A 55,133-nucleotide genomic window follows, 5' to 3' on the forward strand; every position below is an offset into this window, starting at 1 on the left:
TGTCCTCACAAACACATGATCGACAGGCGGCTGCGTCCACGTTGCACACCCCCACCGCATCCCACCAGGTCAGACGGCCAATGGCGGCTGCCGTACTAGGCTGTGTCGCCGTGAGCAAGCGTCGAAAGAGCCAGCGGGCCGCCGAAGCCACCCCCAAGCGGGAGAAGGTGCGCGACATCTTCGTGCCCCGACCGTTCGAGGGGCTGACCGACGAGCCGGAGTGGATCGCCCTGCGCGAGCTGGTGCCGGCCGCGTCCGCGCCGCTGCGGCTCGCCCCCGCCCTGGTCGAGGAGTTCGGTGACCGCGAGGTCGTCCTCGCCACCGTGCTGCCGATGGCCGCCCCGGCCGTGACGAAACCGGACGGCCGGGTCCTCGTCGGGCTCCAGCGCCACCAGCAGTCCGGCGACGTCTCCCGGGACCTGGCCGAGGCGCTGCTCTGCGCGCTGCGGGCCGAGCCGGGCAGCCCGGTGGCCGTGCCGCCGCTGCCCGGACCGGGCCCCCGCCTACAGGACGTCCTGGTCGACGGTCCGCTGGAGATCACGATGCACGACGGGTTCGAGTTCTGGCTCGACCCGGGGGCCGGCGACGACCCGAACGTACAGGCGTCCCTGGAACGCGCGAACGCCGCGATCTACCCGACCGTGCGGCTCGCCGCCGCCCGGGCCGCGTACTGGTGCCAGGTGCCGGAGAAGGCGCACGTGCGCTGGGTACTGCCCGACGACGAGGACGCCGCGCTGGACGCGCTGGCCCGGCTGAGCGTGGCCGGCACGCTGACGCTCGGCGAGAACACCCGGTTCGCCGGCATGTTCCGGGCGCACGGTCGGCTGGTGCCGGTCTGGGACCTGCCCGAGGACGTCCCGGCTGCCGACTGGGAGCAGCCGGTCGCCGAGTTCGCCAAGCGGTACGCCGAGGCGCTCGCCGACCCCGCCCCGCTTGACGCCGCCGGTCGGCGCGCCCGGCACGGCCTGCTCGGCCGCCAGCTCACCCTGCGCTGAGCCGCCACGCCCCCGCCGACGCTGCGGGGCGCCCGGCAGTGCCGTGGCCCGGCGGCGCCCGAGGTGTTAGGAAGGGCCCCTTCCTCTACCGTAAGCGTTAGGAAGGTGCCCTTCCTTACCCGGCCAGCGGCTCGCGGACCAGGGGGCAGGACATGCAGCGCGGCCCGCCCCGGCCGGAGCCGAGTTCGGAGCCGGCGATCGGGATGATCTCGATGCCGGCCCGCTCCAGCTGCGCGTTGGTCTCCGTGTTGCGTTCGTAGCCCACGCAGAGCCGGGGCGCGAGGGCGAGGGTGTTGTTGCCGTCGTCCCACTGCTCGCGTTCCGCGGTGACCGGGTCCAGGCCGGTGTCGATCACCCGGAGCTGGGCCAGGTCCATCGCGTCGGCGGCGGCCCGCAGGAACGGCGCCGGACCGTCCACCCGCGGGTCCTCCCCGTCCGCTCCGGCGATCACCGTGTACGCCGACAGGGTGTGGGCGACGTTCGGATACATCAGCACAGCGTCGACGTCCACCATCGTGCAGACGGTGTCCAGGTGCATGGTCGCCCGCTCCTGGGCGATCGGCACGACGAGGATGGTGTGCGCCAGCCCGGCGGCGAAGACCTGCCGGGCGAGGCGTTCCGCGCCGGCCGGGGTGGTCCGCTCGCCCACGCCGACGGCCAGCACCCCGGGCGCGAGCAGCAGCACGTCGCCGCCCTCCAGGTGCTCCAGCTCGGGGTGGTAGACGAACTCGGTGCCGGCGAAGCGCGGGTGGTGCCGGTAGATCGCATCGGTCAGCGTGGTCTCCCGCCGCCGGGCGGGCATCGCCAGGCTGGTCACCCCGACCCGGTCGCCGATCCAGAGCGAGGAGTCCCGGGTGAAGAGCAGGTTGGGCAGCGGGTCGATGACGAAGTCGTGCCGGTCCATCAGGGTGTAGACCAGGCCGCCCGGCCGTTCCCGGCTGACCCGCAGTTCCTCGTGGGCCAGCCCGGCGATGAGCACGTCGGCGAGCGCGGCCGGGTCGAGGTACGCGAGGTGGTCGGCGACCCGGGCGCGCAGCGAGTCGCCGAGCCGGGGCGAGCGCAGCACCTCCTCGGTCAGCTCGGCCCGCGCGTCGGCCACGGCGAGCGTCTCGGCCAGCAGGGTGGCGAGGTAGAGCACCTCGACCCCGCGCTCGCGCAGGGCGCCGGCGAAGGCGTCGTGCTCCTCCTGGGCGCGCCCCACCCAGGGGATGGCGTCGAAGAGCAGCGAGTCGTTGTTGCGTGGGGTGAGCCGGGCGAGTTCCGGGCCGGGCCGGTGCAGCAGCACGGTGCCGAGCCGGCCGACTTCACTGTCCACGTAGTGGGTCACCATCGCAGCGTAGGGCAGGGTTTGGCGGCATCCGATAAAACAGTGGTGGATGAATATGGCATTCATCCGCACTCACTCCGGCGTTCCAACTTGCCGACACGGGGGACTGGCAACGTAGGGTAGTGAGGACATAACTTCGAGGGACCTTTTGCCGGAGGTCGCGATGACTGTCTTTCCCGCTCGTCGAGCCGTACCGTCCGCCCGGGCACTGCCGCCCGCGGCGGCAGTGCCACATCCCCGCGTGGAGTCGCCGGGGGTGCTCGCGCCGGTCCGTCCGTCCCCGTTGGAGTGGGCCCGCCGTCGGCGGGCCGAGCGGGGCGCCCGCCGGCTGGAGGCCGCCGGCGCGCGGGCGCTCGGCCAGCTCGACCACCTCGGGCCCGCATGGCACGTCATCGAGTGGCCCCGCACGGACGTCTCCGACCTGCTGCTCGACCACGAGCGCGACGAACGCGCCGGCTTCCTCGCCATCGGGCCGAGCGGGCTCTTCGCGGTCACCATCGCCGACCACGGCCGGGCCCGGGTGCTCGTCGCCGGCGACGTGGTGCAGATCAACGGCAAGCGACCGCCCTATGTGGCGGAGGCCCGCCGCGACGCCAAGCGCGCCAGCAAGGCGCTCTCCGACGCGGTGGGGCTGCCGATCCCGGTGACACCGGTGCTGACGTTCGTCGGCTCCGGCGTCATCAGCGTCTACGGCCTGCCGAAGGACTGCCTCATGGCCACCCACCGCGAGCTGGACCGCCTGCTCGTCGCCGGGGGCAGCCGGATCAGCCCGGCCACCGCCGAGAAGCTGTCCCGGGTCGCCCAGCACCCGGGCACCTGGATGAACGGCGCCTACCGGCCGGCCGCCGACTACCGGTGGTACGAGGACGGCCGAACGGCCGCTGACAAGCCGGCCGGCCGGCGGTAACGTCACCGGCGACGCCACGCGGCCCGGATGCCGGTCTGGCACCCGTCGGTCGCGCCGTCGCCGGCCGCCCGGTCGGGGCACCCCGTCACACCGGCGGCCCGGTGACCGCGGCGCGGTCGGCGACATCCGCGGCGACCGGCTAGCGTGGACAGACCGTCGGTGTACATAGGAGGCGCGGTGGCCCACGTCGAACTCTCGCTCTCTGAAGTGTTCGTGCCGGCGGCGGGGACATCGACAGGGCTGGGGTCCGACAACTTCGGGCAGTGGTCGTCGACCGTCTCCCACGCCGACGAGCCGTGCCTGCTGATCGACGCCGAGACGAGGGTGATCGCCGTCTCCGCCTCGGGCTGTGAACTGCTCTGCCTGGGCACCCCGGAGGACGTGGTCGGGCTGCCGCTGCTCGACGGCGGGCTCCGGCTGCTCGACTTCACCGCCAACCCGCGCGAGCTGACCGAGCAGGAACTCGACAAGATCCCGCCACTGCTCGCCCTCTCCTCCGGGCGCCTCGCCCGTGGGCTGCTCCGGGTCCAGGGAGCGGCGGCCGACGGGCCGGACTCGACCGTGGACGCGATCTCCACCCCGGTGCTCACCGACGGTTCGGTCGCCGGTTCCCTCACGTTCTTCTCCGAGGTCTGACCTGCGGCGGGATGTGGTGTTCGCCGCACACGGCGAATCTGGGGCGGGCGCTCTCCGAGGCCGTAAGGTGCCCTCATGCTCGATATCGCTCTGCTGCCAGGGGAGTACGCCGTGTGCCGGATGGCCGCCGGCTCCGCCCTGCCGCCCGAGCTGACGGGCGGGCTGAGCGGCGGCGACGTCGTCACGGTGAGCTGGACCGCCGACGGGATCTCGCTGATCTGCCCCGCCGACCGGGTGCCGGAGCAGGCCGCCACGGAGACGGTTTGGCGCTGCCTGTGGGTCGCCGGGCCGCTCGACCTGGCGGTGAGCGGCACCCTTGCCGCGCTGGTGGACCCGCTCGCCGCCGCCCGGGTCAGCGTGGTCGCGTTCTCGACGTACGACACCGACTACCTGCTGGTTCCCTCGGTACGCCTCGGCGAGGCGACCGCCGCGCTGGAGCGGGCCGGCCACCGGGTCCTCGCCTGACCTTCACCCGGGCCGCCGGTTCCTCCTAGGATGGGCTCGGCCTCCCGGCCGCAGCGACGCTCCCCGATGTCCCGAGGATCGGCCCGTGCCGCCCACCCCCTCGCGCCCCGCCGCCCCCGACCACCCGACCGGTCGCCCCGCCCGGCGCGGCCGGCTCCTGGCCGCCGTGCTGCTGGTCGCGGTGCCGCTGGCCGGCTGCGGCACACCGCCCGCGCTGCGGAACACCGCCCCCACCACCGTCCCGACCCGCGCCGCCCCGAGCCCGGCCGGCACACCCACCTTCGCACCGACCCCGCCCCCGCCCACCGGCCTGCCCGGGGCGGCCACCCCGACCGCCGACTCCGGCCTGGTCGCGGTGCCGTGCACCGACGGCCCCTCCGGGAAGCGGGTCGTCGACCTGGTGCGCGGCCGGGGCGGGGTGCTCCCGGGCGGCGCCCGGGTGCGGGTGCGGACCGGCCCGCTCTGCGCCGGCGGATGGCACTACACGGTGCTCGACGTGACCGGGCACGAGGACCTCCAGGTGGTCACCGAGGGCCGGGCGAGCGCTCCGCGGCTGGTCACCGCCGGCACCGACGTCTGCACGGTCGAGGTCCGGGCCGCCGGGCCGCCCGGCATCCGAACCCTGGTCTGCGACGGCGGGTCGACGGGCGTACCGGGTGCGTAGGCTGTCGCCATGCCGGGAACACCGCCGACGCGCTTCGTCTACCTCGGGCCCGAGGGCACCTTCGCCGAGCAGGCGCTGAACACCATCCCCGCCGCCGAACGGGGCAGCCGCGCACCGGCCCGCAGTGTGCCGGAGGCGCTGGACGGCGTACGGGCCGGGGAGGCGGACGCCGCCCTGGTGCCGCTGGAGAACTCGATCGGCGGCGCGGTCGGGGTGACCCTGGACGAGCTGGCCGAGGGGGAACCTCTGGTGATCACCCGTGAGGTGATCCTGCCGGTCGAGTTCGTGCTCGCCGCCCGGCCCGGCACGGCGCTCGCGGCCGTCCGCAGCGTCGCCGCCCATCCGCAGGCGTCCACCCAGTGCCGGGGCTGGCTGCGCGCCCACCTGCCGGACGCGGTCGTGGTCGACGTGCTCTCCAACGGCGCGGCCGCGGCCGGCGCCGCCGCCGGCGAGTACGACGCGGCGATCTGCGCCCCGATCGGGGCCACCCGGCACCGGCTCGACGTGCTCGCCGACAAGATCGCCGACCACCCGGACGCGGTGACCCGCTTCGCGCTGGTGTCCCGCCCCGGCCCGCCCCCGCCGCCGACCGGCGACGACGTCACCTCGCTGGCGGTCTACATCGCCCACGACCGGGTGGGCGCGCTGCTGGCGGTGCTGATGGAGCTGGCCGTCCGGGGCGTCAACATGAGCCGGATCGAGTCCCGCCCGACCGGCGAGGCGCTCGGCCGGTACGTCTTCTTCCTCGACTGCACCGGGCACGTTGCGGACGTCCGGCTCGGGGAGGCGTTGCAGGGGCTGCGCCGGGTCTGTGCCGACGTGCGTTTCCTGGGCTCGTACCCCCGGCACCGCTGGACCGCGGCGGCGGGCGACCGGCCGGTCCCCGCGCCGCCCGGCCTCTCGGACGCCGACTACGCCGACGCCGCCGCCTGGCTGGCCCGCCTGCGCGCCGGCGACCTCACCTGACGACACCGCCCCCGATCGCGGCGGACCCGGCGGGGCCGGGCGAGACGCGGGCGGGGGCGGTGCGCGTGCGGGGCGCGGGTCAGCTGAGCAGGCCGCCGAGCAGACCGCCCTGCTGCTCCTGGGCGCCGCTGCCCATGATCGGCGGCTCCTCGGAGGGCTGCACGACGACGAAGCCCTGGCCGGCGAAGCTCATCGTGAACGCCTCGCCGGTGCGCCGGCCGAGCAGCGTGCCGAGGCCGAGCTGCTCCGCCCGGTGGTAGCCGGTCTGGAGGTTGGCCGACCAGCAGACCGCCGCCTGCGGGTCGACGTAGGTGGGAGCGTCGACGTTGAGCACGACCGGCGCGCCCTTGGTGGTGATGGCGATCCGGCCGTGGCCGGTGAAGACGCAGTTGAACAGGCCCGACGAGGAGGCCATGCCGGCCCCGCCGACCATCCGGATGTCGTACTGGAGGGTGGAGTCGAACGCCAGCACGCTGGAGCCGTTGATGGAGAGCGCGTCGCCCGGCTCCAGGTCGATGATGTGCACGTCCTTGGCGAAGTCGGCGAGGAAGACGTCACCCCGGCCGGTGACCTTCATCAGCGGGACGCCCTCGCCGGTCAGCTTCTGCTTGAGGAACTTGCCGAGCCCCCCGGAGCCGAGCGCCTGGAACTGCACCTGCCCCTGGTAGGCGACCATCGACCCGACGCGGGCCATCGCCTCGCCGTTGAGTTCGATCTTCAACATCTTGGAGTTCTGCAGCCGCATGCCGGGCTGCGCGGACTCCTTCTCCAGGTTCTCCGCGGAGAAGAGCTCGCTGCGCATGGAAGTGCCTCCTGATTTCGCGACGCCTGGACCGACGGTAGGCGTACGACGCAACCGTCGACCACCGGCCGACCGGCCCGGCCCACCCGCCGGTCGGCGCGGCCCCCCGGCCCGCCCGCCGGTGGTGGCATCGGTCGCGCGCCCGCTAGCCCCAGCCCAGCTCGTGCAGCCGCTCGTCGTCGATGCCGAAGTGGTGGGCGATCTCGTGCACCACCGTCACCGCGACCTCGTCCACCACGTCCTCGTCGTCGTCGCACAGGCGCAGGATCGGGTTGCGGTAGATGAGGATGCGGTCTGGCAGCACGCCGGAGTAGTCCCAGCCCCGCTCGGTGAGGGCGTGGCCCTCGTAGAGGCCGAGCAGGTCCTCGCCGGGTGGCGGGTCGTCCTCCACCAGGATCACGACGTTGCTCATCAGGGCGAGCAGTTCCTCGGGCACCTCGTCGAGCGCGTCGCCGACCAGCTCCTCGAAGCGCTCGCGGCTCATCTCCACCGGCACCCGCCCATTCTGCCTGACGGCGTGGCCCGCGCGGCCCGGCCAAGATCGGCGCGCCTCCACCGGGAGGGTGGCTCCCCGTGGAGGCGTACGCCGACGGAGGAGGCGGTCAGGAGGCGAGGCGGGCGGTCAGGGTGATCTGCGCGCCCGGGGAGAGCAGCCGGGAGATCGGGCAGTTTTCCTTGGCGGTCTCGGCGAGCTTGGTGAACTGCGCCTCGTCGATGCCCGGCACGTCGCCGACCGTGTCGAGCTCGATCCGGGTGACGGTGAACCCGGCGTCGGTCTTGTCCAGGTGGACCTTGGCGGTGGTCTCCACGGAGGAGGGCGGCGAGCCGGCCTCGGCGAGGGCCTTGGAGAACGCCATGGAGAAGCAGCCGGCGTGCGCGGCGCCGACCAGCTCCTCCGGGTTGGTGCCCTCACCCTCCTCGAAACGCGACTTGAAGGAGTAGTTACCCTCCAGCCCGCCCTTGCCGGTGCGGACCGTGCCGGACCCCTCGGTGAGGTTGCCCTGCCAACGTGCGGAAGCGGTACGGATAGGCATGCCCTCGACGCTATCGGAAAGGGCACTCACCGGCGACCGTTCACGCTCCGCGTCCCCGGGTGCGTACTGTGTCATGATTCGGCTCAGGCCCGCGAACGCGGAAGGGTGGCCGATGTCCCAGGATCTCCCCATTCCCCGCCAGGACCACCGGTCCGACGGCACCGCCGTCGTGGAGTGGGGCGGGGCGGAGGCGGCCCCGCCGGGCCGGCTCGGGCGTACGCTCTCCGGCCTGGGCCGGGACCACCGGCTGCCGCCGCTGTTGGCGGCGCTGGGCGCGGTGGCCGCGGTCGCCTCGCTGCTCGGCGAGTGGCAGGTGATGACGATCCCCAACGCCGGCCCGCAGGGCAACACGCCGGTGCGGGTGCCGGGCGGGGTGTCCGACATCGGCGGCTTCGGGGTCGGCTACCTGGTCGGGCTGCTGGCGCTGGTCTGCGCGGTGGCGCTCGCGCTGCGCGGCACCGCTGCGGTGCGGCGCAACGTCCGGCTCGCCGGCCTGACCCTGGCCGGGGCACTGCTGGCGCTGCTGGCCGCGACCGCCGCCTCGCTCGACAAGGCGGGCCAGCGCGTCTTCTTCTACTCGACGGACGACGGGTTCCGGATCGAGTACGGCCGGGGCCTGGTGGCGGCGTCCGTCGCGTGCGTGCTCTTCGCGGCGGCGCTGAAGCTGGCCCCGGTCGGGGCGGCCGTGCCGGGCGAGGAGGCCGCCGACGAGGGAGCGCCCGCCGACGAGGGGGAGCCGGTCGACCGGCGCCACCGGAGTCTCAGGGCCCGGGACCTGGAGGACGACGCGCTGCCCCCACCGGCCGACCTCACCGTCGGGCCGGCCATCCCCTTCGCCCGCCCCGAGCCCCGGGACTGACCCGGCCGTCCGCCGCGCCCTCCCACCCGGTCCGCAGCCGCACCCGGCGCGCTCCGGCACCCGGCCCGCTCAGGGGGCGGCCCAGCGGACCTCGCCGTCGACCAGTTCGTCGGTGGCGCGCAGGCCGAGCCGCTCGGCCACCCGGGCGGAGGCCCGGTGGTCGGGGTGCACGTGCGCGACGAGCGCCGCGATGCCCTGCTCCGCCAGCCAGCCGACCATGCCGGCCGCGGCCTCGCCGGCGTAGCCGCGGCCCTGCTGCGGTGCCACGACCACCCAGGCCAGCTCGGCGACCGGCCGGTCGCCGTCGAGCCGCACGGTGGCCTGCACGGTCCCGACCGCGTCGCCGGTGTCCCGGTGCCGCACGACCCAGTTGAGCCAGCCCTCCCCGCCGTCCAGGGACCGCCCGGCCGCCTGCCGGCGGTAGCGCTCCCGCAGCTGCTCGGGGGCCGCCGGGCTGCCGCCGGTGTACTCGTGCAGGGCCGGGTCGTCGAGGAGCGGGGCGAGTTCCTCGGCGTGGTCGACACGGAGGGGCTCCAGCAGCAGCCGCTCCGTGCCGATGATCTCCGCCACCGGCCAGTCCCGCTCTCCCATCCGCCCACCGTACGGCCGCCCCGCCGGACCGGGACAGGGACACCGACGGGCCGTCGTCCGTTGGCACCGACTTCGCCCAAAGGCAATGGTCGGTACCTGCCGCGCGAGGTACGGTTGCTGCCCGCCGTCACTCAGGGTCGAGGCACCGACGACCGAAACGGCTGGTTGCGGCGGCGGCGGGCAAAGGAGGAACAATGACCCGCCCGGGCCTGCCCAAGCTGATCGCCACCGATCTCGACGGGACGCTCGTCCGCAGCGACGAGACCGTCTCCGCGTACACCCACGGGGTGCTGGACCGGGTGCGCGCCGCCGGGATCCCGGTGGTCGGCGCGACCGGCCGCGGTCCCCGACTGGCCGAGCTCACCCGCAACGACATCCGCGCCGCCGACTTCCTGGTGATGGCGGGCGGCGGTCGCGTGGTCGACCAGAGCGACCCGGCCGGGCCGGTGGTGCTGCGCGACGAGCGCCTCCCCGCCGAGGTGCTGGCCACGCTGCTCGCCGACCTGGAGGTGGCGGTCGGGCCGCTGACGGTGATGGTCGAGGCGTCGGACGAGCACGACGCGCCGCTCTGGGGCGACTACCACCCGAGCTGGCCCTACCAGGACGCGTTCGAGGCGCGCAGCCGCGCCGAGTGCCTCTCCTGTGACGTGATCAAGGCGTTCGTCCGGACCGCCGACCACCACGTCGACGAGTTGCTCGCCGTCGCCCGGGAGGTCGTCCCGCCGGAGGTCGCCACGCTCACCCAGGCGGGGCTGGGCTTCGTGGAGATCTGCCCGCCGGGGGTGGACAAGTCCACCGGGCTGGCCGTCGTGGCGCAGCGGCTCGGCGTCGACCCGGCCGAGGTGCTGGTCTTCGGCGACATGCCCAACGACCTGCCGATGTTCGCGTGGGCCGGCTGGGCCCGGGTGGCGGTCTCCAACGCCCACCCGACGGTCCGCGCCGTCGCCGACGAGGTGACGCTGCGCAACGACGACGACGGGGTGGCGGTGTACCTCGATCGGCTACTGTCCCGCTGATGGGAGAAGCACCTCGGCTGATCGCCACCGACATCGACGGCACCCTGTTACGGGACGACCGCACGCTCAGCCCGCACACCGCCGACGTGCTGGCGCGGATCTCCGCGCGGGGCACGCCGGTCGTGCTGGTCACCGGCCGTCCGATCCGCTGGCTGAAGCTCGTGTACGACCAGCTCGCCGAGCCGCTGCCGGCGATCTGCGCCAACGGCGCGGTGGTCTACGACCCGGGCGCCGACGAGGTGCTCCGGGCCGACCCGCTCGCGCCGGAACTGCTCGCCGAGGTGGCCCGGCGGCTGCGCGCCGAGGTGCCCGACATCAGCTTCGCGGTGGAGATCGTCGACAGCCGACAGATGCGGCACGAGGCGCACTACCCGCTGCGCTGGGACGCCGACCACGAGGCGATCCGGGCGGTCGAGACCCCGGAGGAGCTGCTGTCGGCGCCGGCGGTGAAGCTGCTGGCCCGGGCCGCCGACCAGGACCCGGACGCCTTCGTCGCGCTGGTCGCCGGGGCGCTGGAGGGGCTGGCCGAGGCGACCCACTCGTCGTACTCGGGGCTGGTGGAGATCTCCGCCGCGGGCGTGACCAAGGCGGCCGGGCTGGCGTGGTACTGCGCCCGGCTCGGGATCGACGCCCGGGACGTGCTCGCCTTCGGCGACATGCCCAACGACGTGCCGATGCTGACCTGGGCCGGGCGGGGGGTGGCGGTGGCGAACGCGCACCGCGCCGTCCTGGCGGTCGCCGACGAGGTGACCTCGGCGAACTCGGCGGACGGCGTGGCGGCGTACCTGGAGAAGGTCTTCGGGGTGGGCTGACGGCCGGCCGGGGCCCGGCCGGCCGTCACGCTCAGAGGTACTGGCCGGTGCTGTGCCCCTCGCCGCCCTGCGGCTGGCCCATGCCCGGCATGCCCGGCATCACGCCGCCGGGGCCGCTGGGCAGCGCCTGCCGGCCCGAACGCATCTGTTCGAGCTGGACCCGGGCGGCCATCTGCTGGGCGACCAGGGCCGCCTGGATGCCGTGGAAGAGGCCCTCCAGCCAGCCGACGAGCTGGGCGTGCGCGATGCGCAGCTCGCTCTCGCTGGGGGCCTTCTCCTCGGTGAAGGGCAGGGAGATCCGCTCCAGTTCGTCCCGCAGCTCGGGGGCGAGCCCCTCCTTGAGCTCGACGATCGACCGCTCGTGGATCTCCCGCATCCGGTGCCGGCTGGCGTCGTCGAGCGGGGCGGCCTTGACCTCCTCCAGCAGCTGCTTGATCATGCTGCCGATCCGCATCACCTTGGCCGGCTGCTCGACCAGTCGGGTGGGGTCCTCGCCGGCGGCCTCGTCGGTCTGCACGGTGCCGACCGGCCGCCCGTCCGGGCCGACCACCACCACCGTTCCGGAGTGACCGGTGCCGTCCTGGCCCGGCTCGTCGTTCTGTCCAGCGGAGTGCGCTTCGGTCATGGGATCCATCTTTACCCAGCCGCACGACACACCGCGCCCGGGGACCGATCCCCGACGCCGGATCGGCGGGTGATCCGCGCTACGGTCGCGCCATGCCCGCCGACCCGCGCGCCGTGCTCAGCCGCCCCGCCCCGGCCCCGGACGCCACCGTCTCCTACGGCGACCACCCGGACCAGGTCGCCGACCTGCGCCGACCCGCCGGGCCCGGTCCGGCCCGGCCGCTGGTCGTGGTGGTGCACGGCGGCTTCTGGCGGGCCGAGTACGACCGGCGGCACACCGACCCGCTGGCCGCCGCGCTGGCCGCGCTCGGCCACCCGGTGGCCCAGGTCGAGTACCGCAGGACGGGGCAGCCGGGCGGCGGCTGGCCCGGGACGCTGACCGACGTGCTGACCGGCGTGACGGAGCTGCCCCGGCTGGCGGCCGAGGCGCTGCCCGGGCGGGTCGCCGCCGGGCCGCCGGTCCTGGTGGGTCACTCCGCCGGCGGGCACCTGGCGTTGTACGCGGCGGCGACCGCCCCGGCCGCCGTCGGGGGCGTGCTGGCCCTGGCCCCGGTGTCGGACCTCGCCGAGGCGTACCGGCTGGATCTGGACGTCGGGGCGGTGGCCGCGCTGCTGGGCGGCGGCCCGGCCGACCTCCCCGACCGGTACGCCGCCGCCGATCCCCGGCCACTGGTGCCCATCCCGACACGGACAGTAGTCATACACGGCGTACTGGACGAGCAGGTGCCGGTGGCGATGAGCCGCGAGTTCGTCGCGGCCGGCCGGGCGGCAGGTGGCGACATCCGCCTCGTTGAGCTGCCAGAATGCGAGCATTTCGGGCTAATCGATCCGGAGTCGGCGGCATGGCCGGAGGTCACGGCTGCTCTTCGATCTCTGCTGGAAGATCGCTAGGCATTGACGCAGCGTCGCTGACCCGGTAGAACGCCGAGGGGGCGCGATCCGCCCTGCAACGCTCCCTGGAAGGAACCCGGTGTCGCAGATGAACCGCAGGCGGGCACTCAAACTGCTGGCCGCGCTCGGAACGGCGGGCCTCGCCGCCGGCTGTGGCACCGATGCCGCCGAGGGCGAAGCGGCCGGTGACGGAAGCCCGATCAAGATCGGCCTCATCGCGCCCACCAGTGGAGGCCTCAAGGCGATCGGCGACGAGATCACCAACGGCTTCCAGCTCTTCCTCGACCTCAACGGAAACGGCCTGGGCGGGCACCCGGTCACCCTGCTCACCGCCGACGAGGGCGAGAGCGTGAAGACCGGCAAGGCCGCCGTCGAGGGGCTGCTGAAGCAGGGCGTGCTCGCCCTCACCGGCGTGGTCGACTCGAACGTCATGTTCGGCATCCGGGACACCGTCGAGCAGGCCCGGGTGCCGCTGATCGGCTCCAACGCCTCGCCGACCAGCCTCCAGAGCGTCGTCTACATCTGGCGGACGTCGTACGTGCTGGACGAGGCGGGCCGGGCGCTGGGGCGCTACCTGCGGGAGCAGTTGGGATCCTCGGCGCGGCTGGCGATCGTCGTGCCGGAGAACGCCGGCAGCCAGGACGTGGTGCGGGGCTTCAAGCAGGAGTTCGGCGAGTCCGACCCGCGCATCAAGGACCCGGTGACCTGGACGGGCGTCTTCACCAACCCGTCGAAGTCCGCGTACCGGGCCGACATCCGCACGGCGCTGAGCCGCAAGCCCGACGCCGTGTTCTGCTTCTACGCCGGGCCGGCGGCGGTCGAGTTCATCAAGCAGCTCCGCATCGAGGGATTCACCGGCAAGGTCTACGCCCCGGGCTTCCTCACCGAGGGCACGGTCCTGGAGAGCGTCAAGGCCGAGGAGGCGACGGGCATCCAGACCGCCCTGAACTACTCGGCCGACCTGAACAACACGGCCAACCGGCGGTTCGCCTCCGCGTACCGCAAGAAGCACGGCACCTCGCCCACCACCTACGCCATGGCCTCGTACGACGCGGCGCAGGTGCTCGACCAGGCCATCCGGATCGCCGGCGAGACGCCCAACCCGCAGCAGGTCAACCTGGCGCTCGGCAAGATCGGCCAGATCGACAGCCCGCGCGGGGTGTGGCAGTTCAACCAGCCGCGCACGCCGCAGCAGAAGTGGTACCTGCGCGAGGTGCAGCTCGACGGCCAGGTGCTGTCGAACGTGCTGGTCACGGAGCTGGCCACGCTCGGCTGAGCGCCCCGCACCACGCGCGAGGGGGCCGGCCTCCCCGCCCGGGAGACCGGCCCCCTCGTCGTACGCCTCGCGCGACTCGGCTCAGTGGCGCAGTTCGGCGATGCAGCACTTCACGCTGCCGCCGCCCTTCTTCAACTCGGCCAGTTCGACGGGGACCGGGTGGTAGCCGGCCGCCTTCAGCTTCCCGGCCAGCCGGGTCGCCTCGCTGTTGAGCACCACGTTGCGCCCGTCGCTGACCAGGTTCAGGCCGAAGGCCAGCGCGTCCTCGTCGTCCGCGACCACCGCGTCGGGGAAGAGCTGGGCGAGCACCTTCTGGCTGGCCGCCGAGAAGGCGCCCGGGTAGTAGACGATGTTCTCGTCGTCGATCGACGCCAGTGCCACGTCCAGGTGGTAGAAGCGCGGGTCGACCAGGCGCAGCGACACCACCGGGCGGCCGAGCGCCTCCTGCGCCTCGGCGTGGGCCGGCAGTTCGGTGCGGAAGCCGTGCCCGGCGAGGACCAGCCCGCCGTGCGCCTCGGGCAGGTACGCGAAGTCGCCCTCGCCCTCGTTCGTCTCGCTCGGCGCGATGAACCGCCAGCCCCGCGACTCGTAGAACGCCCGGTGCGCGGCGGCCTCGGCGGCCCGCTGCTCGTGCTTGAACTGCGCGCCGTAGACGATGCCGTCGACCACGAACGCGCCGTTGGCCGCGAAGACCATGTCGGGCAGGCCCCGCTCGGGCGTGAGCAGGTGCACCTCGTGGCCGAGGCCGACCAGGGTCTCCCGCAGCCGGTCCCACTGCTTGACCGCCAGCTCCGGGTCGACCGGGGTGCTGACGTCCATCCACGGGTTGATCGCGTACTCGACCGTGAAGTGCTCGGGCGAGCACATGAGATATGTCCGCTTTCGCGGGACTCGCTGCTGGTTCACGGTGACCAAGGGTAGGTACCGTTGAACTTTGGTAACAGCCACAACCATTGCTTCCCAGAGGCGGAACGTTGCAGATAGATGCCGTAGACCAGCGGATCATTGCGTTGCTCGTCGCGGACGCCCGCGCCTCGTACGCGGACATCGGACAACGGGTGTCACTCTCCGCCCCGGCGGTCAAGAGACGGGTGGACCGGCTGCGGGCCGCCGGGGTGATCCGGGGCTTCACGGCGGTCGTCGACCCGGCCGCCGTCGGCTGGACCACCGAGGCCTTCGTCGAGCTGTTCTGCGCGGGCCGGACCACCCCGGCCCAGATCGGGGTCGCCACCCGCCGGCACCCGGAGGTGGTCGGCGCGTACACGGTCTCCGGCGAGGCCGACGCGCTCGTCCACCTGCGGGCCGCCGACATCGCGCACCTGGAGGCGGCGCTGGAGCGGCTGCGGGCCGAGCCCTTCGTGACCTCCACCCGCAGCACGATCGTGCTCTCCCGACTGGTCGAGTCCCCCGGCGTCGGGCCCTCCGGCGGCTGACCGCGCCGACCGGGCCCCGGGGCGCGGCGGAAAACGGCGCGGAAGGTCCGGGCGGGTCGGAACCACACGCCGCGCGGCCGCGTCGAACCGGCCATGAGACGGGGAGCACACATCCTGGCGGCCGGCACGCTGGCCGCCCTCACCCTGCTCGGCGGGAGCGCGATTCCGCCGCTGCCCGGCGATCCGCCGCCACGGCACCTGCCGGCCGCGCCGGTGCTGGTTTCCTTCGACTCCTGCGCCGACGCGCTGGCCGGGCTGCGGGCCGCCGCCCGCGCGTCCGTCGGCCCGTGGGGCTTCGGCAACGGCTGGCGCACGGGAGCCGCCTTCCGCGCGGTCCCCGACGCCGCGCGGGCGGAGGCGGCAGCCGCCCCCGAGCACTCCACCACCAACAACCACGAGGCCGGCGCGGACGAGCCCGACCTGGTCAAGACCGACGGCCGGCGGATCGTCACGGTCAGCCGGGGGCTGCTGCGGGTGGTGGACCCGGCCGCCCGGCGGGAGACCGGGCGGGTCGACCTCACCGGGGCGCTGCCGGAGCTGGGATGGGGGCAGCAGAGCCTGCTGCTGCACGGCGACCGGGCACTGGTGCTGGCCCAGGTGGGCGCCGGCGGGGCCAGGGAGTTCGCCGGGTCGCGGATCGCCGGCGCACCGCGGCTGATCCTGGTCGACCTCGCAGGTCCGCCGCGGGTGCTCGGCACCTACCGCATGGACGGGAGCCTGGTCGACGCCCGGCAGACCGGGTCCACCGCGCGGGTCGTCGTCCGCACCCGGCCCCGGCTGAAGTTCCCGTACGCGAAGCGCGGCACCGACGCGACGCGGACGGCGGCGAACCGGGCGGTCATCGACCAGGCCGGGGTGGAGGCGTGGCTGCCGGCGTACGAGTGGACGGCCGGCGCCCAGCGGCACACCGGGCGGGTCGGCTGCGACCGGCTGAGCCGCCCGTCCACCTGGTCCGGCACGTCGATGTTGACGGTGCTGAGCTTCGACCTGGCCGTCGACCGGCTCGGCGACGGCGACCCGGTCACCGTCGCCGCCGACGCGACCACGGTCTACGGCACCGGCCCGAACCTCTACCTCGCGGGCAGACGCCCGGTCACGGGTCGGCCCGCCGGGCCGCGCTGGGACCGGCCGGCGGGCGCACAGGTCACCGAGATCTACCAGTTCGACACCGGCGCGCCGGGGCGTCCCCGCTACCTCGCCGCCGGCGCCGTGCCGGGGTCGCTCGTCAACCAGTACGCCCTCTCCGAGTGGCAGGGGCATCTGCGGGTCGCCACCACCACCAGCGATCCCCGGGCCGCCCGCCCGAACTCCGAGTCCGGGGTGCACGTGCTGCGCCGGGACGGCGACGTGTTGACCCGGGTCGGCGCGGTCACCGGCCTCGGCCCGGGCGAGCGGATCTTCTCGGTGCGCTACCTCGGCGGCTCCGCGTACGTGGTCACGTTCCGGCGGACCGACCCGCTCTACGCGGTCGACCTGACCGACCCGACCGCGCCCCGGGTCACCGGCGAGCTGAAGATCACCGGGTACTCGGCGTACCTGCACCCGCTGCCGGACGGGCGGCTGCTCGGCGTGGGCCAGGAGGCCGACCGACGGGGGCGGACGCAGGGGCTCCAGGTCTCCCTGTTCGACGTCCGCGACCCGGCCCGGCCGGCCCGGCTCGACCAGTGGCACGTGCCCGGGCAGTACTCCGCGCTGGAGTACGACTCGCACGCCTTCCTGCACCGCCCGGAGACCGGCCTGGTCGCCCTCCCGGTCGGCGACGACGTACGCCTGCTGCGGGTCTTCGGGAGCGACATCGGCGAGGTCGGCACGGTGTCCCACCCCGGCAGGGCGGGCGCGGTGACCCGGTCGTTGCTGGTGGGTGACGTGCTCTGGACCGTCTCCGACGCGGGCCTGCGGGCCACCGATCCGACCACCGCCCGGAGCCTCGACTGGCTTCCTGTGACCTGATTCTCCCTCCCCGGCGGGTGGGGCCCGGTTTCTCGGGGTTTCCGGGCCCCACCCGTCTCAGCCGAGAAGGCTCCGGCTGTCAGAGGTACATGCCGGTGCGGTGCTCACCCTGGTCGCGCCTGACCGCCTTGTCGCCCTCGCCGAAGAAGCGCTTGCCGCCGAACTCGCCGTGCAGCCGGTCGTCCAGCTCGTCCGCGAGCCCCGTCATCACCTGCACGGCGAGCATCAGGTGGGTGGCCTGGAAGTTGCGGCCGAAGACCGGGATGGACGCCCACACGGTGTCGTCGGCGCAGTAGAGCCGGCCGATGGGCATCCGGTTGGTCAGCTCGGAGAGCTTCACGTAGAGCCGCTCGGTGGGCTCGACCTCGGTGAGCACCGGGGAGAAGACGTCCACCAGCGGCGGGTTGTCGCGGACCCGGACGAAGACCATCGCCGAGCCGGCGCGGATGTTGATGTCGCCGTCGGAGTCGACCTGCAACCGGTCCGAGTCCGACTTGAGCATGGTCGAGACGACCGTGCGGACCCGCTCGGCGAGCGCGGCCACGTCGCCCTCCGGGGCCTGGGCGGCGGTCGCCGCGGCGAGCGCCTCGTCCAGGTCGGCCTCCACGTCGCGGTCCGGGCCGAAGTCGCTGCGCGCGGTGCCCAGCGGCTCCACCGGCAGCGGCTCCCCCTCGGCGTCGTGGATCAGGTAGACGAGGAAGGCGGGGTGCGGGGCGCCGTAGACGTCGCGCAGCGTCCGGGTGATCAGGGCCGCCAGCCGGGTGGCGTCGGCGGTGTTGCCGTCCAGCCCGAAGTGCTCGCCGGAGCCCGCCACCACGCCGGGCGGCGACCAGCCGAGGGCGATCATGTCCGCCACCGCGGCCCGGTCCAGCCGGTAGCCCTGCGGCAGGGTGGCGTTGCCGACCGCGCGGGCCGCCAGCCGGCCCTCCTCGCCGACGTCGATGCTGACGGAGTAGACCGCGTCGCCGGTGCCGGAGGCGGTGGGGTCGAGCGTCAGCTCGACGTGCGTGCCCGTCGGCAGCGCCGCCAGCCGCTCGGCCAACGCCCGCGCGAACTCCCGCCACGCCTGGGTCACCTTCGCCCGCAGGTCGGCCGTGGTGGGCTCGTCGAGCAGGATCGGCTCGTGGTGTGCCGGCAGGGTGCCGGGCGTGTCACCGTTCGGCGCCGAGGGGTGGTCTGCCGTCATGATCGCCTCCGTCCGTCCAGGTCACCCTACCCACGGAACCGGAGGGACGAATCAGCCCGACAGTGATCGGACAACGACCTCAGGCGGGGCCCCCGCCGGGGCGTTCGGCGCCCAGTTCGACCGGCCACGAGGCGGCCAGCGCGCTGAGCCGGGCCGCGGCGCCCGCCGGGTCCGCGCCCCGGCCGACCGCCAGCCCGAGGAGGTACGCGGTGACGGGCGCGCCCGGCCGCAGCACCTGGTGCGCCACGTCCTTCGCCAGGTCGAGCACGGCCGGCACCGGCACCTGGGCGGGGTCGAGACCCAGCTCGGCACAGGCCGCCGTCACCCAGTCGTCCATCACCGTCATCGCGCCCACTCCTCCGCCCGGCGTACGTCCTCGTCAGTGTCGCAGTCGAACCAGGGCGGCGGGCCGGCACCGGTCCACGGCACCTCGCGGACCCGCAGCCCGGCCAGCAGGGCCCGGATCGGCGCCCCGGCGAGCGGCGCGGCGCCGCCCCGCCCGGCACGGGTGGCCGGCCCGGGAGCGGCGGCCGGCTCAGGGGCGGCGGCCGGCTCAGGGGCGGCGGCCGGCTCGGGGGCGGCCCGCTCGGCGGCGAGGCGGTCCAGGGCGGCGCGCAGCGGGGCCACCCGCCACACCCCGCAGAGCGTCTGCCGCCGCCCGTCCTGGTCGACGTAGCAGGCGCCGTCGTGATCGGCGTCGAGCCGGTCGAGCAGCCCGCCGACGGCGGCACGGGTGAGCAGGGGCAGGTCGGCGGCGAGCAGGGCGACCACCGGCGTACCGGGGTCGAGCAGGGCCAGCCCCGCAGCGGCGGCGGCGACGGGGCCCCCGCCCGGCGGCTCCTCCCGGGTCACCCGCACCCCGGCGGGCACCGGCCCGGCCGGGCCGACCACGATGCGCGGGGCGGCGTCGGCGACGGCGGCCAGCACCCGGTCCCGCATGGGCCGGCCGCCGACCACCCGGGCGGGCTTGTCCACGCCGCCCATCCGGCGGGCGGCCCCGCCGGCCAGCACCACCGCCGCGTACGCGTCCACCCGGCCACGGTAGCCGCACGGCGGCCCGGGCACGGGGTGCAGGATGGCGGGATGGGACGGGCGACTCACCGACGCGGCGTGCTCCGCGTCGACCTCGACGCGGCGGACACCGGCCGCACCTCGCTACGCCGGCAGGACGCCCTCGCCGTGGAGGAGCCGCTGGAGATCCGGGTCGGTGCGGCGGGCCCCGGCCGGCGACGGCCGCTCGCGGTGACCATGCGTACGCCCGGCGAGGATCTGGACCTGGCGATCGGCTTCCTGCTCACCGAGGGGCTGATCCGTGCCGCCGACGACGTGCACACCGCGCAGCTCTGCGCCGGCGCGGAGACGCCCAACACGTACAACGTGGTGGACGTGGTGCTCGCACCCGGCGTGCCCGAGCCCGCCACCGACCCGGCCCGGAACTTCTACACCACCAGCTCCTGCGGGGTGTGCGGCAAGGCGAGCATCGACGCCGTGCGTACCCGGTCCGTCTTCGCGGTGGGTGACGACCCGCTGACCGTGCCGGCGGCGGTCCTGGCCGAACTGCCGGACCGGCTGCGGGCGGCGCAGCGCGGTTTCGACCGCACCGGCGGGCTGCACGCGGCGGCCCTGTTCACGGCGGCCGGCGAGCTGGTCGTGCTGCGTGAGGACGTCGGCCGGCACAACGCGGTCGACAAGGTGATCGGTTGGGCGGTCCGCGAGCGGCGGCTGCCGCTGGCCGGGCACGTGCTGCTGGTCTCCGGGCGGGCGAGCTTCGAGCTGACCCAGAAGGCGTGGATGGCCGGCGTGCCGCTGCTCGCGGCGGTCTCCGCGCCGAGCAGCCTGGCGGCGGACCTGGCCGAGGAGGCCGGGCTGACCCTGGTGGGCTTCCTGCGCGACCGGACCATGAACGTCTACGCCCACCCCCGGCGGGTCACCACCTGAGCCACGTGTCGAACAGCCCCAACCGGACGGCGGCGTCCCGGGCCAGCAGGAAGCCGGCGATGCCGAGGACCCAGGCGGCCCGGGACCGGTCGAGTCGCCCCGCGGGACGAACGTCCGCTACATCCTTCGACGGATGCCCCTGTCTGGGGTGCATGGTGGAACGCTGTCGAGCTGCCCCGTCCATGAGACCACCCGCGTACCGGCTAACCGCGGGCCCGCGCCCACCCGGTGAAGCGCTCGGTCAGGTCGCCCGGTGCCGGGGCGCGGTCCGACGCCGCGAGCTGTTCGCCCGCCTCCGCTTGGAGGGTCGCCAGGTGAACCAGCAGGGCCGGCCGGTCCGTCCGGTACTCGGCGAGCAGCCGCAACTTCGCGGCGGAACACGGCCAGGCGATCCCACAGGCCGCGCAGCGCCAGGTGGGCCGGGTGGGCAGGTGCTCGGGGCGCCGCCGACTCACGCCGTCACCCGTACGCGGGAGATCGGGCGGCGGGCCGGGGCAGCGGCCGGGGACGTCGTACGCCGGCGCACCCCCTCGCACCGCACGTACAGCGAGCGCCGGTCCACGGCATCGCCGCGCGCATTCAACTCGTAGACGTCGATCCAGCACCATCCGTGGTACGTGTGCCAGTCGGTCAGGACGCGGATCACACGCACGGTGATCGGGCGGACGAACTGAGGGCTCGCGGATCGGGTCAGGTACAGGACGTCGCCGGAGGCGATCTCTCGCGGGCTCACCGTCTTTCCCTTCGTCCGTCGGCTGGAGGAGGGGGCCGCCACGGATGCTCGCCCGGTGGCGGCCCCCTCGCCGGCACGACCGGCGGGCTTCGGGTGCCTCCACCGGCTCGCGCCGTCTACAAAGCACCTTGCCGAACGTTGTCAGACAGTGACACCGCGTAGCAGTCTGTACCCAGATCATTCGGGACGTTCGCGTGAGGGATGGGGATGAACCGGGCGGTACAGGTAGCGATGGCGAAGGCCGGTGAGACTGCCGAGAGCCTTGCAGCTCAAGTCGGCGTTGATCCGAAGACGGCCGCCCGGTGGGTGAGCCAGGGACGAATTCCGCAGACCCGTCACCGTGCCCGGGTCGCCGAAATCCTGAACAAGGACATAGAGGAGCTTTGGCCGGACGCACTGAGGCGCCGCGAGCCGGCATGGTTCCAGCCATGGACCGACATCGAGCGCGAAGCGGCTGGGCTGCGGTGCTATGAGTCGACCGTCATTCCCGGACTACTTCAGACCGAGGAGTACGCCCGCGCGGTCCTCGCTAGTGGTCCCCTCATAGCCGACGCAGACGGCTACGTCGAGACGCGGCTACGGCGGCAGGCTGCGGTGTTTGAGAGGCCCCGCCCGCCCCTCGCAGTCTTCGTGATCGATGAGGCAGCGTTGCGCCGAGGTGCGCCGGCAGTCATGGTGCCGCAGCTCGACCACCTGGCAGCGATGGCCGAGCGACCTAACGTCATGGTGCATGTCCTTCCGCTGGACGCGGGTCTCCATCCAGGGCAGGCGGGACCCTTCGTGATCGCCACAACGGGGGACGGTGAGGATGTCGGCTACCTGGATGATCAGGCAACTGGACGTATCACTAATGACCTTGCTCCGCTGTGGGCCGTGTGGGATACCGTGAGATCGGTCGCTCTCCCGCGAAACCAATCCATCGACTTCCTAGAGGCAAGATCATGGCTGACCTGACCGGCGCGCGGTGGCGCAAGGCCACCCGCAGCAGCTCGAACGGCGGCAACTGCGTCGAGGTCGCCGACAACCTTCCTGGCGTCGTCGCCGTACGCGACTCGAAGGACCCGGCCGGCCCAGCCCTCACCTTCGGGCCGGCGGCGTGGCGCGCGTTCGTCGCTCGGGTCGCCGAACGGGCCTGATCGCCCCCGCACTCAGCGTCTCCGCACGGCGCGAACCGAGACCGTCGTCGCCGGGACGAACGGTGTGGCGGCCGGCCGCACGACGTCCTGCCGGCATGCGGCCGCTCCGACCGGGCACGATGGGCGAGAGGAACGCGGCTGGTCCGTGGTTGACTGCCCGGCATGGAACTGGGCGTCGGCGAGCAGCAACTTCCGGCCATCCTGGACCTGCCGGCCGGGCCGGCCCGGGGAGCCCTCGCCGTGCTGCACGGCTCCCACGCCGGCACGCGGTCCCACTTCCACTACGAGCATCTGGCCCGGCTGCTGCCGCCGGCCGGCATCGCGGTGCTGCGCTACGACCGGCGCCCCCGGGTCGACGGTCACGACGTGCCGCTGACCGCCCAGGCCGACGACGCGGCTGCGGCCCTCGACGTGCTGCGCCGGCAGGTCGGCGACGTCCCCGTCGGGCTGTGGGGGTTCAGCCAGGGGGCTTGGGCAGCCGCGTTGACCGCGAGCCGGCACCGGGTCGACTTCCTCGTGCTCGTCGGGTGCTCCGGCGTCAGCCCCGCCCGGCAGATGCGGTACGCCACCGCCGAGCAGCTTCGCCGCCACGGGTACGGCGACGCCGACCTCGCCCACCTGGGCCGGCTGCGTCGGGTCGCAGAGACGTACCTGCGCGGCGAGCTGCCCCGCTCGGTCGTCCAGGCGGAGCTGGACGCGGCCGTCGAGCGGCCCTGGTTTCCGCTGGCGTTCCTGCCGCGCGAGGTGCCGGAGCCGGGCGCCTGGGCCGACATCGACTTCGACCCGGAGCCGGTCTTCGCGGAGCTGTCCTGCCCGGTGCTGCTCTGCTACGGCGAGACCGACGCCTGGATACCGATCGAGGAGAGTCTGGCGGTGTGGCGCCGGGCCGCCCGCGCCGCCGAGCTGACTGTCGCCCGGCTGACCGGCTTCGACCACGCGCCCACGGTGGACGAGGCCGACGACCTGGCCGGGGTCAGCCCGCAGTACGAGCAGGCCCTGCTCTCCTGGCTGGACCGGCGGCTTCCCGCCCGGGGATGACCCGGGCCGCCAGGCACCGGCCCGCCGGCGGGTCAACGGGGGCCCCGACGGGTGCGCCTGCGGCGTAGCACGCCGGGCAGTGCGACCGCCGGCCAGCCGTCCAACGCGGACGGTGGCACGCCCCGGCGGAGCAGGTCGTCGAGGAGCAGCGCCAGCGAGTGGTCGGGGTGCTCGGCCAGACCCCGTTCCAGGGCCACCGCCGCCAGTGCCCCCTGCCCCGCCCGCCAGGCCGCGAACGCCAGCAGCGCCGCCGGCGCGGCGATCAGCTCCGGCTCGGCCCGGCGCAGCACGTCGGTCCAGAGCGCGATGTCCTCGTCCCGCCCGTCCGTGCGCTCCCACGCGTGGTCCCGGACGGTGACGTGGGCCAGCAGCAGGCTCAGCCAGGCGACCTCGTCGTCGCCGAGCCGCTGCCCCCGCCGGTACCGGCGCAACGCGCCGCGTACCGCCGCCACCCCGGCGGCCCGGACCGCCCGCCCGTCGCGCAGCTCCGCCGGGGGCGTTTTGTCGAGCAGGGCCGCCAGGCGCCGCTCGGCACGGACGGCGGCCCGGCGCATCGCCACCCGGCCCGGGCCGTCGACCGGGGCGACCTGGGCGACGAGGGCGGCCCGGTCGGGCAGGGCGACCTGGCCGGCGAAGACGGCCGCCGCGCTGACCTGGCTGGCCCCGGGGTCGAAGCGGGTGCCCTCCGGCGGGCAGCACTCCGGCTCCGTGCAGACGTACGACCAGTAGCGCCCCTCGGTGACGCGGAGGGCGTCGAGCACGGGCAGCCCGGCCACTGCCAGCGCGGCGCGCACGGCGTCGACGGCGGGGGTGACCCGGGCGGCCGGGCCGTAACCCAGGACCGTGGCGGTCTCGGCGCCCTGCCGGGCGATGACGCCGGCGAGGTGCCGGGCGGGATCGTGCGGGTCTGCCAGGTCGGGCAGGTCGGCGCGGGCGGCGAAGGTGATCCGGCGGCCCCGCATGGCGACCACGACCACGCTGTCGGCCGGGTGGAAGCCGAGCAGGTACGGCACGGCGGCGATGAGGTCGGCGGGGGAACGGACGGCGAGCCGGGGGCGGTCGGTCGAGGTCATGCCCGCAGCCTGCGGCGCGGGCGCACCGGCCGGCTGACCCTGTGGACGACACACGGGTTATCCACAGACACGGAGAGTATCGTCGCAGCTCACCGGGAAACCTGCGGCGTGAACGACGCGCGGTGAGGGTGAAGCGGCTACGTTGCCGTCATGGATCTGGCGTACCTGCGGGCGCATCCGGAGCACCTGCCGACCTTCCTGACCCACCAGCGGATCCGGGAGACGCCCGTCTCCGGCGGCGACATCTGCGCCGCCTCCCGGCTGACCCTGGACGACGGCCACTCCGTCTTCGCCAAGACCTGGCCGGAGGGGTCCGGCCGGTCGCTGCCGGAGGGTTTCTTCGCCGCCGAGGCGGCGGGCCTGCGCTGGCTGCGCGAGGCGGGCGCGGTCGCGGTGCCGGAGGTGGTCGTGGCGCTGCCGGAGCTGCTGGCACTCGACTGGGTCGAGCCCGGCGAGCCGACGCCCGAGGCGGCCGAACGGTTCGGCCGGGAGCTGGCGGGGCTGCACCGGGCCGGCGCGCCGGCCTTCGGGGCCGAGTGGGCCGGGTTCATCGGGGCCCTCCCGCAGGACAACACGCCGGACGACGGCCCGTGGTCGCGCTGGTTCGCCGAGCGCCGGCTGGTCCCCTACCTGCGCCGCTCGGTCGACGGCGGCGCGCTGACCGGCGCGGAGGCCGGGCTGGTCGAGGAGGTCGTCGACCGGATCGGCGAGTTCGGCGGGGACGAGCCGCCGGCCCGCATCCACGGCGACCTCTGGCCGGGCAACGTGCTCTGGGGGGCCGACGACCGGGCCTGGCTGGTGGACCCGGCGGCGCACGGCGGGCACCGGGAGACGGACCTGGCGCAGTTGGCGCTCTTCGGCGGCGCGCCCCACCTGGACCGGATCCTCGCCGCGTACGCGGAGGCGTGGCCGCCGGCCGACGGGTGGCGGGAGCGGGAGCCGCTGCACCAGCTCCACCTGATGCTGGTGCACACCGCCCTGTTCGGTGGGGCGTACCGCGATGCGGTCGCCCGCACCGCCCGGTCGGCGCTGGTGCGCGCTACGGTCGACGGGTGAACGCCGCCCCACCGACCGATGGCGTCCTCGTCGACCGGTACGGCCGCGTCGCCCGGGACCTGCGCGTGTCGCTGACCGACAAGTGCAACCTGCGCTGCACCTACTGCATGCCGGCCGACGGGCTGCCCTGGCTGGCGGGCCCGCAACTGCTCGACGACGACGAGATCGTCCGGTTGGTCGGGGTCGCGGTGCGGCGGCTCGGGGTGACCGAGGTGCGGTTCACCGGCGGGGAGCCGCTGATCCGGCCCGGGCTGGTCGGCATCGTGGCCGCCGTGGCGGCGCTGGAACCGCGTCCCCGGATCTCCCTGACCACCAACGGCATCGGGCTGGACCGGCTCGCCCCCGCGCTGCGCGCCGCCGGGCTGGACCGAGTGAACGTCTCGCTGGACACCCTGGACCCGGAGCGGTTCGCCCGGCTCACCCGGCGCCGGCGTCTCCCCGACGTGCTGGCCGGGCTCGCCGGAGCCACCGCCGCCGGGCTGACCCCGGTCAAGGTCAACACGGTGCTGATGCGCGGCGTCAACGACGACGAGGCGCCCGCGCTGCTCCGCTTCGCCCTGACCCACGGCTACGAGCTGCGGTTCATCGAGCAGATGCCGCTGGACGCCCAGCACGGCTGGGACCGCGACACCATGGTCACCGCCGCCGAGATCCTCGCTCGCCTGAACGGCGAGTTCGCCCTGACCCCCGACCCGGCGGAACGCGGCGCCGCCCCGGCCGAGACCTGGCTGGTCGACGGCGGCCCGGCCCGGGTCGGCGTGATCGCCAGCGTCACCCGGCCGTTCTGCGGCGACTGTGACCGCACCCGACTCACCGCCGACGGGCAGGTTCGCGCCTGCCTCTTCGCCACCGAGGAGTCCGACCTGCGCGGCGCGCTGCGGGCCGGGGCGGACGACGACGAACTGGCCCGGCGCTGGCGCACGGCGATGTGGGGCAAGCGGGCCGGGCACGGCATCGACGACCCGGCCTTCCTCCAGCCGGCCCGGCCGATGTCGGCCATCGGAGGATGACCGTGACCGAACCGACGCGGCCGGCCCGCACCGGGACACCGGCCCAGGCGGACACGGCCCGCACCGGGACACCGGCCGAGGGTGCCGACGTCGAGGCGTCGCTGACCGTCCGATACTTCGCCGGGGCGCGGGCCGCCGCCGGCCGGCCCGAGGAGACGGCACCCGGCGGCTGCCTCGACGAACTCGTCGTGGGACTCGCCGAGCGGCACGGCGAGCAGCTCGCCGCCGTGCTGCGGGTGGCGAGTTTCCTGGTCGACGGCGTGACCTGCCATGATCGTCGGGCACCGCTACCGGCCGGGGCCACGATCGACGTCCTGCCCCCCTTCGCGGGCGGCTGAGGGAGGCGCACACATGCTGGCGGCACTGGCCTTCGTGGCCACCATGGCGCTGATCACCGGCCTGATCCACCTCTACCTCTGGAAGCGGCTGGTGCGCGACACCACCACCCCGGGGCGTTGGCGGCGGATCGGCGGGATCACCGCACTGGTGCTGGCGCTGCTCGTACCGGCGACCATGGCCGGCACCCAGGCGGGCCTCTACTGGCTCGCGTGGCCGGGCTACCTCTGGCTCGCCGTCATGTTCTACCTGTTGGTGCTGCTCGTGGCGCTGGAGGTGCCGATGGTGGTGGCCCGGCTGGTGCTGCGCCGCCGGGTCGTCGCCGCGGAGCCCACCGCCGCCGCGCCCGAGCCCGCCCTGGTCGGCGCGACGGGGCCGGCCGATCCGCCGGCCGCCGACGCGGTCGCGCAGCCGGACCACGACCCGGCCCGCCGGTTGCTGCTCGCCCGCGGGGCGGCGATCTTCGCCGGGCTCACCGCGACGGGCCTCACCGGGTACGGCATCCGCACCGCGCTCGGCCCGCCGCGGCTCGACCGGGTGCAGATCCCGCTCGCCAAGCTCCCCCGGAGCATGGACGGCCTGCGGATCGCCACCGTCTCCGACATCCACCTCGGCCCGCTGCGCGGCCGGGCCCACACCGAGCGGATCGTCGCCGCGATCAACCGCCTGGACGCCGACATCGTCGCGGTCGTCGGCGACCTGGTCGACGGCTCGGTGGCCGAGCTGGGCGAGGCGGCCGAGCCGCTGCGCCGCCTGCGCTCCCGGCACGGCAGCTACTTCGTCACCGGCAACCACGAGTACTACTCCGGCGTCGAGGAGTGGGTCCAGGAGGTGGACCGGCTCGGGCTGCGGGTGATGCAGAACGAGCGGACGGAGATCCAGGCCCGGGGCGGCGTACTCGACCTGGCCGGGGTCAACGACGTCACCGCCGCCGGCACCGGGCTGGCCGCCCCGGCGGACTACGCGGCGGCGCTCGGCGACCGCGACCCGAGCCGCCCGGTGGTGCTGCTCGCCCACCAGCCGGTGGCCGCGGTGGAGGCGGCGAAGTTCGGCGTCGACCTCCAGCTCTCGGGGCACACCCACGGCGGCCAGATGGTCCCGTTCAACCTCCTGGTGAAGCTCCAGCAGCCGGTGGTCTCCGGCCTCGGCGAGGTCGACGGCACCCAGGTGTACGTCACCAACGGCGCCGGCTTCTGGGGCCCGCCGGTGCGCGTCGGCGCGGAGCCGCAGGTCACCCTGGTCGAGCTCCGCGCCCGCTGACCCATAGCGCGGGGCAGACGGCTTGTCCAGCACCGGACGCTCAGGTCACGGGTCTGCGTGGCGACCGGCGGGTAATCGAGCGGGCGTGACAGGATGCGGCGTGCCTCCGTTCAGCGCCGCACCCTCCGGTGGCCTCCCGCCATTCGTCGCGGATCTGCACATCCACTCGAAGTATTCGCGCGCGTGCAGCCGCGATCTCACCCTGCCCAACCTCGCCTGGTGGGCTCGGCGCAAGGGCATCGGCGTGCTCGGCACCGGCGACTTCACCCACCCCGCCTGGTACGACCACCTGCGCGAGACCCTGCACCCCGCCGAGCCCGGCCTGTACCGGCTCAGCCCGGAGGCGGAGCGGGACGTCGCCCGCCGGCTGCCGCCCCGGCTGGCCAGCGAGGCGGAGACGGACCCGGTCCGCTTCATGCTCAGCGTGGAGATCTCCACGATCTACAAGCGGGACGACCGCACCCGCAAGGTGCACCACCTGATCTACCTGCCCGACCTGGACGCGGTGGCCCGGTTCAACACGGCGCTCGGGCGGATCGGCAACCTCGGCTCGGACGGCCGGCCGATCCTCGGCCTGGACTCGCGGGACCTGCTGGAGATCACCCTGGAGGCCAGCGCCGACGGCTACCTGGTGCCCGCGCACATCTGGACGCCGTGGTTCTCCGCGCTGGGCTCGAAGTCCGGCTTCGACGCGATCGCCGACTGCTACGCCGACCTCGCCGACCACGTCTTCGCGGTGGAGACCGGCCTCTCCTCCGACCCCGAGATGAACTGGCGGGTCGGCAGCCTGGACCGCTACCAGCTCGTGTCGAACTCGGACGCCCACTCGCCGCCCGCCCTGGCCCGGGAGGCCACCGTCTTCGCCACCGCCCGGGACTACTTCGCCGTCCGGGACGCGCTGCGCACCGGCGACGGGCTGGCCGGGACCATCGAGTTCTTCCCCGAGGAGGGCAAGTACCACGCGGACGGGCACCGGCTCTGCGGGGTCAACTGGTCCCCGGAGCGGACCCGGGCCGCCGGCGGGCGCTGCCCGGAGTGCGACAAGCCGCTGACCGTCGGCGTGCTGAGCCGGGTGGAGGAGCTGGCCGACCGTCCGGCGGGGCACCGGCCCCCGCACGCCAGGGACGTCACCCACCTCGTGCCGCTGGCCGAGGTCCTCGGCGAGATCAACAAGGTGGGCGCCCGCTCGAAGAAGGTCGAGGGGAAGCTCAACGACCTGCTCGCCGCGCTCGGCCCGGAGCTGGAGATCCTCACCACCACCCCGCTCGACGAGATCGGCCGGGTCGGCGGGGAACTGCTCGCCGAGGGCATCGGCCGGCTGCGCCGGGGCGACGTCCGCCGGGTCCCCGGCTACGACGGCGAGTACGGCGTCATCACCCTGTTCGACCCGGCCGAGCTGGGCGGCGGCGCGGCGACGGCGCAGGAGACCCTCTTCGACGTACCCGTGCCGGCGCAGCGCACCCCCGCGGAGCCGGCGCCGAAGCCGCGGGCCAAGCGCCCGGCGGTGGCCAAGGCCGAGCCGAAGCGCAAGGCCGCGCCGGCCACGCCGCCGCCCCCGATCGCGCCGGCGCCCTCGCCGCACGAGCCGTTCGAGCCGATGCTCGCGGGCATGGAGGAGGTCGGCACCGGCCTGCTGGACCGGCTGGACGCGATGCAGCGGGTGGCCGCCTCCGCGCCCGGCGGGCCGCTGCTCATCGTCGCCGGGCCCGGCACCGGCAAGACCCGGACGCTGACCCACCGGATCGCCTACCTCTGCGCCGAGCTGAACGTCTTCCCGGAGCAGTGCCTGGCGATCACGTTCACCCGGCGGGCCGCCGAGGAGCTGCGGCACCGCCTGGACGGCCTGCTCGGGCCGGTCGCCGAGGACGTCACGGTCGGCACCTTCCACTCGCTGGGCCTGACCATCCTGCGGGAGAACGCCGACGCCGCCGGCCTGCCGGCGGACTTCCGGATCGCCGACGACGCCCAGCGGGCGGAGGCCCGTGCCGAGGCCGGCGCCGACGACGCCGGCTACGCGGCGCTGCTGCGCAAGCAGGACCTGGTCGACCTGGACGAGCTGCTCACCCTGCCGGTCGCGCTGCTGCGGGCCGACCGGAAGCTGGTGCAGCGCTACCGGGAGCGCTGGCGGTGGATCTTCGTCGACGAGTACCAGGACGTCGACGAGGTGCAGTACGAGCTGCTGCGCCTGCTCAGCCCCGCCGACGGCAACCTCTGCGCGATCGGCGACCCGGACCAGGCCATCTACTCCTTCCGGGGCGCCGACGTCGGCTACTTCCTGCGCTTCTCGCAGGACTTCACCGACGCCCGGCTGGTGCGGCTGAACCGCAACTACCGCTCCTCGGCCCCCATCCTGGCCGCCGCGGTGCAGGCGATCGCGCCGTCGTCGCTGGTCCGGGGCCGCCGGCTCGACCCGGCCCGGCTCGACCCGGAGGCCCCGCTGGTCGGCCGCTACCCCGCGGCCTCCGTCGCCGACGAGGCCGACTTCGTCGTACGCACCATCGACGAGCTGGTCGGCGGTCTCTCCCACCGGTCGCTCGACTCGGGGCGGATCGACGGCCGGTCGACCTCGCTCTCCTTCTCCGACATCGCGGTGCTCTACCGCACGGACGCGCAGGCCGCACCGATCGTGGACGCGCTGGCGCGGGCCAACATCCCGGTCCAGAAGCGCTCGCACGACCGGCTGCGGGACCGGCCGGGGGTGGCGGCGATCGCCCGCGAGCTGCGGCACGCGGACGGGCTCGACGGCTCGCTGGCCGCCCGCGTCCGGCTGGCCGGTCAGGTGCTGGCGGAGCGCTTCGCCGTGCCGACGCTGGACGGCGCCGGCGCGGTCCGCCCGGAGGACGTCCGGGCGGCGGTCGACCTGCTCACCCCGCTGGCCCGCCGCTGCGGCGACGACCTGCCGCTGTTCCTGTCCCAGCTCGCCACCGGCGCGGAGGTGGACGCCCTCGACCCGCGCGCCGAGGCAGTCACCCTGCTCACCCTGCATGCCGCGAAGGGGCTGGAGTTCCCGGTCGTCTTCCTGGTCGGCGCCGAGGACGGGCTGCTCCCGCTGCGCTGGCCCGGCAGCACGCCCGACGACGACGCGATCGCCGAGGAGCGACGGCTCTTCTTCGTGGGGCTGACCCGGGCCCAGGACCGCCTGTACGTCACCCACGCCGCCCGCCGCAGCCGGCACGGCAACGAACGCGAGTGCTCCCCGTCGCCGTTCCTCGACGCCATCGACCCGGGCCTCTTCGAACGCTTCGGCGAAGCCCAACCCCGCCGCCCCCAAGACCGCCAACTCCGCCTCATCTGAGGAAACGCGCGGGTCAGGGGGTGAGGGTGGCGAGCCAGGCGCCGGCGAGGAGGGCCGGGCCGAGTGGGAGAGGGGTGTCCCGGCACACCCTGCCGGCGGCCAGCAGGGCGAGCACCACCACGCCGTTGAGCAGGTGCGGCAGGAGCAGCCCGAGCGCCAGCGGCGACCAGCCCAGCCAGCCGAGCGGCAGGCCCAGCACGGCGGCGAGCTTCACGTCGCCGAAGCCCAGCCGCGAGCCGGGCAACAGGGCCAGCAGCGCGTGCGCGGCGAAGCAGAGCGCGGCCCCCGCCACCGCGCCGAGCAGCCGCTCCGGGGCCCCCGTCAGCAGCGCCGCGCCGGTCAGGCCGACGGCGACGACCAGCGCGGCCGCGCCCACCAGCGGGTCGGGCAGCCGCAGGCAGGCCAGGTCGACCACGGCCAGCACCAGCCCCACCGCCGCCAGCCCGAGGAAGGCCGGCAGGACGGGGTCGCCGCCGAGGGCCGCCGCGAGCCCGGCGAACACGACCGCGCCCACCACCGCCCCGGCGACCGCGCCGAACCCGGTGGACGGGCTGATGCCGGCGGCCCGGGCGGGGGCCGGCGGCCCACCGCGGTCGGCCGGCCGACCCGGCTGGCCCGTCGCGACGGACGCCACTGCCCCGACGGCGGGCCCGGGCCGGATCGACGCCGGTCGGCCCGTCCAGCGGCGGGCGACCCGGAGCGCGGCGAGGCCGGCGACGCCGCCGAGCAGCGCCGCGCACGCCACCAGCCCGCCCGACACGGGCCGGACGCTACCGGCGGGACGGCTCCGGCGCGGTCCCCTGGGCAGGACGTCGGGGTCTCTCGGTGCTCACGACGAGGGCGACCCCGGCGACGATGACCGCGCCGCCGAGCAGCACCTGCGCGGTGACCGGCTCCGCGACGAACAGCGCGCCGAGCGCCACCGCGACCGCCGGGTTGACATAGGCGTACGTCGCGACCAGCGAGATCGGGGCGTGGTGCAGCAGCCAGACGTACGCGGTGAAGGCGACCAGGGAGCCGGCCAGCATCAGGTACGCGAGCGCGAGCCACGACCGGCCGGTCACCTGGCCCGGGTCGAAGCCGCTCAGCTCGCCGCGCCCCACGGCGAGGACGGCGAGTGCCGCCGCCCCGGCGAACATCTCGTAGACGGTGGCGACGAACGGGTCGGCGGGCATCCGGATCCGTCCGGAGAGAAACGAGCCGATCGACCAGCTGGCGGCGCCTGCGACGATGGTCAGCGCGCCGGCGAGCGGTACGGCGTCCGCCCCGCCGGTCGGCAGCACGAGCAGCACCAGGCCGACGAAGCCCAGCGTCACCCCGGCCAGCGTCCAGAACCGGGGCCGGTCGCCCGTGGCCGTACGCAGCAGCACCACCAGCAGCGGGACGGTGGCCACGAGCAGCGCGGCGGTCCCGGAGGGCACCGCGACGCCCGGCGGGCCGGACTCGGCGAGCACCACCAGCCCGTTGCCGCCGGCCAGCAGCAGCACCCCGACCAGCGCGGCCGAGCCGAGCTGCCGCCGGTCGACCCGCAGCGCGCCCGGGCCCCGGCGCAGCCGCAGCACGATCGCCAGCACCAGACCGGCGGCGGCGAACCGGGCGGCCGCCGAGCCGAGCGGCGGCATCGACTCCACGGCGATCCTGATGCCGAGGTAGGTGGAGCCCCAGACGACGTAGACCAGCAGCAGGGCGGTCCAGACCAGGGCCGGCGTGGCGGCGGCCGCCCGACGCACCCCGGCGCCCGGGACGGTCCCGGTGGACGGCTCGGCGGCCGGTGACGGAATCGGTGGGCGTGGTCTCATCGGTGGACACGCTACGGTGGCCTGGGCGTCGGCGTCCCTCGTTGGTGGCCGGCCTCTCACCACTCACGCGGGAGAGACGTGCATGGCGAACTACGGACCACCACCGGGTCGGGGGGACCCGGCACCGTGGCGTGGGCGGCAGCCGGACGAGGCGTACGGCCCGTCGGCCGCCTCGCCCGGGCGCGGCGGGTGGGACGATCCGCACGCCACGTACCCACCGCCGGAGCCCGGGTACGGCGGCCAGCCGTACCGGCGGGGCAACCCGGGTCACGGACCGGGGCCGTACCAGCAGGGGGCACCGCCTCCCGCCTACGACCACGGTCCCGCCGCGCCGCCGTACGCCTCCTGGCCCGGCTCCGCGACCCCCTCCCCGTACGCGCCGGGTGCCACGTCGCCGCCGGAACGCCGGCGCGCCCGGGGGCCGGTGGCCGCGGTGCTGACGGCGGTGGCGGTACTGGTCCTCGTCGGCGGCGCGGCGGTGTTCTACCTGCTCGGCCAGGACGACGAGGCGCCGCTGGCCACGCCGAGCGGGCCGGCGCCCATCGCCGGTTCCGGGGTGCCGGAGGCACCCGCGAGCGCCCCGGCGCCCAGTGCCCCGGCACCCGAGTCCTCCACCGACCCCCGCTTCGTCGAGGCGGGGCAGTGCGTACGCAACGACGGTCCGACCGGCGGCAAGCCCAAGCTGCTGGTCAGTGACTGCGGCCCGCAGACGTACGAGGTGCTACGCCGGATCGACGGCGCGACCAGCGGCGAGAAGGACGCCGCGGCCAAGTGCGCCAAGGTCGACGGCTACACCAACTGGTATTTCTTCGACAGCGAGCTGGACACCCTCGACTTCGTGCTGTGCCTCAAGCAGCGCTGAACCACCGCACCCCTGGGGAAGAGATGACAACCTACGGATCACCCGGCCAGCCGGACGACCCCTACCAGCGCCCGGCCGACAATCCCGGGGGCCTGCCGCCCATCGACCCGACGCTGCCCCAGTGGGGGCAGCCGCCGGCGGCCGCCGCGGAGCCGCCTCCCGCCCCGCAGTGGGGCCAGCCGCAGCCCGGCGGCGAACCGCCGTCCGCCCCGCAGTGGGGCCAGCCGCGGCCGGGTGGCGAGCCGCCCGCCGCCCCGCAGTGGGGCCAGCCCGGCCCGGCCGCCGAGCCGCCGACCACGCCGATGTGGAGCCAGCCTCCGGCCCCCGGACCGGCCTACCCGCCGCAGCCCCCGACCTCCGGGTCGGGCTACCCGCCGCCGCCCACCTCCGGGGCCGGGTATCCGCCCCCGGCGGGGGGTCAGCCGTCGGCGGAGCAGGGTGGCTATCCGCCGGCCGGGCCGTTCCCGCCCGCCGGCCCGACGCCCGCGCCGGCGCCCGGCGCCCAGTGGGGCGCCCCGCCGCCGGCCCCCGGCGGGTACGGGACGCCGCCGCCCGCTCCGCCGGCGAAGAAGGGCGGCGGGAAGATCGCCCTGATCATCGGCCTGGTGGTGGTGCTCCTGCTCTGCCCGTGCCTCGGGATCGCCGGCTGGGCGTTCTGGCAGGCCGGCGAGGACGACGGTCCGTCGATCTCGGCCCCGGCGACGACCGCTCCCGCGGATCCGACGGGCGAGCCGACCGACGAGCCCAGCGCGGCGCCGAGTTCGGCGGAGCCGAGCCCGAGCGAGGACGACGACGACGATTTCGCCAAGGGCGACTGCGTGGTCAACGACGGCACGTCCACCGACGCCGAGCTGCGGAAGGTGCCCTGCGGCCCCAACACGTACGAGGTGCTGCTGCGGATCCCGGGCACGAGCGACGGTGACAAGTGCAAGACCCGGGCGCCGAAGTCGACGGCGAACTACGTGCACGACAACTCGGTGGACTTCCTCGACTACGTGCTCTGCCTGAAGAAGCGCTGATTACCAAAACTAGGGCTGTCTAGCATGGGCGCTAGACAGCCCTAGTTTTGTCTCGACGCCGGATCCGGCTTCCGCCGCGACCCGACACGCCGGTAGCCCCATCTACGGATGTCTAGCCCCGCAGCTAGACGGCCCGATACTGTGCGATGCGTGGATCCGGTCCGCAACCCGTACGCTCCGGGCGCCGGCCAGCGTCCGCCCGAGCTGGCCGGGCGGGGGCGCGAGCTGGACGTCTTCGACGTCGTGCTGGAGCGCATCGCCCGCGGGCGGCCGGAACGCAGCCTGATGCTCACCGGCCTGCGCGGGGTCGGCAAGACGGTGCTGCTCAACACCCTTCGGTCCCAGGCGATCAACCACCTCTGGGGCAGCGGCAAGATCGAGGCGCGACCGGACCAGTCACTGCGCCGCCCCGTCGCCGCCGCGCTGCACATGGCCGTCCGCGAACTCGCGCCCCGGCACCGCGCGCCGGACCGGATCGACGCCTTCCTCGGCGTGCTGAAGGCGTTCGCCCAACGGTCCGCGCCGACCGGTCGCGGCGGCGCCGCCCCGAAGCTGCGCGACCGGTGGCAGCCCGGCATCGACGTGCCCGCCGCCAGCGGCCGGGCCGACTCCGGCGACATCGAGATCGACCTCGTCGAGCTGCTCACCGACGCCGCCGCGGTGGCCGCCGACGTCGGCACCGGCATCGCCGTCTTCATCGACGAGATGCAGGACCTCGGCGCGGAGGACGTCTCCGCGCTCTGCGCCGCCTGCCACGAGCTGTCCCAGCTGGGCGCGCCACTGATCGTGGTCGGCGCCGGGCTGCCGCACCTGCCGGCCGTGCTCAGCGCCGCCAAGTCGTACTCCGAGCGGCTCTTCCGCTACCAGCGCATCGACCGGCTCGACCGGATCGCCGCCGACCAGGCGCTCTGCGCGCCCGCCGAACGCGAGGAGGTCGAGTACGAGCAGAAGGCGCTCGACCTGCTCTACGAGAAGTCCGGCGGCTACCCGTACTTCGTCCAGGCGTACGGCAAGGCGACCTGGGACCACGCGCCGCGCTCGCCGATCACCGCCGCCGACGTGCGGGTCGCCGCGCCGGAGGCCGAGGCCGAGCTGGCGGTCGGCTTCTTCGGCTCCCGGTTCGAGCGGGCCACCCCGGCCGAGCGCGAGTACATGCGGGCGATGGCCACCCTGTCCCTGGTCGAGGGCGAGGTCGACGGCGGCGGGCGGGACGACATGGACGCCGCTGTCCCGACGGCGGAGATCGCCCGCACCCTCGGGCGCAAGCCGGCCAGCCTGTCCCCAGCCCGGGACGCGCTGATCAAGAAGGGCCTCATCTACTCCGGCGAGCGCGGCACGGTGGCCTTCACCGTCCCCCACTTCGGCCGCTACCTGCGCACCCAGCCGGCCTGACGGGCGGGGTGGGCGCGGGGTCAGACCTTCGACCAGGGCGGGGGGAAGAGGACCTCGCCGCGCGGTGGTGGCCCTTCGCCGCCGGTGGTCGGCGGGAGCACCAGCGCCTGCCAGGGGTCGCCGAGGCCGGACCAGGGGCTGGTCAGCCCCATCCGGTCGGCCCTGCCGAAGCCGAAACGGTGGTAGTAGGACGGGTCGCCGAGCACGACCACCAGCCGCTCGCCCAGCTCGGTGGCGGCGTCGAGGCCAGCCTGGACCACCGCCGTGCCGAGCCCGATCCGCCGCCGGTGCGGCGCGACCGCCACCGGGCCGAGGGCCAGTGCCGGGGCGGTGGCGTCGTCGGACCTCACCCGGACCCGGGTGAGCAGGGCGTATCCCACGACCTCGCCGCCGTACTCGGCGACCATCGCCAGCTCCGGCAGCCAGGCGTCGCTGCCGCGCAGCTCGTCGACCAGCCCCACCTCGGGCGGCGTGGCCACGTCGGGCCGGGCGAAGGCGGCGGCCAGCACGCGACGGACCGCGCCGGTGTCGGCCGGGTCCTCGGGTCGCAGCCGCAGCGTCGTCACGCGGGGGACGTTACCCCTCGTCGGCGGTCCATCAGCGACGGTCGCTCGAATCGGCGTGGCGCGACCTCGCCGGGTCGGCGTGGCGACCGGCCCGGGGAGGTCCACGTGGGCCGATCCGGATCGGCGGTTGCGGGGGTAACCGGGCCGGTGACGGGGTATGACTGACCCATGAAACCCGTACGCTCCCTCGCCCGCGCCATGTTGAGCGGCATCTTCGTCGTCAGCGGGTTGCACAACTTCCAGAACCCGGGGCGGCTGGTCCCGGCCGCGAAGCCGGTGACCGACCGGGTGACCCCGCTGCTCGAGAAGGCCGGCCCGCGTATCCCCACCGACACGGAGACGCTGATCCGGGTCAACGCGGTGGTGCAGGTCGGCGCCGGGCTGATGCTCGCCACGGGCAGGTTCGCCCGGCCGGCCGCGCTGGTCCTCGCCGGCACGCTGGTCCCGGTGACCCTCGCCGGGCATCCCTTCTGGAACAACGACGACCCGGGAGCGCGGAACAACAACCAGATCCACTTCCTGAAGAACATCGGCCTCTTCGGCGGGCTGCTGCTCGCCGCCGCGGACACCGGCGGCAAACCCGGCCTGCGGTGGCGGACCGGCCACCGGATCGGCCACTCCCGACGTTCGGTGCAGCGGGCCGTCCGTACCGCCCGCAGAGAGGCCCGGATCGCCGTACGATCGGCAGCGACGGCCCGACGACTCCCCGGCTGACCTGCGTCGATACCTCCCCTCCGCCGGCCCACCACCCGCCAACGCCACGAATCACCTGAACCACCCGGTAGGCGTTAACGCGGTGGAAATGTCAAAAACATGTGTGGGATCGGACACGGTCGCATAACGCGGGAGGCATTAACGTGAGGCGCCGTTCTAGGCTCCGTACCGGACCTGGACGGGTAGGACGACCTTGGTACGGGGGTGGCCACGCCATGCCGGCGACCGTCGGAAGACGGGTGGACCGCCTCGCCCCAGTCCGCCGCGTAACGCGTGGGATCGATCGTAGGACAGTCGTACGGACCGGCGTCGTGGCCGCCGTCGCCTATGCCGCATGGCTCGCCATCGGCGCTTTCGGGCGGCCGTACAACTTCTTCGACATGAAGATCTACCACGGCGCGGTGGTGTGGTGGGCGAGCGGTCACGAGCTCTACGAGTTCATCGCACCCGGCACCACCCTGGGTTTCACCTACCCGCCGTTCGGCGGCCTGGTCATGCTGCCGATGGCGCACCTGCCGGTCGAGCTGGCCGGGATGGTCAACGCGCTCGCCAGCATCGCCGCCCTGGCGGTCGTGCTCGCCGGTCTGCTCCGCCCCATCGTCGACCGGCTCGGCTGGCCGCTCCCGTTCACCGTGGCGATCGCGACGCCGCTGGCGGTCGCCATCGAGCCGGCCCGGGAGACCCTCGGCTACGGCCAGGTGAACCTGCTCCTCTTCGCACTGATCATGGCCGACCTGATCGGCCTGCGCTGGCGGTCCCGCCGGGGCACCCACGTCGCCGAGACCGACGGCCCGCTGCTGCGCTTCGTCTACAGCGGCGCGTGGGCCGGCGTCGGCATCGGTCTGGCCACCGCGGTCAAGCTGACCCCGGCCCTGTTCATCGCCTACCTGATGATCACCCGACAGTGGCGGGCGGCGGCCACCGCGGTCGGCACGGTGATCGCCGTGACCCTCGGCTCCTTCGCGGTCGTCGGCACCGAGTCCCGGGCCTACTTCGGCGGCGTGCTCTGGCAGACCGAGCGGGTCGGCGCCGCCGACATGACGCCCAACCAGTCGCTGGCCGGGCTGCTGGCCCGGCTCTACGACTCGATCGAGACGCCCGGCCTGCTCTGGCTGTCGTTCGCGGTGCTGATGCTGGCGCTCGGCCTGTCCCGCGCCGCCAACGCGCGCGCCGACGGCGACGAGCTGACCGCGTTCACGCTGGTCGGCCTCACCGCCAACGTGATCAGCCCGATCTCCTGGACGCACCACCTGGTCTGGGTGATCCCCGCGATCATCGTGCTGGCCGACGCCGCCGTACGCCGCCGGGACGCCAGCCGCGGGCTGGCCCAGCGGGCCGGCCAGGGCGCGTACGGCGGGCTGCCGGGGGTCAACGGGCTGCGCCCGCCGATCTGGTACCCGACGCTGACCGGGCTCCGGCACGGCGTCGCGGCGATCGGGCTCTACCTGCTCTTCCTGGTCTCCCCGATCTGGCCGTACGAACACCAGCTCCCCGAGGTGTCGCACTACCAGGACGGCCTCTTCGGCGCCCTGATGGAGAACTCGCTGGCGCTGGCCCTGATCGTGCTCGTCGCCGCGCTGCCGTGGCGCCCCGGCGCCGAGCCGGCCTTCTACGGCGACCGGATGGGCCGCCAGGCCGCGCTCGGCGTCCGCCGCTGAGGGGTGGGCCGCCCGTCAGGGGCAGTTCACCCACTCCTCGGTGCCGTCGGCGAACACCTGCCGCTTCCAGATCGGCAGCCGCGCCTTGACCTCGTCGACCAGCCGGGCACAGGCCGCGAACGCGGCGGCCCGGTGGGCGGTGCTGACCGCCGCGACCAGGGCCACGTCGCCGATGGCGAGCGGGCCGATCCGGTGCGACACCGCGACCGCGTACACGTCCGGTTCGGCGGCGATCTCGGCCGCCACCTCGCGCAGCACCCGCTCGGCGCTCGGGTGGCCCTCGTACTCCAGGCTGGTCACCGCGCGGCCGTGGTCGTGGTCGCGGACCACGCCCTGGAACGACACCACCGCGCCGGCCCGGCGGTCCGCGACCGCCGCCTCGTGCGCGGCCAGGTCGAGCGGCCGGTCGGTGACCTCGCCGAACGTCGTGGGCGGGTGCTCGGTGGCCGAACTGAGCGTCGTGGGCCGGTGGTCCGGGAGTCGGCCTGACGCGTCGGTGGTCGGCGCGGTCACCACGCACGCTCCCCAGGCAGCAGCGGCAGTGGCACGACCGGCACCCGGTCACCGGGCTCGCCCGAGGTGCCGGGGCGGATGACGGCGAAGCCGTCCGCGCCGGCCAGCCCGCGCAGCATCGCCGAGCCGACGTGCCGGACCGGGTGGGCGGTGCCGGCGGCCCGGTCCAGCCGGACCAGTGCCAGGTGGGTGTACCGCCCCCGGCCGGGCACCGGCTCGGCGAGCGTGGCGTGCGGCAGCACCGGCATCGGGCGGCCCGACAGGCCGGCCAGGAGCGGGGCGACCAGCGAGACCAGGGCGATGATGGCGGACTGCGGGTTGCCGGGCAGCCCGGCGACGAACCGGACCCGCCCGTCGGCGTCGGTCAGCCGGGCCAGCAGCATCGGGAAGCCGGGCCGCACCGCGACCGTGTTGACCACGTAGTCGGCGCCGAGCGCCTCCAGCGCGGGGTGCAGGTGGTCGACCGGGCCGTGCATCGTGCCGCCGGTGGTGCAGACCAGGTCGGCGGTGGCCAGCGCGGCGCGCAGGGCCGCCACGTGCGCGGGCAGGGTGTCCGCCACCGGTCCCACCACGTCCGACGGACGCACCACGCAGCCGTACCGGCGCAGCCACGCCGGCACCGCCGGCCCGAGCGCGTCCCGGACCCGGCCGGCGGCGGGCGGACCGGCGGTCAGCAACTCGTCGCCGAAGACCAGCAGCGCGGCGCGCGGCTGCCGCCGCACCAGCAGGCTGTCGTGCCCGCAGGAGGCGGCCAGGCCGACCAGCGCCGGGTCCACCGGCGTGCCGGCGGGGACCAGTTCCTCCCCGGCGTACGCCTCCTCGCCGGGCTCGCGCCACTCCGGCGCGGGCCGCGGCGTGCCGTCGACCAGGCCCTCCGGCGTACGGCGGGACTCCTCCACCCGCAGCACGGCGGTGGCGCCCGCGGGCACCATCGCGCCGGTGGCGATCTCGACGGTCGTCCCGTCGTCGGTCAGCGGCGCCGGGGTGCTGCCGGCCAGCGCCCGCCCGACCGGGCGCCACGGGCCCGCCCCGCGCACCGCCCAGCCGTCGACGCTGGAGGTCGGAAAGGCGGGCAGGTCCGTACGCGTGGTCAACGGCTCGGCGAGGGTGTGCCCGTCGATCTCGGCGAGCGGCCGGCTCACGGCGGGGAGCGCGGCGGCCAGGCCGACCGCGTACACCCGGGATCGGGCCTCCTCCCAGCCGGCCGGCGGGGGCGCGGCGACTGGATCGGCGGCCGGTGCGGTTTCCGTGCTCACCGGCCGAGCCTAGCCGGTGCGGGGTGTCGGTCGCCCCGTCACCTGCACCACTCCCGGTGCCCCGTCGAGCGGGCGGCCGGGATCGACGTGGCGGGGTGTCAGTGGTCGCCGCCGCGGAGCTGGTCGACGGCGTGGGCGAGGATCGGCCCGAGCACGGCCAGACCGTCCCGGGCCCCGCCGGTGGAGCCGGGCAGGTTGACCACCAGCATCCGGCCGGCCACGCCGGCGAGCCCGCGGGAGAGCGCGGCGGCGGGCACCTTGTCGCGGCTGTGCGCCCGGATCGCCTCGGCGATGCCGGGGACCTCGTAGTCGAGCAGCGCCCGGGTCACGTCGGGGGTGCGGTCGGTCGGGTTGATCCCGGTGCCGCCGCTGGTCAGCACGACGTCGACCCCGTCGGCCACGGCGGCCCGCAGCGCCTCGCCCACCGGCTCGCCGTCGGGCACCACCACCGGATCGTCCACCTCGCAACCCAGCTCGCGCAGCCCGGCCACGAGCAGCGGCCCGCTGGTGTCGGCGTACACCCCCGCGGCGGCCCGGTTGGACGCCACGACCACCCGCGCCCGGATCACGGCCGGTCCTCCGGGCGGACCCACTCGCCGGTCTTGCCGCCCTCCTTGCGTAGCACCCGGACGGCGTCGACGCTCGCCGCCGGGTCGACCGCCTTGACCATGTCGACCAGCGCCAGCCCGGCGACGGCCACCGCGGTCAGGGCCTCCATCTCCACCCCGGTGCGGTCCGCCGTCCGCGCCGTGGCGGTGATCTCGACGGTGTCGCGGGTCAGCGTCAGGTCGACCGTGACGCCGTGCAGGGCGATGGGGTGGCAGAGCGGGATCAGGTCGGGGGTCCGCTTCGCGCCCATGATGCCGGCGAGCCGGCCGACCGCCAGCGCGTCGCCCTTGGGCAGCCCGTCGCGGCGCAGCAGCTCGACCACCTCCGCAGTGGTGCGGAGCCGGCCGGCGGCGACGGCCAGGCGGCCGGTGACGGCCTTGGCGGAGACGTCGACCATGCGGGCCGCGCCCGCCGGATCGACGTGGGTGAGCTGCGCGGAATCGGTCACGGCCGCGAGCCTATCCGTCGTACGGCGCGATCGTCGGCCACGGCCCTGTGTCGGTGTCCGTCCCCGACCCCGCGCCGCTGCGTGGGGACCTGCCGTCCCTGGCCGACCGGGTTCCGGCCCGGGCAGGAACTCATCCGTCTTCGGGCCGACGACCAGCCTCGGCAATAACGAATCGGTGAGGCGACTCTCACTGTCAGGCGATCACTTCATGGCCGATCGGAACCTCGCCCTTCGGTTCGTTGTGTGGAGCGCCGCGCCGGGCGTCCCGAATGGACGGGCAGGGTTTCACGAACATATGAACGAAAGGCTCGCGGTTGCTGAGGGTCACGCCTGATCAGCCCTCAGATGAATGGTGCGGTGCCCACCCCGCCGGGTGCAGGTTCGGTGGTTCCGACAGGGCGGTGCAGCGGCTCTGGTCGACAGCCGGCAGTGGCGCCGTGACGATCCGCAACCGGATACGGCCCGAACGGGCTGCTTCCGGGCCAGCGCATGGACAATCGCGCCGCCACGGGGCGCACAGCGCCCGTCGCGCCACAATCATGATCGGCGTTCAAGGGCGCCTTCACGTCCGATGCGCAGAGGCGGACACTGGGCCATTATCTTGCGTTAACCACAAGCGGATAGAAGTACAGCACTCCGTTCCGACGCGGGAACGGAAAGTCACGAAAAGTAGCGCGATTCTCATCCATTGCCCATAGTTACATATATCCCTCCAAAATTGCCTTAACCACCCTTAGGCTGTTCCCATCGCAGACAACAGCCGCAGATGAGGTCGGGCAGTTAAGCAGGAGGGATAAAGCCATGTCGGCACACGAGTGGCAGTAAGAAGGATTGTGTTCGGCGAGTGACCGTAGGTAGCCTCGACATCTGCTCATCGGGGGCGGGTGGCAAGTCGGGGATGCGGTGACACGACCGAACACGGGCAAGACAGAGGCCGAGCGGCGGCTGACGCTGCACGTCGGCCTCGTCTGCGTTGTGGCCACGGTCGCGGTGGTCGTTTCCCTGCACGCGCTGACGGAACTCGACCTGTCGGGCGAGGATCTGGCGCTCAGCCTCAGCTTGATCTTCATGGCCGCACTCGGCGTGACGATCAAGTGGCGGATTCGGATCCGCGCGACGGTTCACGCGATCTCCTGGAGCGAGACGGCGATCATCCTGAGTCTGGCGGTTGCACCGACGTCGCTGGTCGTCCTGACCACCGGGCTCGGGGTGGCGATCGCCCTGCTGCTCATCAAGCTCCCGCCGCTGAAGGCCGCCTTCGGAGTAGCCAAGAGCATGTTGCTGGCGGCGGGCGCGGGGGCGACACTCCACGCGCTCGGATGGCCGCCACCGCCCGCCGAGTTCCCACATGTCGTCGGGCTGATCGGGCTCGCCTACGCAGTCGCCGTGGTCCTCGACGAGCTACTGACTCTCCCGGTCATCGCGCTCGCCACCGGCACCAGGCTCGGGCACCTCTTCCGGGAGGACCTCGGGATGCGCCTGACGAGCGCGGTGGCACGCTTCGTCCTCATCGTGACCACGCTGCTCATCCTGCGCGCCGACCCCCGACTCCTGCTTGCCGTGCCGCCCCTGGTGCTCAGCCTCCACCTGCTCTACTCCAACCGGGTCAAGGCCCGCACGGAGCAGCAGGCGTGGCAGCGGCTCGCCCGCACCACCGACGCGCTCAACGTGGTCGACCTGGACAAGGTCCTCACCACGGCGGTCACCCAGGCCGCCGAGCTGTTCTCCGCCGACGAGGTGGAGATCGAGCTGCGCGACAGCGGCCGCACCGTGCGCGGCGGAGCGGGCGCCATCACGTACGACGGGCCGGCCGGCGGGCCGAACTCCACCGACGGCACCGTGGTCCCGGCCGCGCTCGAGGGGCACGACCGGACGGCCGACGTGGGCGTGCTGCGGCTGCGCTTCCGCGGCCCCGTGCAGCTCTCCGAGCGGGAGCAGTACACGCTGCGCACCTTCGCCTCGGCGCTCTGCACCGCGGTCCGCAACGCCCAGGCGTACGCCGAGCTGGCCCGGGTCGCCGACGAACACGCGTACGCCGCCACGCACGACGCGCTGACCGGGCTGGCCAACCGCCGCCACCTGCTCGACCAGGGCACCGAGCACCTCAACACCCGGCACGCCGACGGGGTGACCGCCCTGGTGCTGATCGACCTCAACCACTTCAAGGAAGTCAACGACACCCTCGGGCACGCCGCCGGGGACCAGGTCCTCGTGCAGGTCGCCGAGCGACTGGGCACCGCCGCTCAGGAGGGCGACCTGGTGGCCCGGCTGGGCGGTGACGAGTTCGCCGTACTTTTGCGGGGTCTGCCGGCCCCGGCGGTGGCCGCGCACCGCGCGGAGACTCTGCTCGCCGCGCTGCACGAGCCGTTCGACCTGGACGGCATGCGGATCAGCGTCGAGGCGAGCGGCGGGATCGCCGCCGCGCCCGCCACCGGCGGCATGCCGGAGCTGCTGCGCCGCGCGGACGTGGCGATGTACCAGGCGAAGCGGGCCGGGCAGCGCACCTCGACGTACGCCCCGACCCGGGACACCGCCGACCTCGGCCGGCTGACCCTCGGCGGGGAGCTGCCCCGCGCCGTCGCCGACCACGAGTTCACCGTCAACTTCCAGCCCATCGTCGACCTGGGCTCCGGCCTGGTCACCGGCGCGGAGGCGCTGGCCCGCTGGCGCCACCCCGTCCACGGGGTGATCGACCCGCTGCGCTTCCTGGAGGCGGTGGAACGGTCCGGGCTGCTGCCGGCCTTCGCCGAGGCGATCCTCGACGAGGCGCTGCTCGCGGCGAGCGCCTGGCGGGAGGCCGGCTTCGACGTGCCGGTCGCGGTCAACGTGTCGCCGCGCAGCCTGCTCGACGCCCGCTTCCCCGGCTCGGTGCTGGCCCGGCTGCGGGCCCACGACCTGCCCCCCGACCGGCTGGTGCTGGAGTTGACGGAGACGCTCACGCTCAGCCAACTCGACGTGGTGGACCGGGTGCTCAGCCGGCTGCGGGACGAGGGGGTGCGGCTGGCGTTGGACGACTTCGGCACCGGTTACTCCTCCCTCTCCCTGCTCTCCCGGATCCCGGTGCACGAGCTGAAGATCGACCGCAGTTTCGTGACCGCCATGGAGGGCTCCGCCGAGGCCGCCGCCGTCATCCGCTCCACCCTCGACCTGGGTCGCAGCCTCGGCCTCGAGGTGGTGGCAGAGGGGGTGGAGAGCGAGCCGCAGCGCCGGGCGCTCTGGGAGCTGGGCTGCACTGCCGGGCAGGGCCACCTCTTCGCCCGGCCGATGCCCGCCAACACGCTCCTCGCCGCGTTCCGGCGGGGCTCCGGGGGCAGTCCGGGCGCTCTCGCGCCGCCGCTGCACGACGCCGGCGCGGTCATCCGTCTCGCCCCCGGCCGCCGGCAGGGCGGGCGCGGGCGCGCCGACCGCCACCTGCCGGCCTGACTGGGAACGGCCGTCAGCCCAGCGCCGACGCGTGGCGGTGGCGTGAGCCCGGTCTGCCAGACTGGCGCGCGTGACCGCCGCCCCGACCACCCGCCGCGGCTGGCGGGCCCTCGACACGGCCGCCGGTGGCCTCGCCCTCGACCTCGGCCTGTACGCCGTGTCGGCGGCGTTCGCCGCGACCACCGCCGCCACGTCCACACTCGTCCCGCACCGGGCCTGGGGCGGCGTCGCCGCCGCCGGGTACCTCCTCGCCGCCCTCGCGGCGACCGCCCAACTCGTGCTGCGCCGGCGCGACCCGCGGTCGCCGCTGGCCGGCCTGCCGGCCCGCTGGGCGGTCACCGGTTTCGCCTGGTTCACCACCGCCCTGCTGCCGCTGGCCTGGCAGAGCGTCGAACGGGCCGGCGGGCGCGGCGACCGGGCGCAGGAGGAGGTACTGGTCGTCGAGAAGTCCGGCAGGCGGCTGGTCGACACCGGCACGCCGTACCTCGGGCACGACGCGATCGCCGCCCTGCCGCCCGGCGAGCAGTTGCTCGGCTACACCCCCTACCAGCCGGGGATGGCCCTGTTCGGGCTGCCCAGGGCGGCCGTCGACGCCTGGTGGACCGACGCGCGCGTCTGGTTCGCGGTCGGCACCGCGCTGGCGCTGGCCCTCGCGGTCCGCGCCCTGACGCGCGTCGACCGCCCCGCCGGCCACCACGCGGCCGGTGCCGCCGTGCTCCGGGGCGTACAGGCCGCCACCGTACTGCCGGTCTGCGCGCTCACCCTCGCCACCGGCGGCGACGACCTGCCCGTCCTCGCGCTCTGCCTGCTCGCGCTGGCTCTCGCCGCCGCCGGACGGCCCGGCCGGGCCGGCATCGCCGTCGGCCTGGCCGGGGCACTGAAGCTCTTCGCCTGGCCGGTCGCCCTCGTGCTGATCATCTGGGGGATGACCCGGCGGGCCGGCCTGCGGGTCGCGGCGGGAGCGGTCGGCCTGCCCGTCGCCGCGCTGCTCCCCGCCCTGCTCGTCGACCGCGACGCGCTGGTCGAGAACGTGCTCCGCTTCCCGCTCGGCCACGGCCTGGTGACCAGCCCGGCACAGTCGCCGTTCCCCGGCCACCTGATCGCCACCGCGCTGCCCGCCGGCCGCGCGGTCGCCGCCGCCCTGCTGCTCGCGGCCGGGCTGGCGATCGCCGTCCGGCTCGCCCGCCGCCCGCCCCACACCGCCGTCGCCGTCGCGCTGACCTGCGGGTACGGGCTGCTGGCCGCGATCCTGCTGATGCCGTCGACCCGCTTCGGCTACCTGCTCTACCCGCTCGCCCTCCTGGTCTGGGCCGCCGCGCTGCGGCACCCCGGTTCGCCGAACTGGCGGGCGAAGGGCGGCGACACGGCGTAGACCTGAGGCATGACCACCACCTACCGCGACCGCGAAGAGGCGGGCCGGATGCTCGCCGACCGGCTCACCACCCTGATCGGCGAACCGGACGTCATCGTGCTCGGGCTGGTGCGCGGCGGCGTGCCGGTGGCCCGGGTGGTCGCCGAGCGCCTCGGCGCGCCGCTGGACGTGCTGGTCGTCCGGAAGCTCGGCATGCCGTGGGCGCCCGAGGTCGCCTTCGGCGCGCTCGGCCCCGGCGGCGTGCAGGTGCTCAACGACGTCGTGGCCAGCCGGCTCGGCGCCGACGACATCGCCGAGGTGCGCCAGCGCGAGCAGGCCGAGCTGGAGCGGCGGGAGCAGCTCTACCGCGCCGGCCGGCCGCCGCTCGACCTGTCCGGGCGCACCGCCGTCATCGTCGACGACGGCCTGGCCACCGGGGCCACCGCCCGCGCCGCCGTCCAGGTCGCCCGCCACCTCGGCGCCCGCCGCGTCGTGGTCGCCGTCCCGGTCGGCTCGCAGGAGGCGTACGAGATGCTGGCCGCCGAGGCCGACCAGGTCGTCTGCGCGCAGCACCCGCCGGAGTTCATGGCGGTGAGCGCCTACTACGAGGACTTCCACGAGGTCGCCGACTCCGAAGTCACGGAAGCGCTGACAGCAACCGCGTGACCGGACCGGGTACGGTCGGAGAATGAGCCTGACCTGTCCCAAGTGCCACGGAGAAATGCGCCAGTACGAGCGCAGCGGCGTCGTCATCGACCAGTGCGGCGAGTGCCGGGGGATCTTCCTCGACCGCGGCGAGCTGGAGAAGCTGTTCGAGGCGGAGGCCAACTGGAACCGCCAGCAGGGCGCCCCGACCCCGCCGCAGCCCGCCCAGCAGGGCGGCTACCCCGGCCAGCCCGGCCACCAGCAGGGCGGCTACGCGCCTCCGCCGCCCCCGCCGCCCGCCCCCGCCCCGCACCAGCCGGGCTACGGCGCCGTCCCGCCGCCCCCGCCCCCGCCGGCCCACGGCTACCCGCCGGCCCCCGCGTACGGGCACGGCCACCAGCACCACGGCTACCACGGGCACTACAAGCGCAAGAAGCACAAGAGCTTCCTGGACGAGATGTTCGGCTGAGCCACTCCGTCGACCGGGCCGGTGCCTCGACCGGCCCGGTCACCCGTGGCCACGTCCGCACCCCGCACCGCCACTCGCCGTGCCGGCAGGCGACGGGCGTGCGACGCTGCACCCCATGACGCACCAGGGGCAGCACTTCGCGCTGGCGCAGGCCTACGACGGAATCACCCGGGTCGTGGCCGACCTCGACGACGCCGACCTGCAACGGCCCACCCGGTGCCGGGGCTGGCTCGTCGCGGACCTGCTGTTCCACGTGCTCTGCGACGCCCAGCGGGCGCTGGTCGCGCTGGCCAGCCCCGCCGAGGGTCCGCCCGACGTGGACGACGTGAGCTACTGGCGCGCCTTCCCGGCCGACGGGGGCGGAGCCGGTGCCCGACATGCCTGGTGGATTCGCCGCTCCGCCGCCGCCTTCGACCGTCCGAGCGGGGTCGTCCGGCTCTGGACCGACACGGCCCCCGCCGCCGTACGCGCGGCGGGCGCGGCAGACCCCGACGGCTGCGTCACCACGCAGGGGCACGTGCTGCGCGTGCCGGACCTGCTCGCCACCCTGACCACCGAGGCCGTCGTGCACCACCTGGACCTGGTCCTCGACCTGCCCGACGCGCCCCCGCCCGGGGTGCTCGCCATGCGGGTCGCCGTGGCCACGATGGACGGCCTGCTCAGCGACGACGCCGTCCGCCCGGCCGGATGGAGCGACGCGGAATACCTGCTCAAGGCAGCCGGCCGGGTGCCACTCACCGACCGCGACCAGCTCGAACTCGGCGAGGTCGCCGGCTGGTTCCCGCTTCTGGGTTGACCAGTGCCGCTGCTCTCAGACGATGGCCATGTCGACGAAGCGCGACAGGTGCAGCTGGGCGGCCACCGTCACGGTGTCGGTCGGGCCATTTCTGTGTTTGGCAACAATGAAATCCGCCTCCCCGGCCCGAGGCGATTCCTTGTCGTAGTAGTCGTCGCGGTGCAGCAGGATGACGACGTCGGCATCTTGCTCGATCGAACCAGATTCGCGCAGATCGGACAATTGGGGTCGCTTGTCGGTACGCTGCTCCGGGCCACGGTTCAGCTGACTCACCGCGATCACCGGGCACTCGACCTCCTTGGCCAGCAGCTTCAGGCCACGGGACAGGTCCGCCACCTCCTGCTGCCGGCTCTCGGTGCGCTTCGGGGAGGTCATCAGTTGGAGGTAGTCGACGACGATCAGCTTGAGGTCGTGCCGCTGTTTGAGCCGCCGCGCCTTGGCCCGGATCTCCATCAGGTTCATGCTCGGCGTGTCGTCGACGAAGAGCGGCGCCTCGCTGATCTCGCCCATGCAGCGGGCGAGCTTAGTCCAGTCGTCGTCGGAGAGCTGACCGCTGCGCAGGACGTGCAGCGGCACCCGCGCCTCGGCCGAGAGCAGCCGCATGACGATCTCGACCTTGCTCATTTCCAGTGAGAAGATCGCCGACGCCTGGTTGGCGCGGATAGCCGCGTTTCGGGCAAAGTCCATGCTCGCAGTGCTGTTGTGCGTCGGGATCATCGCCCGACCCGCGAGGTAGAGGTGCTCGGGGTTGTCCACCGTCACGCACCGGACCGGCACGCTCGGCACCGGTCGGACGTCCACGATGAAGCGGGAATTCGTCCGCACGTCCGAACTGGTACGACGCCTCGTAGCGTGAGCCGAGCGCTTCCGCTCCAACCAGAAGATCGGATCCGGGGTGGAGAAGTTCAGCGTGTACGCGATCGACGGATCGGGGCTGCGCCCGGGCACCGCCTTTTCCGTGACAGTGCAGCGGTAGCCCAGACTCACCACGAGCTCCCGCACGTCCTCGGCGAGCCGCTTCGAGGTGGAGGTGTACTGGAGGTTACCGGCGGGAGCGACCGTGCCGTCGGTGTCCATCAGGCCCGCCAGCAACGCGCGGCGCTGGGAATCGGAGGCCCGGAGGTACTCCTGCGGGATGTGCTTGTCCGTCGCCACCCCCAGCCGCCGGAGCAGCGCCAGGAACGAACCGTGCACGACCCTGCAGTCCGCGCAGCGCTTGACGGCAGGGTTCTCCCGAAGCGCCCGGGTGGACCGGCCGCAGTTGACACACGTCCGCTCGGTCGGTGGCGTCGCCGCCGGCAGGGAGATGCTGTAGAGCATCGGACCGCTGGGCCGCACCACGAATCCGTCCCGCTCGACAAGGTCCACCATCTCGTCGTCAGCGGTAGTGAACCGGCTGGCGCCGGTGTGCCCGTCACCGAGCCACACGCCCAGGGTGTAGGGCGGGATCAGCAGGTCGCGCTCCGGCAGTCGCAGGGGACCGCAGTTCTCGACGGCGTGGTTCAACCGCCGGTCGGCCGTGTCGGTATGCAACGTCGCCGCGATCTGGGCGGTGGTCACCACGCCGCCGTGCCGGACCCGGGCACCGGCATTGACGTGCCGCTCGGCCCGCTCGCGCAGCCCAGTCAGCAGTGGCCCTACCGGGTACCCCGGTGCGCTCCAGTTCCGCGCCTTTCCCGCGCGCGTCACCAGCCGGCTCACCCGCCCCTCGGCACCGACCTCCCGCGCGACGGTGTGCAGGACGTTGCGGAACTCAGGGCCGACCTGTTCCAGCGCCTGCGCCACGGTGACGAGGCGTCGGGATTCGGCACCGACCGTCGCCTGGGCGGCCCGCACCCTGGACAACGACGACTCCGGCCAGTACTGACGCGTTCGCTGCTCAGGCTGGCGCCGGCTCGCCCGGGTCGTGGTCTTCCACAGGTGCTCCGCGTCCGCGACGATCACCGTGCCGTCGGAGAATTCAACCTCGTAGCACGGCCGGTCGTACATCACCTCGAAGGCGGCGGTAACGGTGGTCGGGCTGCCATCGGCGGCCAGCAGGCGGTCACCCACGGCGACCTCGCCCATCGTGGTCCACCCGTCCGGGGTCGGCAGCGGCGTGTCGAGGGCGAGCGCCTTGCCCAGACCCGGCCGACCGGCGACGATGATGAGCTGCCCGGCGTGCAGGCCGTTGAGCAGCCGGTCCAGGTCGGTGAAGCCGGTGGGGACGCCGGTCATCACGCCGCCCTGGGCGCCCACCGCCTCGATCTCGTCGAGCGTCGGCTGGAGCATGTCGGCGAGCACCGCGAAGTCCTCGCTGACGCGGCGCTCGGTGACGTCGTAGACCGCCTGCTGGGCGAGGTCGACGATGTCGTCGACGTCGCGGCTGCCGCCCTGACCGGTGCCGTAGCCCAGCTGCACGATCTTGGTGCCGGCCTCCACCAGCCGCCGCAGGACCGCCCGCTCGCTGACGATCCGCGCGTAGTAGGCGGCGTTCGCGGCGGTCGGCACGCTGGCGATCAGCGTGTGCAGGTAGGGGGCGCCACCGATCCGGACCAGGTCGCCGGAGTCGGCCAGCGCCGCCGCCACGGTGATCGAGTCGGCCGGCTCGCCCCGACCGTAGATCTCCAGGATGGTGTCGAAGATGGTGGCGTGCACCGGCCGGTAGAAGTCGTTGGTCTTGAGGATCTCGACGACGTCGGCGATGGCGTCCTTGGAGAGCAGCATGCCGCCGAGGACGCACTGCTCGGCAGCGACGTCCTGGGGTGGGGTCTTGTCGAACTGACCGTCGCGCTGGGGCGGCGGGGACGCCTGGCCGCCGCCGGGGCGCTGGTCCGCCCGCATGTCGTCGGTGACCGACACGGGTCCCCCCTCCACTGCGTCGGATCCAAGGCCAGCTCTACCGCCGGGGTACGACAACCTCGACCTGCCGGTCGATCGGGGGTCATCGCACGGCCGGTCGGGGGCCCACCTTACGGAACCCGAGGTCAGCCCCTCAACCATGGCGGTGGACGAGCCTCGGGACAACCTGTGGATGCCGGTGGACGACCATGTGCGCAGGGTGTGCACAGGCTGTGGACAACGGTTGGGGAATTCCCCCAGGCAAGCCGCTGAGCTGGGAAAACTCAGTCCCCACCCTGTGGAGGAAAGTTTTCGGTCGAACTGCCCGGTCGAACGTCCCGTACCAGCTCCAGCGAACGGCTACACCTGGACAGCGGATTGCGCCATCGGCTGGGAAGGGTCACGCTCCGGCCGTCAGGGTTGCGTCCACCGGAGTGGTGTACGACTTGCCCGTGATGGGCGTGTTGCGTAGATGGGAGACGGCCACCGCGCGATCCTTCGAGACGGCTAAGTCGAACGAAGGAGAGTGATGCGCGATGGCCGCATCTGAGAGTGTGAACCCTGTTGACCTGCTGTGCGAGCAGATCGCGGGCGCGTCGCCTGATGTGTTGCAGGCGATGATCAAGACGTTCGCGCAGGCGGTGATGTCCGCCGAGGCGGACGCGATCTGCGGCGCCGGTTACGGGCAGCGCAGCGAGGAGCGGGTCAACTCTCGTAACGGCTACCGGCCGAGAGAGTGGGACACCCGCGCCGGCACGATCGATCTGGCGATCCCGAAGCTGCGGCAGGGCAGCTACTTCCCGGACTGGTTGCTGACCCATCGCCGGCGGGCGGAACAGGCCCTGGTCTCGGTGGTTGCCACGAGTTACCTGCTCGGGGTGTCGACGCGGCGGGTGGAGAAGCTGGTCGAACAGCTGGGCATCCGGCATCTGTCGAAGTCGCAGGTCTCGGAGATGGCCGCCCATCTGGACGCCCAGGTCGAGGCGTTCCGCAACCGGCCCCTCGACTCAGGGCACTACACGTTCGTGTGGATGGACGCGTTGACGATGAAGGTCCGTGAGCACGGGCGCACCGTCAATGTCCATGCCCTGATCGCGGTCGGCGTCAACGCCGACGGCCAACGCGAAGTGTTGGGCCTGGACGTGGCCTCCGACGAGGACGGCGCCGGCTGGTTGGCGTTCCTGCGATCGCTGACCGCCCGCGGCCTGTCCGGCGTCCGTCTGGTCATCTCCGACGCCCACGCCGGCCTCGTGGCCGCCATCGGCGCCGCCCTGCCCGGAGCCTCCTGGCAACGCTGCCGCACCCACTACCTGCGCAACCTGCTCACGAAAGTCCCGAAGTCGGCGCAGCCGTGGATCGCGACCCTGGTGCGCACGATCTTCGACCAGCCCGACGCCGACGCCGTCCGCGCCCAGTTCCAACGTGTCGTGACCACGATCGAAGCGAAGTTCCCCGCCGCGGCCGAGCACCTCGACACCGCCCGCGACGACCTCCTCGCCTTCACCGGCTTCCCCCGCGAGATCTGGCGCCAAATCTGGTCCAACTGTGAGGATCTTGCAGTGCCGCCTGGTGGTTGGGGTCTGACCCGTGGTCTAACTGGCCGAAGTGCCTATGGATTGATCTGTCGACCACCGGCCCCAGGCGGTGCTTGCTCGCGCCGGCCCGGACGGACGTGTCCCGATAGGGGCCTTGCCGCACAAGGCACCGTCACAGTTCTGACTGCCCGCCCGGCCCGGCGCCGGCCAACGACCCGCATCGGCTCGAAGGAATCGCGTGACCACGAACAGCATGACCAACCTCGACGAAGACCGCCAGCAACACCCTGAAACGATCATCCTCGGCGTCGACACGCACAAAGACATCCACGCAGCCGCGATCCTCAGCAGCACCGGCGCGCTGCTCGCCAACGCCACCTTCGCCACCACGACGACCGGCTATCGCAACCTGCTGACCTGGGCAAAGTCGTTCGGTGAACTTCACCGAGCCGGCGTCGAAGGCACCGGCTCCTACGGGGCCGGGCTGACTCGCTACCTGCGATCCGAAGGGCTCGTCGTCTGCGAGGTGAACCGGCCAGACCGCGCCAGCCGCAGGCGCAAAGGCAAAACCGACGCGTTCGACGCCGAAGCCGCCGCCCGATCCGTCATCTCAGGCGAGGCGACAACGATTCCCAAGAGCGCCGACGGCCCCGTCGAGATGCTCCACATCTTCAAGCTGGCGAAGGACTCGGCGGTCAAGGCCCGCACCCAGGCAATCAACCAGCTGAAAGCCGTTCTCGTCTGCGCCGAACCTGAGCTGCGCGAACAACTGTCGCCGTTGTCCAATCCACGGCTTCTCGCCGCCTGTTCCCACCTTGATCTCGACGGCGACACGGGACCCGATCAGGCGGCACGTTACACACTCCGGCTACTCGCCGAGCGGATCCAACGGTTGAGCGCAGAGATCGACGAGCTCACCAGCCGCATGACCGCGGCGGTCGAAGCCAAAGCGCCCCAGCTGCTCGAACTCACCGGCGTCGGACCCGACAGCGCGGCCATCCTGCTCGTGGCCGCCGGCGACAACCCCGAACGGCTCGTCAGCGAGGCCTCGTTCGCTGCGCTCTGCGGCGTCAGCCCGCTGGAAGCCTCCTCCGGCAAGACCAGCAGACGTCGACTCAACCGTGGCGGTAACCGGCAAGCCAACGCTGCTCTCTACCGCATCACCCTGTCGCGGCTGCGATGGGACGAACGCAGCCGCGTCTACCTGGCCAAACGGGCCAGCGAAGGCAAGAGTCGCCGCGAGGCCATCCGCTGCCTGAAACGCTACATCGCCCGCGAAATTCATCGCCACCTCACAGAGGTAATGCGAAGCGCCCCGCTGCCGGCAACGGCTTGACAATCCATAGGGGCATCAACCCGCAGGAACGGCTGAACAAGGAGATCCGCCGCCGCACCGACGTCGTCGGGATCTTCCCCAACCGACCCGCGATCATCCGCCTCGTCGGCGCCGTCCTGGCCGAACAAACCGACGAATGGACCGAAGGCCGCCGCTACATGGGCCTGGAACTACTCGCCAAAGCCCGCCTGATCACCGTCGAAACCGACCAACACGACACCGACCAGCCCGACCCCGCCCCGATCGCCGCATAGCATCAGACCGGATCCTGCGATGGCCGTCTCTTACACCACTCGCATGGACGCGACCGCCGTCAGTTACCGGGACTGGGGACGCGGAGACGATGGCCCGCGCGAGCGACCGCCGGCCGTTGCCTGGGACGGTCCCCCAGCCCCGTCGCCGGCCGACCCCTACGACGGGGACACCGCCCGGCCCCGCGCCCGGAGCCGACGTCGCGGCGTCGCAGCCGGCCAGCAGGAGTCCGTCGATCCCTACCTGCCGCGCTGGGCGCCCGGCCGGCGAGGTGGACCGCTGGGAGCACTCCGCCACCGTTCGGTGGGACCAGTGCGACGACACCGGCCAGTGGCACCAGCCGGACAGCACCGGGCAGTGG

Annotated in this window: 55 protein-coding genes and 3 pseudogenes (1 of these 58 running past the window's edge); 36 read left to right on the plus strand and 22 right to left on the minus strand. The window is 74.0% G+C overall.

The features are described from left to right. The first annotated feature begins 110 nt into the window (after positions 1-110). The gene (locus AB0G14_RS16015) at positions 111-995 is read left to right on the plus strand and encodes a DUF5926 family protein (protein ID WP_357697903.1); all 885 of its coding nucleotides are present in this window, start codon (positions 111-113) and stop codon (positions 993-995) included. Between the two features lie 115 nt (positions 996-1,110). Here AB0G14_RS16015 and AB0G14_RS16020 read toward each other — a convergent pair whose 3' ends face one another. Beyond that, the gene (locus tag AB0G14_RS16020; protein ID WP_357697905.1) at positions 1,111-2,325 is read right to left on the minus strand and encodes an arginine deiminase; all 1,215 of its coding nucleotides are present in this window, start codon (positions 2,323-2,325) and stop codon (positions 1,111-1,113) included. A gap of 160 nt (positions 2,326-2,485) precedes the next feature. Here AB0G14_RS16020 and AB0G14_RS16025 point away from each other — a divergent pair, with 160 nt between their 5' ends. The 5 genes from AB0G14_RS16025 to pheA all read left to right on the plus strand — a co-directional run bounded on the left by AB0G14_RS16025 (position 2,486) and on the right by pheA (position 5,960). Next, positions 2,486-3,229, plus strand: a complete 744-nt coding sequence (locus AB0G14_RS16025) for a hypothetical protein (protein ID WP_357697907.1) — start codon at positions 2,486-2,488, stop codon at positions 3,227-3,229. A gap of 177 nt (positions 3,230-3,406) precedes the next feature. Next, on the plus strand, positions 3,407-3,865 hold the full coding sequence (locus AB0G14_RS16030; RefSeq protein WP_357697909.1) for a hypothetical protein: 459 nt from the start codon (positions 3,407-3,409) through the stop codon (positions 3,863-3,865). Between the two features lie 75 nt (positions 3,866-3,940). After that, positions 3,941-4,330 (plus strand): ACT domain-containing protein, encoded by a 390-nt coding sequence (locus AB0G14_RS16035; protein ID WP_357697911.1) that lies wholly within the window; start codon positions 3,941-3,943, stop codon positions 4,328-4,330. Between the two features lie 166 nt (positions 4,331-4,496). Beyond that, positions 4,497-4,994 carry a hypothetical protein gene (locus AB0G14_RS16040; RefSeq protein ID WP_357698057.1) on the plus strand — a complete coding sequence of 166 codons (498 nt, stop codon included), beginning with the start codon at positions 4,497-4,499 and terminating at the stop codon, positions 4,992-4,994. 9 nt (positions 4,995-5,003) lie between these two features. Then, positions 5,004-5,960 carry a prephenate dehydratase gene (gene pheA / locus AB0G14_RS16045; RefSeq protein WP_357697913.1) on the plus strand — a complete coding sequence of 319 codons (957 nt, stop codon included), beginning with the start codon at positions 5,004-5,006 and terminating at the stop codon, positions 5,958-5,960. A gap of 79 nt (positions 5,961-6,039) precedes the next feature. On the opposite strand, the gene AB0G14_RS16050 is transcribed toward pheA, so the two are convergent. The 3 genes from AB0G14_RS16050 to AB0G14_RS16060 all read right to left on the minus strand — a co-directional run bounded on the left by AB0G14_RS16050 (position 6,040) and on the right by AB0G14_RS16060 (position 7,796). Beyond that, positions 6,040-6,762, minus strand: a complete 723-nt coding sequence (locus tag AB0G14_RS16050) for an AIM24 family protein (RefSeq protein ID WP_357697915.1) — start codon at positions 6,760-6,762, stop codon at positions 6,040-6,042. 145 nt (positions 6,763-6,907) lie between these two features. Next, positions 6,908-7,252, minus strand: a complete 345-nt coding sequence (locus tag AB0G14_RS16055) for a metallopeptidase family protein (protein WP_350702725.1) — start codon at positions 7,250-7,252, stop codon at positions 6,908-6,910. A 112-nt stretch (positions 7,253-7,364) separates the two neighbouring features. After that, positions 7,365-7,796 carry an OsmC family protein gene (locus tag AB0G14_RS16060; RefSeq protein WP_350702569.1) on the minus strand — a complete coding sequence of 144 codons (432 nt, stop codon included), beginning with the start codon at positions 7,794-7,796 and terminating at the stop codon, positions 7,365-7,367. 112 nt (positions 7,797-7,908) lie between these two features. Here AB0G14_RS16060 and AB0G14_RS16065 point away from each other — a divergent pair, with 112 nt between their 5' ends. After that, complete coding sequence (locus tag AB0G14_RS16065; protein WP_357697917.1) at positions 7,909-8,655, plus strand: hypothetical protein; 747 nt, start codon at positions 7,909-7,911, stop codon at positions 8,653-8,655. A 69-nt stretch (positions 8,656-8,724) separates the two neighbouring features. On the opposite strand, the gene AB0G14_RS16070 is transcribed toward AB0G14_RS16065, so the two are convergent. After that, on the minus strand, positions 8,725-9,246 hold the full coding sequence (locus AB0G14_RS16070; RefSeq protein ID WP_357697919.1) for a GNAT family N-acetyltransferase: 522 nt from the start codon (positions 9,244-9,246) through the stop codon (positions 8,725-8,727). Between the two features lie 194 nt (positions 9,247-9,440). Here AB0G14_RS16070 and AB0G14_RS16075 point away from each other — a divergent pair, with 194 nt between their 5' ends. Continuing rightward, positions 9,441-10,262: an HAD family hydrolase gene (locus AB0G14_RS16075; RefSeq protein WP_357697921.1), complete on the plus strand. Its 822-nt coding sequence runs from the start codon at positions 9,441-9,443 to the stop codon at positions 10,260-10,262. Beyond that, positions 10,262-11,074 carry an HAD family hydrolase gene (locus AB0G14_RS16080; protein ID WP_357697923.1) on the plus strand — a complete coding sequence of 271 codons (813 nt, stop codon included), beginning with the start codon at positions 10,262-10,264 and terminating at the stop codon, positions 11,072-11,074. The genes AB0G14_RS16075 and AB0G14_RS16080 overlap by 1 nt, the downstream gene beginning before the upstream one ends. A gap of 31 nt (positions 11,075-11,105) precedes the next feature. On the opposite strand, the gene AB0G14_RS16085 is transcribed toward AB0G14_RS16080, so the two are convergent. Beyond that, positions 11,106-11,708, minus strand: coding sequence for a bacterial proteasome activator family protein (locus AB0G14_RS16085; RefSeq protein WP_357697925.1), 603 nt, complete (start codon positions 11,706-11,708; stop codon positions 11,106-11,108). Between the two features lie 83 nt (positions 11,709-11,791). Between AB0G14_RS16085 and AB0G14_RS16090 the strand changes: the two genes are divergently transcribed. Together AB0G14_RS16090 and AB0G14_RS16095 are read left to right on the plus strand one after the other, a co-directional pair. Next, a complete protein-coding gene (locus AB0G14_RS16090) occupies positions 11,792-12,589 on the plus strand; it encodes an alpha/beta fold hydrolase (protein WP_357697927.1) in 798 nt (265 codons plus the stop codon). A gap of 79 nt (positions 12,590-12,668) precedes the next feature. Beyond that, the gene (locus AB0G14_RS16095; protein WP_357697929.1) at positions 12,669-13,865 is read left to right on the plus strand and encodes an ABC transporter substrate-binding protein; all 1,197 of its coding nucleotides are present in this window, start codon (positions 12,669-12,671) and stop codon (positions 13,863-13,865) included. A gap of 81 nt (positions 13,866-13,946) precedes the next feature. Here AB0G14_RS16095 and ddaH read toward each other — a convergent pair whose 3' ends face one another. Continuing rightward, positions 13,947-14,780, minus strand: coding sequence for a dimethylargininase (gene ddaH, locus AB0G14_RS16100; RefSeq protein ID WP_357697931.1), 834 nt, complete (start codon positions 14,778-14,780; stop codon positions 13,947-13,949). Positions 14,781-14,839: 59 nt separating this feature from the next. Between ddaH and AB0G14_RS16105 the strand changes: the two genes are divergently transcribed. Then, the gene (locus AB0G14_RS16105; RefSeq protein WP_350702553.1) at positions 14,840-15,298 is read left to right on the plus strand and encodes an Lrp/AsnC family transcriptional regulator; all 459 of its coding nucleotides are present in this window, start codon (positions 14,840-14,842) and stop codon (positions 15,296-15,298) included. 93 nt (positions 15,299-15,391) lie between these two features. Continuing rightward, positions 15,392-17,248: a beta-propeller domain-containing protein gene (locus AB0G14_RS16110; RefSeq protein ID WP_357697934.1), complete on the plus strand. Its 1,857-nt coding sequence runs from the start codon at positions 15,392-15,394 to the stop codon at positions 17,246-17,248. A 79-nt stretch (positions 17,249-17,327) separates the two neighbouring features. On the opposite strand, the gene AB0G14_RS16115 is transcribed toward AB0G14_RS16110, so the two are convergent. The 3 genes from AB0G14_RS16115 to AB0G14_RS16125 all read right to left on the minus strand — a co-directional run bounded on the left by AB0G14_RS16115 (position 17,328) and on the right by AB0G14_RS16125 (position 19,511). Beyond that, positions 17,328-18,434, minus strand: coding sequence for a hypothetical protein (locus tag AB0G14_RS16115; RefSeq protein WP_357697936.1), 1,107 nt, complete (start codon positions 18,432-18,434; stop codon positions 17,328-17,330). Positions 18,435-18,513: 79 nt separating this feature from the next. Beyond that, positions 18,514-18,780, minus strand: a complete 267-nt coding sequence (locus AB0G14_RS16120) for a DUF6457 domain-containing protein (RefSeq protein ID WP_357697938.1) — start codon at positions 18,778-18,780, stop codon at positions 18,514-18,516. Beyond that, on the minus strand, positions 18,777-19,511 hold the full coding sequence (locus AB0G14_RS16125) for an NTP transferase domain-containing protein (protein WP_357698060.1): 735 nt from the start codon (positions 19,509-19,511) through the stop codon (positions 18,777-18,779). Before AB0G14_RS16125 ends, AB0G14_RS16120 begins: the two co-directional genes overlap by 4 nt. A gap of 6 nt (positions 19,512-19,517) precedes the next feature. Between AB0G14_RS16125 and fdhD the strand changes: the two genes are divergently transcribed. Beyond that, positions 19,518-20,372 carry a formate dehydrogenase accessory sulfurtransferase FdhD gene (gene fdhD, locus AB0G14_RS16130; RefSeq protein ID WP_357697940.1) on the plus strand — a complete coding sequence of 285 codons (855 nt, stop codon included), beginning with the start codon at positions 19,518-19,520 and terminating at the stop codon, positions 20,370-20,372. On the opposite strand, the gene AB0G14_RS16135 is transcribed toward fdhD, so the two are convergent. The 3 genes from AB0G14_RS16135 to AB0G14_RS16145 are packed head-to-tail and all read right to left on the minus strand — an operon-like array spanning position 20,362 to position 21,105. Further along, a complete protein-coding gene (locus tag AB0G14_RS16135; protein ID WP_357697942.1) occupies positions 20,362-20,526 on the minus strand; it encodes a hypothetical protein in 165 nt (54 codons plus the stop codon). The genes fdhD and AB0G14_RS16135 overlap by 11 nt on opposite strands. 49 nt (positions 20,527-20,575) lie before the next feature. Continuing rightward, positions 20,576-20,827 (minus strand): flavin reductase, encoded by a 252-nt coding sequence (locus AB0G14_RS16140; protein ID WP_357697944.1) that lies wholly within the window; start codon positions 20,825-20,827, stop codon positions 20,576-20,578. After that, entirely contained in the window at positions 20,824-21,105 is a 282-nt protein-coding gene (locus AB0G14_RS16145) for a hypothetical protein (RefSeq protein ID WP_357697946.1), read from the minus strand. Before AB0G14_RS16145 ends, AB0G14_RS16140 begins: the two co-directional genes overlap by 4 nt. Positions 21,106-21,312: 207 nt before the next feature. On the opposite strand from AB0G14_RS16145, the gene AB0G14_RS16150 reads away from it, so the two are divergent. From AB0G14_RS16150 to AB0G14_RS16160, 3 genes are all read left to right on the plus strand, one after another. Then, positions 21,313-22,059 (plus strand): helix-turn-helix transcriptional regulator, encoded by a 747-nt coding sequence (locus AB0G14_RS16150; protein WP_357697948.1) that lies wholly within the window; start codon positions 21,313-21,315, stop codon positions 22,057-22,059. Further along, positions 22,047-22,241, plus strand: coding sequence for a DUF397 domain-containing protein (locus AB0G14_RS16155; protein ID WP_350702536.1), 195 nt, complete (start codon positions 22,047-22,049; stop codon positions 22,239-22,241). Before AB0G14_RS16150 ends, AB0G14_RS16155 begins: the two co-directional genes overlap by 13 nt. 162 nt (positions 22,242-22,403) lie before the next feature. Further along, positions 22,404-23,279 carry an alpha/beta hydrolase gene (locus tag AB0G14_RS16160; protein ID WP_357697951.1) on the plus strand — a complete coding sequence of 292 codons (876 nt, stop codon included), beginning with the start codon at positions 22,404-22,406 and terminating at the stop codon, positions 23,277-23,279. A 32-nt stretch (positions 23,280-23,311) separates the two neighbouring features. Here AB0G14_RS16160 and AB0G14_RS16165 read toward each other — a convergent pair whose 3' ends face one another. Further along, a complete protein-coding gene (locus AB0G14_RS16165) occupies positions 23,312-24,352 on the minus strand; it encodes a DUF4192 domain-containing protein (RefSeq protein ID WP_357697953.1) in 1,041 nt (346 codons plus the stop codon). A gap of 150 nt (positions 24,353-24,502) precedes the next feature. Between AB0G14_RS16165 and AB0G14_RS16170 the strand changes: the two genes are divergently transcribed. The 5 genes from AB0G14_RS16170 (at position 24,503) to AB0G14_RS16190 (ending at position 31,309) form a co-directional block, all read left to right on the plus strand. Beyond that, positions 24,503-25,408 carry a fructosamine kinase family protein gene (locus AB0G14_RS16170; protein ID WP_357697955.1) on the plus strand — a complete coding sequence of 302 codons (906 nt, stop codon included), beginning with the start codon at positions 24,503-24,505 and terminating at the stop codon, positions 25,406-25,408. After that, a complete protein-coding gene (moaA, locus tag AB0G14_RS16175; RefSeq protein ID WP_357697957.1) occupies positions 25,405-26,418 on the plus strand; it encodes a GTP 3',8-cyclase MoaA in 1,014 nt (337 codons plus the stop codon). The genes AB0G14_RS16170 and moaA overlap by 4 nt, the downstream gene beginning before the upstream one ends. Before the next feature lie 101 nt (positions 26,419-26,519). Continuing rightward, positions 26,520-26,756, plus strand: coding sequence for a MoaD/ThiS family protein (locus tag AB0G14_RS16180; RefSeq protein WP_357698062.1), 237 nt, complete (start codon positions 26,520-26,522; stop codon positions 26,754-26,756). Positions 26,757-26,769: 13 nt separating this feature from the next. Beyond that, positions 26,770-28,014, plus strand: coding sequence for a metallophosphoesterase (locus AB0G14_RS16185; RefSeq protein WP_357697959.1), 1,245 nt, complete (start codon positions 26,770-26,772; stop codon positions 28,012-28,014). 100 nt (positions 28,015-28,114) lie between these two features. Continuing rightward, the gene (locus AB0G14_RS16190) at positions 28,115-31,309 is read left to right on the plus strand and encodes a UvrD-helicase domain-containing protein (RefSeq protein WP_357697961.1); all 3,195 of its coding nucleotides are present in this window, start codon (positions 28,115-28,117) and stop codon (positions 31,307-31,309) included. 13 nt (positions 31,310-31,322) lie between these two features. On the opposite strand, the gene AB0G14_RS16195 is transcribed toward AB0G14_RS16190, so the two are convergent. Both AB0G14_RS16195 and AB0G14_RS16200 read right to left on the minus strand, forming a co-directional pair. Further along, on the minus strand, positions 31,323-32,069 hold the full coding sequence (locus AB0G14_RS16195; protein WP_357697963.1) for an A24 family peptidase: 747 nt from the start codon (positions 32,067-32,069) through the stop codon (positions 31,323-31,325). A 10-nt stretch (positions 32,070-32,079) separates the two neighbouring features. Continuing rightward, positions 32,080-33,108 (minus strand): EamA family transporter, encoded by a 1,029-nt coding sequence (locus tag AB0G14_RS16200; protein WP_357697965.1) that lies wholly within the window; start codon positions 33,106-33,108, stop codon positions 32,080-32,082. Between the two features lie 394 nt (positions 33,109-33,502). Here AB0G14_RS16200 and AB0G14_RS16205 point away from each other — a divergent pair. The 3 genes and pseudogenes from AB0G14_RS16205 to AB0G14_RS16215 form a co-directional block, all read left to right on the plus strand. Then, a pseudogene (locus tag AB0G14_RS16205) lies at positions 33,503-33,970 on the plus strand (hypothetical protein); the annotation flags it as partial. Between the two features lie 590 nt (positions 33,971-34,560). Continuing rightward, positions 34,561-34,989, plus strand: coding sequence for a hypothetical protein (locus tag AB0G14_RS16210; protein ID WP_357698064.1), 429 nt, complete (start codon positions 34,561-34,563; stop codon positions 34,987-34,989). Positions 34,990-35,139: 150 nt separating this feature from the next. Further along, positions 35,140-36,381, plus strand: coding sequence for an ATP-binding protein (locus tag AB0G14_RS16215; RefSeq protein ID WP_350702516.1), 1,242 nt, complete (start codon positions 35,140-35,142; stop codon positions 36,379-36,381). Between the two features lie 20 nt (positions 36,382-36,401). On the opposite strand, the gene AB0G14_RS16220 is transcribed toward AB0G14_RS16215, so the two are convergent. Continuing rightward, a complete protein-coding gene (locus AB0G14_RS16220) occupies positions 36,402-36,947 on the minus strand; it encodes an N-acetyltransferase (protein ID WP_357697968.1) in 546 nt (181 codons plus the stop codon). Between the two features lie 168 nt (positions 36,948-37,115). Here AB0G14_RS16220 and AB0G14_RS16225 point away from each other — a divergent pair, with 168 nt between their 5' ends. Both AB0G14_RS16225 and AB0G14_RS16230 read left to right on the plus strand, forming a co-directional pair. Further along, positions 37,116-37,661 (plus strand): DoxX family protein, encoded by a 546-nt coding sequence (locus tag AB0G14_RS16225; RefSeq protein ID WP_357697971.1) that lies wholly within the window; start codon positions 37,116-37,118, stop codon positions 37,659-37,661. Positions 37,662-37,876: 215 nt separating this feature from the next. Further along, positions 37,877-39,319 (plus strand): glycosyltransferase 87 family protein, encoded by a 1,443-nt coding sequence (locus tag AB0G14_RS16230; protein WP_357697973.1) that lies wholly within the window; start codon positions 37,877-37,879, stop codon positions 39,317-39,319. Positions 39,320-39,334: 15 nt separating this feature from the next. Here AB0G14_RS16230 and AB0G14_RS16235 read toward each other — a convergent pair whose 3' ends face one another. The 4 genes from AB0G14_RS16235 to moaC all read right to left on the minus strand — a co-directional run bounded on the left by AB0G14_RS16235 (position 39,335) and on the right by moaC (position 42,145). Next, complete coding sequence (locus tag AB0G14_RS16235) at positions 39,335-39,832, minus strand: molybdenum cofactor biosynthesis protein MoaE (protein WP_357697975.1); 498 nt, start codon at positions 39,830-39,832, stop codon at positions 39,335-39,337. Next, the gene (locus tag AB0G14_RS16240; protein WP_357697977.1) at positions 39,829-41,088 is read right to left on the minus strand and encodes a molybdopterin molybdotransferase MoeA; all 1,260 of its coding nucleotides are present in this window, start codon (positions 41,086-41,088) and stop codon (positions 39,829-39,831) included. The genes AB0G14_RS16235 and AB0G14_RS16240 overlap by 4 nt, the downstream gene beginning before the upstream one ends. Before the next feature lie 98 nt (positions 41,089-41,186). Beyond that, complete coding sequence (locus AB0G14_RS16245) at positions 41,187-41,657, minus strand: MogA/MoaB family molybdenum cofactor biosynthesis protein (protein ID WP_357697979.1); 471 nt, start codon at positions 41,655-41,657, stop codon at positions 41,187-41,189. Beyond that, positions 41,654-42,145, minus strand: a complete 492-nt coding sequence (gene moaC, locus AB0G14_RS16250; RefSeq protein ID WP_357697981.1) for a cyclic pyranopterin monophosphate synthase MoaC — start codon at positions 42,143-42,145, stop codon at positions 41,654-41,656. Before moaC ends, AB0G14_RS16245 begins: the two co-directional genes overlap by 4 nt. Before the next feature lie 903 nt (positions 42,146-43,048). Here moaC and AB0G14_RS16255 point away from each other — a divergent pair. The 5 genes from AB0G14_RS16255 (at position 43,049) to AB0G14_RS16275 (ending at position 48,829) form a co-directional block, all read left to right on the plus strand. Then, on the plus strand, positions 43,049-45,568 hold the full coding sequence (locus AB0G14_RS16255) for a bifunctional diguanylate cyclase/phosphodiesterase (RefSeq protein WP_357697983.1): 2,520 nt from the start codon (positions 43,049-43,051) through the stop codon (positions 45,566-45,568). Positions 45,569-45,638: 70 nt separating this feature from the next. Next, complete coding sequence (locus AB0G14_RS16260; RefSeq protein ID WP_357697985.1) at positions 45,639-46,940, plus strand: glycosyltransferase 87 family protein; 1,302 nt, start codon at positions 45,639-45,641, stop codon at positions 46,938-46,940. A gap of 9 nt (positions 46,941-46,949) precedes the next feature. Continuing rightward, a complete protein-coding gene (locus tag AB0G14_RS16265; RefSeq protein ID WP_357697987.1) occupies positions 46,950-47,585 on the plus strand; it encodes a phosphoribosyltransferase family protein in 636 nt (211 codons plus the stop codon). A gap of 22 nt (positions 47,586-47,607) precedes the next feature. Next, positions 47,608-48,033: a zf-TFIIB domain-containing protein gene (locus tag AB0G14_RS16270; RefSeq protein WP_357697989.1), complete on the plus strand. Its 426-nt coding sequence runs from the start codon at positions 47,608-47,610 to the stop codon at positions 48,031-48,033. 115 nt (positions 48,034-48,148) lie between these two features. Continuing rightward, positions 48,149-48,829, plus strand: a complete 681-nt coding sequence (locus AB0G14_RS16275) for a maleylpyruvate isomerase N-terminal domain-containing protein (RefSeq protein WP_357697991.1) — start codon at positions 48,149-48,151, stop codon at positions 48,827-48,829. A gap of 15 nt (positions 48,830-48,844) precedes the next feature. Here AB0G14_RS16275 and dnaB read toward each other — a convergent pair whose 3' ends face one another. Then, entirely contained in the window at positions 48,845-51,685 is a 2,841-nt protein-coding gene (gene dnaB / locus AB0G14_RS16280; RefSeq protein ID WP_357698066.1) for a replicative DNA helicase, read from the minus strand. A gap of 500 nt (positions 51,686-52,185) precedes the next feature. On the opposite strand from dnaB, the pseudogene AB0G14_RS16285 reads away from it, so the two are divergent. The 4 genes and pseudogenes from AB0G14_RS16285 to AB0G14_RS16300 all read left to right on the plus strand — a co-directional run. Then, positions 52,186-53,193, plus strand: a pseudogene (locus AB0G14_RS16285) (IS256 family transposase); the annotation flags it as partial. A 244-nt stretch (positions 53,194-53,437) separates the two neighbouring features. Beyond that, positions 53,438-54,520: an IS110 family transposase gene (locus tag AB0G14_RS16290; protein WP_357697992.1), complete on the plus strand. Its 1,083-nt coding sequence runs from the start codon at positions 53,438-53,440 to the stop codon at positions 54,518-54,520. Between the two features lie 17 nt (positions 54,521-54,537). Beyond that, a pseudogene (locus AB0G14_RS16295) lies at positions 54,538-54,774 on the plus strand (transposase); the annotation flags it as partial. A 269-nt stretch (positions 54,775-55,043) separates the two neighbouring features. Next, on the plus strand, positions 55,044-55,133 hold the 5' end (the start) of the coding sequence (locus AB0G14_RS16300; RefSeq protein ID WP_357697993.1) for a hypothetical protein. Its footprint extends 345 nt past the window's final position; only the first 90 of its 435 coding nucleotides appear in the window; it begins with the start codon at positions 55,044-55,046; the stop codon falls past the right edge of the window.

The sequence above is a fragment of the Micromonospora sp. NPDC023814 genome, assembly GCF_040639595.1.
Lineage (GTDB): Bacteria > Actinomycetota > Actinomycetes > Mycobacteriales > Micromonosporaceae > Micromonospora.

Excerpts from the sequence above, each read along its gene's own strand:
- AB0G14_RS16020 (WP_357697905.1), bottom strand. The coding sequence starts at position 2,325 with ATGGTGACCCACTACGTGGACAGTGAAGTCGGCCGGCTCGGCACCGTG.
- AB0G14_RS16025 (WP_357697907.1), top strand. The coding sequence starts at position 2,486 with ATGACTGTCTTTCCCGCTCGTCGAGCCGTACCGTCCGCCCGGGCACTG.
- AB0G14_RS16035 (WP_357697911.1), top strand. The coding sequence starts at position 3,941 with ATGCTCGATATCGCTCTGCTGCCAGGGGAGTACGCCGTGTGCCGGATG.
- pheA (WP_357697913.1), top strand. The coding sequence starts at position 5,004 with ATGCCGGGAACACCGCCGACGCGCTTCGTCTACCTCGGGCCCGAGGGC.
- AB0G14_RS16050 (WP_357697915.1), bottom strand. The coding sequence starts at position 6,762 with ATGCGCAGCGAGCTCTTCTCCGCGGAGAACCTGGAGAAGGAGTCCGCG.
- AB0G14_RS16060 (WP_350702569.1), bottom strand. The coding sequence starts at position 7,796 with ATGCCTATCCGTACCGCTTCCGCACGTTGGCAGGGCAACCTCACCGAG.
- AB0G14_RS16065 (WP_357697917.1), top strand. The coding sequence starts at position 7,909 with ATGTCCCAGGATCTCCCCATTCCCCGCCAGGACCACCGGTCCGACGGC.
- AB0G14_RS16070 (WP_357697919.1), bottom strand. The coding sequence starts at position 9,246 with ATGGGAGAGCGGGACTGGCCGGTGGCGGAGATCATCGGCACGGAGCGG.
- AB0G14_RS16075 (WP_357697921.1), top strand. The coding sequence starts at position 9,441 with ATGACCCGCCCGGGCCTGCCCAAGCTGATCGCCACCGATCTCGACGGG.
- AB0G14_RS16080 (WP_357697923.1), top strand. The coding sequence starts at position 10,262 with ATGGGAGAAGCACCTCGGCTGATCGCCACCGACATCGACGGCACCCTG.
- AB0G14_RS16085 (WP_357697925.1), bottom strand. The coding sequence starts at position 11,708 with ATGGATCCCATGACCGAAGCGCACTCCGCTGGACAGAACGACGAGCCG.
- AB0G14_RS16090 (WP_357697927.1), top strand. The coding sequence starts at position 11,792 with ATGCCCGCCGACCCGCGCGCCGTGCTCAGCCGCCCCGCCCCGGCCCCG.
- AB0G14_RS16110 (WP_357697934.1), top strand. The coding sequence starts at position 15,392 with ATGAGACGGGGAGCACACATCCTGGCGGCCGGCACGCTGGCCGCCCTC.
- AB0G14_RS16115 (WP_357697936.1), bottom strand. The coding sequence starts at position 18,434 with ATGACGGCAGACCACCCCTCGGCGCCGAACGGTGACACGCCCGGCACC.
- AB0G14_RS16120 (WP_357697938.1), bottom strand. The coding sequence starts at position 18,780 with ATGACGGTGATGGACGACTGGGTGACGGCGGCCTGTGCCGAGCTGGGT.
- fdhD (WP_357697940.1), top strand. The coding sequence starts at position 19,518 with ATGGGACGGGCGACTCACCGACGCGGCGTGCTCCGCGTCGACCTCGAC.
- AB0G14_RS16135 (WP_357697942.1), bottom strand. The coding sequence starts at position 20,526 with ATGCACCCCAGACAGGGGCATCCGTCGAAGGATGTAGCGGACGTTCGT.
- AB0G14_RS16150 (WP_357697948.1), top strand. The coding sequence starts at position 21,313 with ATGAACCGGGCGGTACAGGTAGCGATGGCGAAGGCCGGTGAGACTGCC.
- AB0G14_RS16155 (WP_350702536.1), top strand. The coding sequence starts at position 22,047 with ATGGCTGACCTGACCGGCGCGCGGTGGCGCAAGGCCACCCGCAGCAGC.
- AB0G14_RS16160 (WP_357697951.1), top strand. The coding sequence starts at position 22,404 with ATGGAACTGGGCGTCGGCGAGCAGCAACTTCCGGCCATCCTGGACCTG.
- AB0G14_RS16165 (WP_357697953.1), bottom strand. The coding sequence starts at position 24,352 with ATGACCTCGACCGACCGCCCCCGGCTCGCCGTCCGTTCCCCCGCCGAC.
- AB0G14_RS16170 (WP_357697955.1), top strand. The coding sequence starts at position 24,503 with ATGGATCTGGCGTACCTGCGGGCGCATCCGGAGCACCTGCCGACCTTC.
- AB0G14_RS16185 (WP_357697959.1), top strand. The coding sequence starts at position 26,770 with ATGCTGGCGGCACTGGCCTTCGTGGCCACCATGGCGCTGATCACCGGC.
- AB0G14_RS16200 (WP_357697965.1), bottom strand. The coding sequence starts at position 33,108 with ATGAGACCACGCCCACCGATTCCGTCACCGGCCGCCGAGCCGTCCACC.
- AB0G14_RS16225 (WP_357697971.1), top strand. The coding sequence starts at position 37,116 with ATGAAACCCGTACGCTCCCTCGCCCGCGCCATGTTGAGCGGCATCTTC.
- AB0G14_RS16230 (WP_357697973.1), top strand. The coding sequence starts at position 37,877 with ATGCCGGCGACCGTCGGAAGACGGGTGGACCGCCTCGCCCCAGTCCGC.
- AB0G14_RS16265 (WP_357697987.1), top strand. The coding sequence starts at position 46,950 with ATGACCACCACCTACCGCGACCGCGAAGAGGCGGGCCGGATGCTCGCC.
- AB0G14_RS16270 (WP_357697989.1), top strand. The coding sequence starts at position 47,608 with ATGAGCCTGACCTGTCCCAAGTGCCACGGAGAAATGCGCCAGTACGAG.
- AB0G14_RS16275 (WP_357697991.1), top strand. The coding sequence starts at position 48,149 with ATGACGCACCAGGGGCAGCACTTCGCGCTGGCGCAGGCCTACGACGGA.
- AB0G14_RS16290 (WP_357697992.1), top strand. The coding sequence starts at position 53,438 with ATGACCAACCTCGACGAAGACCGCCAGCAACACCCTGAAACGATCATC.